This window comes from Neolewinella xylanilytica, assembly GCF_002934605.1.
Classification (GTDB): domain Bacteria; phylum Bacteroidota; class Bacteroidia; order Chitinophagales; family Saprospiraceae; genus Neolewinella; species Neolewinella xylanilytica.
On the sequence record NZ_PTJC01000008.1, the window covers coordinates 1 to 55,543 of the forward strand.

At 57.8% G+C, this 55,543-nt stretch carries 57 protein-coding genes, 1 tRNA gene and 1 pseudogene (1 of these 59 cut by a window edge); 32 read left to right on the forward strand and 27 right to left on the reverse strand.

Features of this window, described 5'->3' with window-relative positions; all coding sequences use genetic code 11:
- Positions 1-266 precede the first annotated feature (266 nt).
- Complete coding sequence (locus tag CLV84_RS19610; RefSeq protein WP_104421548.1) at positions 267-923, forward strand: hypothetical protein; 657 nt, start codon at positions 267-269, stop codon at positions 921-923.
- Positions 924-1,180: 257 nt separating this feature from the next.
- Here CLV84_RS19610 and CLV84_RS19620 read toward each other — a convergent pair.
- The 3 genes and pseudogenes from CLV84_RS19620 to tnpA all read right to left on the reverse strand — a co-directional run bounded on the left by CLV84_RS19620 (position 1,181) and on the right by tnpA (position 2,341).
- Positions 1,181-1,609 (reverse strand): annotated as a pseudogene (locus tag CLV84_RS19620) (integrase core domain-containing protein).
- On the reverse strand, positions 1,609-2,019 hold the full coding sequence (locus tag CLV84_RS19625; RefSeq protein ID WP_146088881.1) for a transposase: 411 nt from the start codon (positions 2,017-2,019) through the stop codon (positions 1,609-1,611). The pseudogene CLV84_RS19620 and the gene CLV84_RS19625 overlap by 1 nt, the downstream one beginning before the upstream one ends.
- A 25-nt stretch (positions 2,020-2,044) precedes the next feature.
- The gene (gene tnpA / locus CLV84_RS19630) at positions 2,045-2,341 is read right to left on the reverse strand and encodes an IS66 family insertion sequence element accessory protein TnpA (protein ID WP_104421552.1); all 297 of its coding nucleotides are present in this window, start codon (positions 2,339-2,341) and stop codon (positions 2,045-2,047) included.
- A 100-nt stretch (positions 2,342-2,441) separates the two neighbouring features.
- Here tnpA and CLV84_RS19635 point away from each other — a divergent pair, with 100 nt between their 5' ends.
- Positions 2,442-2,639, forward strand: a complete 198-nt coding sequence (locus tag CLV84_RS19635; RefSeq protein ID WP_104421553.1) for an integrase core domain-containing protein — start codon at positions 2,442-2,444, stop codon at positions 2,637-2,639.
- Positions 2,640-2,768: 129 nt separating this feature from the next.
- On the forward strand, positions 2,769-3,500 hold the full coding sequence (locus tag CLV84_RS19640; protein ID WP_211295312.1) for a phytanoyl-CoA dioxygenase family protein: 732 nt from the start codon (positions 2,769-2,771) through the stop codon (positions 3,498-3,500).
- 510 nt (positions 3,501-4,010) lie between these two features.
- Here CLV84_RS19640 and CLV84_RS19645 read toward each other — a convergent pair.
- The 3 genes from CLV84_RS19645 to CLV84_RS19655 all read right to left on the reverse strand — a co-directional run bounded on the left by CLV84_RS19645 (position 4,011) and on the right by CLV84_RS19655 (position 6,462).
- Complete coding sequence (locus CLV84_RS19645) at positions 4,011-4,391, reverse strand: VOC family protein (protein ID WP_104421555.1); 381 nt, start codon at positions 4,389-4,391, stop codon at positions 4,011-4,013.
- A gap of 33 nt (positions 4,392-4,424) precedes the next feature.
- Positions 4,425-4,961 (reverse strand): DinB family protein, encoded by a 537-nt coding sequence (locus tag CLV84_RS19650; protein ID WP_211295313.1) that lies wholly within the window; start codon positions 4,959-4,961, stop codon positions 4,425-4,427.
- Positions 4,962-6,114: 1,153 nt separating this feature from the next.
- Positions 6,115-6,462: an iron chaperone gene (locus CLV84_RS19655; protein WP_104421556.1), complete on the reverse strand. Its 348-nt coding sequence runs from the start codon at positions 6,460-6,462 to the stop codon at positions 6,115-6,117.
- A 916-nt stretch (positions 6,463-7,378) separates the two neighbouring features.
- On the opposite strand from CLV84_RS19655, the gene CLV84_RS19660 reads away from it, so the two are divergent.
- A complete protein-coding gene (locus CLV84_RS19660) occupies positions 7,379-8,305 on the forward strand; it encodes an SGNH/GDSL hydrolase family protein (RefSeq protein WP_104421557.1) in 927 nt (308 codons plus the stop codon).
- A gap of 84 nt (positions 8,306-8,389) precedes the next feature.
- Here CLV84_RS19660 and CLV84_RS19665 read toward each other — a convergent pair whose 3' ends face one another.
- From CLV84_RS19665 to CLV84_RS19675, 3 genes are read right to left on the reverse strand one after another with little or no spacing between them, the layout of a single operon-like run.
- Complete coding sequence (locus tag CLV84_RS19665) at positions 8,390-10,576, reverse strand: xanthine dehydrogenase family protein molybdopterin-binding subunit (RefSeq protein ID WP_104421558.1); 2,187 nt, start codon at positions 10,574-10,576, stop codon at positions 8,390-8,392.
- Between the two features lie 33 nt (positions 10,577-10,609).
- Entirely contained in the window at positions 10,610-11,602 is a 993-nt protein-coding gene (locus CLV84_RS19670; RefSeq protein WP_104421559.1) for an FAD binding domain-containing protein, read from the reverse strand.
- 11 nt (positions 11,603-11,613) lie between these two features.
- Positions 11,614-12,411: a 2Fe-2S iron-sulfur cluster-binding protein gene (locus CLV84_RS19675; RefSeq protein ID WP_104421560.1), complete on the reverse strand. Its 798-nt coding sequence runs from the start codon at positions 12,409-12,411 to the stop codon at positions 11,614-11,616.
- 194 nt (positions 12,412-12,605) lie between these two features.
- On the opposite strand from CLV84_RS19675, the gene CLV84_RS19680 reads away from it, so the two are divergent.
- From CLV84_RS19680 to CLV84_RS19695, 4 genes are all read left to right on the forward strand, one after another.
- The gene (locus CLV84_RS19680; protein ID WP_104421561.1) at positions 12,606-13,034 is read left to right on the forward strand and encodes a DUF1801 domain-containing protein; all 429 of its coding nucleotides are present in this window, start codon (positions 12,606-12,608) and stop codon (positions 13,032-13,034) included.
- A 38-nt stretch (positions 13,035-13,072) separates the two neighbouring features.
- A complete protein-coding gene (locus CLV84_RS19685) occupies positions 13,073-13,876 on the forward strand; it encodes an META domain-containing protein (RefSeq protein ID WP_170067793.1) in 804 nt (267 codons plus the stop codon).
- 59 nt (positions 13,877-13,935) lie between these two features.
- Entirely contained in the window at positions 13,936-14,772 is an 837-nt protein-coding gene (locus CLV84_RS19690) for a phytanoyl-CoA dioxygenase family protein (protein ID WP_104421563.1), read from the forward strand.
- Positions 14,773-14,823: 51 nt separating this feature from the next.
- Positions 14,824-14,909, forward strand: a tRNA-Leu gene (locus CLV84_RS19695).
- Positions 14,910-15,104: 195 nt separating this feature from the next.
- On the opposite strand, the gene CLV84_RS19700 is transcribed toward CLV84_RS19695, so the two are convergent.
- Complete coding sequence (locus tag CLV84_RS19700) at positions 15,105-15,332, reverse strand: hypothetical protein (protein ID WP_104421564.1); 228 nt, start codon at positions 15,330-15,332, stop codon at positions 15,105-15,107.
- A 55-nt stretch (positions 15,333-15,387) separates the two neighbouring features.
- Here CLV84_RS19700 and CLV84_RS19705 point away from each other — a divergent pair, with 55 nt between their 5' ends.
- From CLV84_RS19705 to CLV84_RS19715, 3 genes are read left to right on the forward strand one after another with little or no spacing between them, the layout of a single operon-like run.
- Complete coding sequence (locus CLV84_RS19705) at positions 15,388-17,016, forward strand: acyl-CoA carboxylase subunit beta (RefSeq protein ID WP_104421565.1); 1,629 nt, start codon at positions 15,388-15,390, stop codon at positions 17,014-17,016.
- A 45-nt stretch (positions 17,017-17,061) separates the two neighbouring features.
- Positions 17,062-18,084 carry a uroporphyrinogen decarboxylase gene (hemE, locus tag CLV84_RS19710; protein WP_104421566.1) on the forward strand — a complete coding sequence of 341 codons (1,023 nt, stop codon included), beginning with the start codon at positions 17,062-17,064 and terminating at the stop codon, positions 18,082-18,084.
- 56 nt (positions 18,085-18,140) lie between these two features.
- Positions 18,141-18,857, forward strand: a complete 717-nt coding sequence (locus CLV84_RS19715; protein WP_104421567.1) for an SGNH/GDSL hydrolase family protein — start codon at positions 18,141-18,143, stop codon at positions 18,855-18,857.
- Here the strand turns inward: CLV84_RS19715 and CLV84_RS19720 are convergent.
- The 3 genes from CLV84_RS19720 to CLV84_RS19730 form a co-directional block, all read right to left on the reverse strand.
- A complete protein-coding gene (locus CLV84_RS19720; RefSeq protein WP_104421568.1) occupies positions 18,854-20,080 on the reverse strand; it encodes a pyridoxal phosphate-dependent aminotransferase in 1,227 nt (408 codons plus the stop codon). The two genes, CLV84_RS19715 and CLV84_RS19720, sit on opposite strands and share 4 nt — an antisense overlap.
- A 76-nt stretch (positions 20,081-20,156) precedes the next feature.
- Entirely contained in the window at positions 20,157-20,546 is a 390-nt protein-coding gene (locus tag CLV84_RS19725) for a hypothetical protein (protein WP_104421569.1), read from the reverse strand.
- A gap of 178 nt (positions 20,547-20,724) precedes the next feature.
- Positions 20,725-21,930: a trypsin-like peptidase domain-containing protein gene (locus CLV84_RS19730; protein ID WP_170067794.1), complete on the reverse strand. Its 1,206-nt coding sequence runs from the start codon at positions 21,928-21,930 to the stop codon at positions 20,725-20,727.
- Between the two features lie 256 nt (positions 21,931-22,186).
- On the opposite strand from CLV84_RS19730, the gene CLV84_RS19735 reads away from it, so the two are divergent.
- From CLV84_RS19735 to CLV84_RS19745, 3 genes are read left to right on the forward strand one after another with little or no spacing between them, the layout of a single operon-like run.
- Positions 22,187-22,438 (forward strand): hypothetical protein, encoded by a 252-nt coding sequence (locus CLV84_RS19735; RefSeq protein ID WP_104421571.1) that lies wholly within the window; start codon positions 22,187-22,189, stop codon positions 22,436-22,438.
- Positions 22,439-23,236 (forward strand): diaminopimelate epimerase, encoded by a 798-nt coding sequence (dapF, locus tag CLV84_RS19740; protein WP_104421572.1) that lies wholly within the window; start codon positions 22,439-22,441, stop codon positions 23,234-23,236.
- Between the two features lies 1 nt (position 23,237).
- The gene (locus CLV84_RS19745) at positions 23,238-24,071 is read left to right on the forward strand and encodes an aminotransferase class IV (RefSeq protein WP_104421573.1); all 834 of its coding nucleotides are present in this window, start codon (positions 23,238-23,240) and stop codon (positions 24,069-24,071) included.
- A gap of 57 nt (positions 24,072-24,128) precedes the next feature.
- Here CLV84_RS19745 and rpsP read toward each other — a convergent pair whose 3' ends face one another.
- Complete coding sequence (rpsP, locus tag CLV84_RS22365; RefSeq protein WP_104421574.1) at positions 24,129-24,800, reverse strand: 30S ribosomal protein S16; 672 nt, start codon at positions 24,798-24,800, stop codon at positions 24,129-24,131.
- 229 nt (positions 24,801-25,029) lie between these two features.
- Between rpsP and fsa the strand changes: the two genes are divergently transcribed.
- From fsa to CLV84_RS19780, 6 genes are all read left to right on the forward strand, one after another.
- Complete coding sequence (fsa, locus tag CLV84_RS19755; protein ID WP_104421575.1) at positions 25,030-25,695, forward strand: fructose-6-phosphate aldolase; 666 nt, start codon at positions 25,030-25,032, stop codon at positions 25,693-25,695.
- A 76-nt stretch (positions 25,696-25,771) separates the two neighbouring features.
- The gene (locus tag CLV84_RS19760) at positions 25,772-26,131 is read left to right on the forward strand and encodes a hypothetical protein (RefSeq protein WP_104421576.1); all 360 of its coding nucleotides are present in this window, start codon (positions 25,772-25,774) and stop codon (positions 26,129-26,131) included.
- Positions 26,112-26,648, forward strand: a complete 537-nt coding sequence (locus CLV84_RS22370) for an NADPH-dependent FMN reductase (RefSeq protein WP_406603347.1) — start codon at positions 26,112-26,114, stop codon at positions 26,646-26,648. Before CLV84_RS19760 ends, CLV84_RS22370 begins: the two co-directional genes overlap by 20 nt.
- 19 nt (positions 26,649-26,667) lie before the next feature.
- Positions 26,668-28,233 (forward strand): ArnT family glycosyltransferase, encoded by a 1,566-nt coding sequence (locus tag CLV84_RS19770; protein ID WP_146088882.1) that lies wholly within the window; start codon positions 26,668-26,670, stop codon positions 28,231-28,233.
- A complete protein-coding gene (locus CLV84_RS19775; RefSeq protein WP_104421579.1) occupies positions 28,230-29,816 on the forward strand; it encodes a glycosyltransferase family protein in 1,587 nt (528 codons plus the stop codon). Before CLV84_RS19770 ends, CLV84_RS19775 begins: the two co-directional genes overlap by 4 nt.
- Positions 29,816-30,337, forward strand: a complete 522-nt coding sequence (locus tag CLV84_RS19780) for a metallophosphoesterase family protein (protein ID WP_104421580.1) — start codon at positions 29,816-29,818, stop codon at positions 30,335-30,337. Before CLV84_RS19775 ends, CLV84_RS19780 begins: the two co-directional genes overlap by 1 nt.
- On the opposite strand, the gene CLV84_RS19785 is transcribed toward CLV84_RS19780, so the two are convergent.
- Together CLV84_RS19785 and CLV84_RS19790 are read right to left on the reverse strand one after the other, a co-directional pair.
- Positions 30,285-31,478 carry a hemolysin family protein gene (locus tag CLV84_RS19785; protein ID WP_104421581.1) on the reverse strand — a complete coding sequence of 398 codons (1,194 nt, stop codon included), beginning with the start codon at positions 31,476-31,478 and terminating at the stop codon, positions 30,285-30,287. The two genes, CLV84_RS19780 and CLV84_RS19785, sit on opposite strands and share 53 nt — an antisense overlap.
- Before the next feature lie 43 nt (positions 31,479-31,521).
- Complete coding sequence (locus CLV84_RS19790; RefSeq protein ID WP_104421582.1) at positions 31,522-33,240, reverse strand: LysM peptidoglycan-binding domain-containing protein; 1,719 nt, start codon at positions 33,238-33,240, stop codon at positions 31,522-31,524.
- 317 nt (positions 33,241-33,557) lie between these two features.
- Between CLV84_RS19790 and CLV84_RS19795 the strand changes: the two genes are divergently transcribed.
- Positions 33,558-34,058: a hypothetical protein gene (locus tag CLV84_RS19795; protein ID WP_146088883.1), complete on the forward strand. Its 501-nt coding sequence runs from the start codon at positions 33,558-33,560 to the stop codon at positions 34,056-34,058.
- Here CLV84_RS19795 and CLV84_RS19800 read toward each other — a convergent pair.
- Both CLV84_RS19800 and CLV84_RS19805 read right to left on the reverse strand, forming a co-directional pair.
- A complete protein-coding gene (locus CLV84_RS19800) occupies positions 34,048-35,358 on the reverse strand; it encodes a dicarboxylate/amino acid:cation symporter (RefSeq protein WP_104421584.1) in 1,311 nt (436 codons plus the stop codon). The genes CLV84_RS19795 and CLV84_RS19800 overlap by 11 nt on opposite strands.
- A 57-nt stretch (positions 35,359-35,415) precedes the next feature.
- Positions 35,416-35,913, reverse strand: a complete 498-nt coding sequence (locus CLV84_RS19805) for a hypothetical protein (protein WP_104421585.1) — start codon at positions 35,911-35,913, stop codon at positions 35,416-35,418.
- Between the two features lie 47 nt (positions 35,914-35,960).
- On the opposite strand from CLV84_RS19805, the gene CLV84_RS19810 reads away from it, so the two are divergent.
- Both CLV84_RS19810 and accD read left to right on the forward strand, forming a co-directional pair.
- Entirely contained in the window at positions 35,961-36,407 is a 447-nt protein-coding gene (locus CLV84_RS19810) for a DMT family transporter (protein ID WP_104421586.1), read from the forward strand.
- Between the two features lie 43 nt (positions 36,408-36,450).
- A complete protein-coding gene (gene accD, locus CLV84_RS19815) occupies positions 36,451-37,308 on the forward strand; it encodes an acetyl-CoA carboxylase, carboxyltransferase subunit beta (RefSeq protein ID WP_104421587.1) in 858 nt (285 codons plus the stop codon).
- 1 nt (position 37,309) lies between these two features.
- On the opposite strand, the gene CLV84_RS19820 is transcribed toward accD, so the two are convergent.
- From CLV84_RS19820 to CLV84_RS19835, 4 genes are read right to left on the reverse strand one after another with little or no spacing between them, the layout of a single operon-like run.
- A complete protein-coding gene (locus tag CLV84_RS19820; RefSeq protein WP_104421588.1) occupies positions 37,310-39,133 on the reverse strand; it encodes a hypothetical protein in 1,824 nt (607 codons plus the stop codon).
- Between the two features lie 5 nt (positions 39,134-39,138).
- Positions 39,139-39,519, reverse strand: a complete 381-nt coding sequence (locus tag CLV84_RS19825; RefSeq protein WP_104421589.1) for a hypothetical protein — start codon at positions 39,517-39,519, stop codon at positions 39,139-39,141.
- A 19-nt stretch (positions 39,520-39,538) separates the two neighbouring features.
- Positions 39,539-40,816 (reverse strand): peptidoglycan-binding domain-containing protein, encoded by a 1,278-nt coding sequence (locus tag CLV84_RS19830; RefSeq protein ID WP_104421590.1) that lies wholly within the window; start codon positions 40,814-40,816, stop codon positions 39,539-39,541.
- A 6-nt stretch (positions 40,817-40,822) separates the two neighbouring features.
- A complete protein-coding gene (locus tag CLV84_RS19835) occupies positions 40,823-41,587 on the reverse strand; it encodes a PPK2 family polyphosphate kinase (protein WP_104421591.1) in 765 nt (254 codons plus the stop codon).
- A 263-nt stretch (positions 41,588-41,850) separates the two neighbouring features.
- Between CLV84_RS19835 and CLV84_RS19840 the strand changes: the two genes are divergently transcribed.
- The 4 genes from CLV84_RS19840 to CLV84_RS19855 are packed head-to-tail and all read left to right on the forward strand — an operon-like array spanning position 41,851 to position 45,024.
- The gene (locus CLV84_RS19840) at positions 41,851-42,858 is read left to right on the forward strand and encodes an SMP-30/gluconolactonase/LRE family protein (RefSeq protein WP_104421592.1); all 1,008 of its coding nucleotides are present in this window, start codon (positions 41,851-41,853) and stop codon (positions 42,856-42,858) included.
- Entirely contained in the window at positions 42,855-43,280 is a 426-nt protein-coding gene (locus CLV84_RS19845; protein WP_104421593.1) for a UPF0158 family protein, read from the forward strand. The genes CLV84_RS19840 and CLV84_RS19845 overlap by 4 nt, the downstream gene beginning before the upstream one ends.
- A 23-nt stretch (positions 43,281-43,303) precedes the next feature.
- Positions 43,304-44,182 (forward strand): hypothetical protein, encoded by an 879-nt coding sequence (locus CLV84_RS19850; RefSeq protein ID WP_104421594.1) that lies wholly within the window; start codon positions 43,304-43,306, stop codon positions 44,180-44,182.
- Between the two features lie 47 nt (positions 44,183-44,229).
- Complete coding sequence (locus CLV84_RS19855; protein ID WP_104421595.1) at positions 44,230-45,024, forward strand: Fpg/Nei family DNA glycosylase; 795 nt, start codon at positions 44,230-44,232, stop codon at positions 45,022-45,024.
- A 7-nt stretch (positions 45,025-45,031) separates the two neighbouring features.
- Here the strand turns inward: CLV84_RS19855 and argS are convergent, their stop codons facing one another.
- Together argS and CLV84_RS19865 are read right to left on the reverse strand one after the other, a co-directional pair.
- A complete protein-coding gene (argS, locus tag CLV84_RS19860; protein ID WP_104421596.1) occupies positions 45,032-46,879 on the reverse strand; it encodes an arginine--tRNA ligase in 1,848 nt (615 codons plus the stop codon).
- 18 nt (positions 46,880-46,897) lie between these two features.
- A complete protein-coding gene (locus tag CLV84_RS19865; RefSeq protein ID WP_104421597.1) occupies positions 46,898-49,753 on the reverse strand; it encodes an Npt1/Npt2 family nucleotide transporter in 2,856 nt (951 codons plus the stop codon).
- 65 nt (positions 49,754-49,818) lie between these two features.
- Here CLV84_RS19865 and msrA point away from each other — a divergent pair, with 65 nt between their 5' ends.
- Positions 49,819-50,412 (forward strand): peptide-methionine (S)-S-oxide reductase MsrA, encoded by a 594-nt coding sequence (gene msrA / locus CLV84_RS19870; RefSeq protein ID WP_104421598.1) that lies wholly within the window; start codon positions 49,819-49,821, stop codon positions 50,410-50,412.
- Between the two features lie 71 nt (positions 50,413-50,483).
- On the forward strand, positions 50,484-51,065 hold the full coding sequence (locus tag CLV84_RS19875) for an FKBP-type peptidyl-prolyl cis-trans isomerase (protein WP_170067796.1): 582 nt from the start codon (positions 50,484-50,486) through the stop codon (positions 51,063-51,065).
- Here the strand turns inward: CLV84_RS19875 and CLV84_RS19880 are convergent.
- Positions 51,058-51,246, reverse strand: coding sequence for a hypothetical protein (locus CLV84_RS19880; RefSeq protein ID WP_104421600.1), 189 nt, complete (start codon positions 51,244-51,246; stop codon positions 51,058-51,060). The genes CLV84_RS19875 and CLV84_RS19880 overlap by 8 nt on opposite strands.
- Positions 51,247-51,417: 171 nt before the next feature.
- Here CLV84_RS19880 and CLV84_RS19885 point away from each other — a divergent pair, with 171 nt between their 5' ends.
- Positions 51,418-52,086, forward strand: a complete 669-nt coding sequence (locus CLV84_RS19885; protein WP_104421601.1) for a YggS family pyridoxal phosphate-dependent enzyme — start codon at positions 51,418-51,420, stop codon at positions 52,084-52,086.
- Between the two features lie 15 nt (positions 52,087-52,101).
- On the opposite strand, the gene rlmF is transcribed toward CLV84_RS19885, so the two are convergent.
- Positions 52,102-52,941, reverse strand: coding sequence for a 23S rRNA (adenine(1618)-N(6))-methyltransferase RlmF (gene rlmF / locus CLV84_RS19890; protein ID WP_211295314.1), 840 nt, complete (start codon positions 52,939-52,941; stop codon positions 52,102-52,104).
- A 79-nt stretch (positions 52,942-53,020) separates the two neighbouring features.
- Between rlmF and CLV84_RS19895 the strand changes: the two genes are divergently transcribed.
- Complete coding sequence (locus tag CLV84_RS19895) at positions 53,021-54,088, forward strand: zinc-binding metallopeptidase family protein (RefSeq protein ID WP_104421602.1); 1,068 nt, start codon at positions 53,021-53,023, stop codon at positions 54,086-54,088.
- Positions 54,089-54,099: 11 nt separating this feature from the next.
- On the opposite strand, the gene CLV84_RS19900 is transcribed toward CLV84_RS19895, so the two are convergent.
- Entirely contained in the window at positions 54,100-55,032 is a 933-nt protein-coding gene (locus CLV84_RS19900) for an energy transducer TonB (protein WP_104421603.1), read from the reverse strand.
- A gap of 80 nt (positions 55,033-55,112) precedes the next feature.
- Between CLV84_RS19900 and xseA the strand changes: the two genes are divergently transcribed.
- On the forward strand, positions 55,113-55,543 hold the beginning of the coding sequence (xseA, locus tag CLV84_RS19905; protein WP_104421604.1) for an exodeoxyribonuclease VII large subunit. 796 nt of this gene lie beyond the right edge of the window; 431 of the gene's 1,227 nt are visible here — the first part of the coding sequence; its start codon is at positions 55,113-55,115; the stop codon falls past the right edge of the window.

The window sequence follows — 55,543 nt, forward strand, 5'->3', positions numbered from 1 at the left end:
TAGCTGGGCAAGGAACTGGGTTAGAGCGTGAGTCATTCCCCTAAGTTCGGCCGCAATCTAATGTCGTAAAATACTTAGCTTAATGGCCATGAACAACACGCCAGCGTCAAACCGGCAGTCGAGGGGGTAGGTGTCGAGGATGACTTATATTGGGGGACGAGGTTGGTGGTTGTCCGAAGAGCTGGTAGGTGGAGCCGGTCTGCGCCGCCGTAACCGTTGGCTGATATCCATTACGCCCGCATCTTCACCATCTCACCATCATAATTATGAAATTGAGCTTTTTGCCGGTGTTGTTGCTACTGCTAGTCTCTTGTGAGTCGGATATTAAGCCAAGGCCACCACGTACTGAATCTCTACCGGAAAGGTATATAGCCAATAACTCCGCGGTACTAGATAGTGCTAGGAAAGACTCAATTGTGCCCCACGAACCAGACCAGATTGACGGTAGTCAATCGATTACTGCGGTTGTCGGGAATGAAGATTTAGGTGCAGGTGATGAAAACTTGTTGGCGATAAATTATCGAATAGAAACACTCAAATCAGAATTCGACTCAATTAAGTATTTTGATGTGCCTGATTCAATTTTTGTGGATTTTGATGGAGATCTAATTACTGATACCATTTTCTTTTCTGTTGATTTTTTTTTAAGACAATTGATTTTTATTAAGGGAGGATTTAACATCAGGCAGGTGTTGACTTGGAACAATGGGGAAGGCGGTGTGCAATCCGATTTTGGGTGGGTCGACTATTGGGCGCTCACAACGGACACGGTTACTTATGGAACAACCAACTACACCAGCATTGAAAAGGGTGATAGGATCACGTTGGTGCATCCTTCTTTGGTTTTGAGGGTAGATGAAGCAGCAGGCGCGCTTCTTACTATCGCCGATGGCAATTTCCGGTACGTTCATCAGTCTGATTGAAAAGGCTACCAATCACCCTGCCACCAAGGAATGATCCACGTAACCTTGATGACGCTGCCGCGCAGAAACAGTCCCCGCGCAGAACGGACGCCGCTGCCGCGTAGAAATAGTACCCCCGCAGAACGGATGCCGCTACCGCGTAGAGACAGCCCGCACTACTCAGAAAACGCTAACGTGTAGAAACAGTCGCTATCGCTCCATAAATAGAAGGACGTCAGCCAACACTGCGGCCACGTCCATGCCGGTGTACGCTTCCCCTACGCCGCAACCGCTCTAAAGTAGATATTCTCGTTTGCTTTTTCGTAGGCTCCCGGGCTTTGGTAGCCTAGGTTCTGGTGAGGTCGGTCGTAATTGTAGGTCATTGACCACTTCTCTAGTTGGTCGTTGAGTTCTTCCAGACCGGTAAATCAGCACTGGTTTAGGCATTCCACGCGCAGGGTTTTGTTCAGCCGTTCGATGAGCCCGTTTTGGCTCGGCTTTCCGGGCTGGATGTGTTTCAGTTCTACGTGGTGGTCGTCCGCCCATTGCCGCAACTGGTGGCTGATAAATTCTGGCCCATTGTCACAGCGGATATAGGCCGGACAGCCCCGAACTTCCACCAGGTTGTTGAGTACCTCGAGCAACTTGCGCGCCGAGATACTGGAGTGGGCCTCCGTCCAAAGCGCCTTTCGCGAGCCCTCATCCATCACGTTGACGATACGTACGCTTTGCTGGTTGGGCCTACCACACAGTCGCTCAAAAAGTCCATTGCCCAACCTTCGTTGATCCCGTCAGGAGGTAAGAGTTCCTGATACTCCCGCCGGATGCGGGGCCGCTTTGGGGGCAGGCGCAGGTGTAGTCCCGCTTCAGTCCACACTCGGTACACCCGCTTGTGGTTAAAGGCGTAGCCCTGATTTCGAAGGAAGTAGAAGATCATCCAGAAACCCCAGGCGACAAAACGCCGGGCGGTCCGCTCCAGCAGGTCCTGTAATTCCCAGTCCCGCTCTTCCGGACGATAGCCCCGCCAACGGTGGTGGTAGGTCTGACGACGAAAACCCAAGACGCGACAGATACGGCGCACGCTCTGCTGCCGGCGCTGTCTGATCGCTCCAATCATTAGCTAGCCTTAGGGGCCCCTTCCCCTAAGTCCGCGAGGCGTCTTGGGCCTGCCACTTTTTTAGCATCGCGTAACCGTCGGAAAGAATACCATGATCGATACTTAGTTCGGCGTACATCTTTTTCAACCGGGCATTCTCCGTCTCGAGCTCCTTAATCCGTCGCTTGCTTTCGTCGGCCTCGTCGGCTTGTTCCTTCTTCCACTTGTAGAAGGTGGCGGCACTGATCTGGTGCTGGCGACACAGATCGGCTACGGGGGTACCGGCGTCGGCCTGGGCTAAGATCTCGAGGCGCTGGGTGGGGGTGAACTTGATTTTTCGCATGGTAAAACCACTTTTGCAGGGTGAACTAAATTAGGGTTTGCCATACTAAAAAGTGGTTACGGGGATGGGGAAGCGTACAGGACCAGCTGAAGTAAGACGCTTGCTAGTGGCCCTGGACAACGTCTACATCGAGCGCTGCTCGCGTACGATCAAGTATCAACACATCTTCCTTAATCCGGCCGACAACGGCCGCCAGCTGTACCAAGGAATCGAAGAATGGCTGCATAGCTACCACCACCGCGATCACCAGGTGATCGACCGAGTAAAACCTATCCAGCGGTACCAAAACGCCGCCTAACTTTCAACTAACTAACTTGGCTCCGTGGTTTAAAAACCCGAGGTACTATAGTCCAACCGGACACCATGCAGAAACAACATGCCATACCTTTCGCAGGAACAAGTACACCAATTCATTACCACCGGATACGTGCGCATCGATCACGCCTTCGGCCGGGAACTGGCCGAGGAGGGGGTTGATCTGCTTTGGAAAGCTACCCAGCTTGACCGCAGCGATCCGGCGTCGTGGACGGAACCCGTCATCCGCATTGGGGAACTTGCCCAACCTCCCTTTATCAAGGCTGCCAACAGCAGCGTGTTGGTACAGTGCTATGAGGATTTACTGGGGGATAACTGGCTACCTAAAACATCCCTAGGAAGCTTTCCCATACGGTTTCCTAGCACCAAGGCGTCCGTTGATACCGGTTGGCACGTCGATGCTGGGTTTCCCGGCGACGATTCATCCGATTACCTCAGCTGGCGAATCAATGTGTACAGTAGAGGTCGTGCCTTACTGATGCTGTTTCTCTTTTCGGATACCACGGAGCAGGACGCGCCCACCAGGCTTATTCCCAAATCCCATCTCCAGGTGGCGAACTTCCTGGCTGGCCGGGGGGAAACGGGCCGTACTTTCCTGGAAGTGGGGGAATGGGCAAAATCAATCGATGATCGATACATTGAGTTGGCCACCGGCAGTGCGGGCACCGTCTACTTATGCCACCCCTTTCTCGTTCATGCCGCGCAGCAGCACACCGGCGACAAGCCGAAATTCATGGCACAACCCGCCCTGTTTCCGAAAAGGGAATTTGCACTTGCGGGGGATGTGGCATATCTCTGTCCCGTGGAACAAGCAATCGTAGCTGGGATAATGCACGCGGGTTAGGGCTTTCGGGGATATTGCGGCTGTGGCCCCGGGGTGTACCGCCCCGGCGCTGTGGCAGTCGCCATACGCATAAGCAAACCGGCCGTATGACTCGTCACTGCGCCTGTAAGGGGCATAAAGCTGACGCAAGTCTTGGTGTACCGGCCCCCGCACACCTGCTCCGAGCCAGTGGTCGGCCAACCAGGGGGCGGGAATTGCAGCGGAATCCTCCTACCAAGTGACTGCCTACGTGCCACCGGGGAATTTCGACTTCCCGTCCACTGGCATGGGATTGCCCTCGCAAAGTAGCGTACTGGGGTTTCCCGCGGTGGTTCAGGCATCACGGATTACGGGCTGGGAAAAGGTTGCAGGATGGACAACTTGTAACCTTGCGTAGGTACGCCCGACCCTGGCAGCAGAAGCGTGTGCGGTAGGCCGCGACGGGTCCGAATGTAACGGGACGGCGGTCTGGGTACCAATGGCCTGCGACGCCCCCCGCTGCCACCGCATGCAACTGGGGAATCAGCGACTCTACACCGGGGGGGATCCGCCCCACTGTTGAAAGCGGATACCGACTTGCCCGTCGGCAATCGCAAACTCCCACGCACCCCACGGACGTAAGGTAATGCGGTCCAGATTCGGATGCAGCAGGTAGGGGTGGGAGGCGGCAAGAGCGTCGTACACGACTTTGATATCTTCGGTTTCGATCCGGAGTTCGGGATGATGCGCTCCGGCCAAGCGGCTGTCCTGGAAAAGCATCAGTTTGATTCCGTCCTTCGCCACTAGCGCGTAGGGTTGGGCTGCCGCTTCCTCCTGATGCAGGACGGAAAACTGGAGGCATTCGACAAATAAGGCTAGTGCGTCGGCAAGATCCGGGTAGAAGACACTGGGCACCAGCCTGGTATAGCGCATATTGGCCGATTTTGCCGGTTCATTTTACTCAACTCACTCGGCCTGGGAGATCCATTCCGCAGCCAAATTAGCTTCATTTCTCAGAATGTAATTTAACTGAGCTACGTGATGCTGGACGTGTCGCAAATTATAAAAGAGGATATCCAACAGCGAATAGTCCATGACCCCACCCGGGCAGAGGCCATGCAAGTCAATTTCTGCCGGTGTGATCCAAGGTACCGATACGTCCTGAATGGCCTGCGGTCCGATCAGAGCCTGGCACTTCGATCTGGCCAACCGTACGGAGGAGATGACCTCGGCTGTGGAGTAGTGCCGAACGGGCAGAACGTCGTCTACGGCGTCCGCGGGAAGTTCTCGTTGCGGGACGAGAACGTAGGGTAATCGAGGGTCGAATTGGTCTACGGGATAGGTTAGGTAGTAATCCAAAAATATCGCGGTATGGTAGGCCAGATAGTAAAATTTATCCTCCTGCTTCCATAGAGCGTCAGGGCACAGTTTGATCACCGCTTCGAGCATATCCACGGTTGCCGCAAAGTTTTTCCACAAACATGCTTTACAGGTATCTTCCATAGGTCGTCAACCGTACCTTATTTAATAGGTCCTCGCAGCGTACGCGTTCCATACCGGATATCTACTTCGTCTCCCCCCGCGCCGGTTCGGGGGGGAGGGGTAGCCAAACGAGCGTTTCCGTGTACGCCGTCGGCAGCAAGTTCGGCGGGTCGGTGGGAGCCGGCATCTACGATAGCATTGGTCCTATTCGGAAAGTCTGCTCCGAGAAAGGTAGACGATTTTCGCTATTCGCCGCACCGGAATCTGAGTGGCGCTGGCTGGCAGCCCTTGGTATAAAGCAAAAGGCCCCGGCCGGATCCTGGCGGGGCCCCTAGGGCAGGAGAAATATCGCGGATTTAGGCCTACCCGGTGTCAAGTACCGTTCGTGGAAAGACCCAGGTGGAAGGAAGCTATCAGCCCGCGGTCCCGAGACACCCTCGGGGGTCGCGGATGGACTACCGACCGCTGGCTGGGGATGACTAATTTGCCGAGAGCGCGAACCCGCGGAAATCAGGCCTTCACCTGGTTGGAAATACATAAAAGGTTGCGTGTGGTGGCAAACGTCCTGTTGGGTCCAAATTTACGGGCTTACGCGTATATCCCATTGGGGTTTCTCCCACTAATCCCTCTAAATTTTTTCCCGGCACACACCCATATTTCATTTAAAACGCCGACCCACCATAAAGCGAACTTATCAATGCCGGCTTGACTCCACCTCGGTGCCAACGGGACGAATGGCTGTATAACCCACGGATGCGTACAGCTTTCCGAATGGGCAGGGACAGTTCTCGCGGACATCGCTGCCCCCTGCCCCACCCCGTCCGACCCCGGGTAGCCAAACGGATTTCAGTCATCGGACGAAGACCGGTTGCACGTGAGGTGTGCCGGGGCGGAAGGGGGTGAACCGATATGCCGTTCGCACGGTACCCCTGCCCTCACGATATCCGGTCATCGCGCTGGGAATGCGGTTCCTGGCCGTAGCCTCAATCCGGTACGGTTGCCTTTACCAAAGCATGGAAATCAAATTGTGGTCTTCGGTAGCAAGAACGTGGTTGCCCCACCAGCTTAGCAGTGCTCAAGTTTCCGCAATCCCGGGAATGCCAGGCGCGTGGTAGAATGCGGATATCGTACTTGCCTTTGCCTGCCTACCGTGTTTTTGGAACCGTGCCCTTTACTACCGCAGTGTGCTGATTCGATATTGTAGGATCGTCCGGATCAGGTCTTCGGGCAGGGGCCGATCTAAAGGAAAGTGTATAGCGCCTTTTCCCGAGGTTTTATAGGCGGAGAAGGTTGCCGCGAACTCCTTACCGGTCGGGACCGGGTACATGCCGATGTGGTGTTTGTACGCGGCAAAGTGGATCAGATAGCGGCCATTCAACCTAAATGACGGTATGCCATAGCTGATCGTCTCTTCGGCTGCGGCAGCGGTGGATTGAATCAGTTCCCGGATTTGCTGTAGCATAGCCTGGGTGTCGCGGGGAAACTGCTCGATGTACTGGTCGATCCTGCCCGTCTTTACCATAACCCTTGTATTCAAGAACTGTCAGTCCTGGTAGCCCGGCTGAGAACCAGAGCCATCGATCGCTCGCGGCGGCTTCCCCGTGATCCGTTGGTTTAAATATAGGGTGATCCGTCGGATATTCATACCTGCCGCTGGGGCCGGTTTTGCCAGTGAGCCTCCCGATCCGAGCCGGCTGTCCGGACACGAATTTGCGCTTCGCCTGCCTCAGCGAATAGATCGCTCGCAGAGGGACTAACCGGGATGTAGGCCGCCCACACCCCCTCGGAGATTAGCCTGTGACAGGCAGGCAGTGTAGTCGGGAGACCGTTGCAAAACGTGTGTCACGATAAGCATCAATACGTTTCGTAACGCGCACGAAAACCAAGCATTTAATATGTCGTGCTCCCGGGTCGACGTAGCCGGAATATTGGCTGACGTTCTCTTTTTCGGGGGCAATAGCGGCATTTTAAACGCGGTATAAGAGAAGATGATACCCTCTACCCTTGCCCGTTTAAATAGTAGTCAATAATTCAGTGTATACCAAGTCAGTACGAAAAGCATGCTATGTTAATCCATTATAACACAGCCATACCTGCTTCTTCCAGCATTCATCTCGTTTGCTGATTTATTGAATTTCTAGTGCTTTTTACTATTTACTTTAACCAGGTCCAACTCTTTCAACGTTGCGCTGACCTTGAGTTAACGAGATCTTATTGGCTCCTTCCGAGAACTGTGTTTCTTTGACCGGTTACGGAATGTGCTCGCCGCTCGCCCACCACCCCGCCCAAGAGGGTTAAAAGATCCCAAAGGAAGCATGAGGCGCGAAGTCCCAACCAAACCCTAATTTCGCCCCGGATCAGAACTGCCTTCACACCCGCGCTCCGCCGCCCACCCCGCTTCCGCTCCGGAGCCCCTTCCGCAGCCAAAACCAAATGAGATGCTCAAAAAAGCCTTTACCTTCCTTGCCATTGCCTTGCTCGTCGTTTTCCTGGTCGGAGAGCTGGTCGGCCGGTATTTCGGATTGCACGACTACCCCACCCACGTCAGCAGCGATACCTTCGAGTACATCCATTCCCCCAACCAGGACCGGACAATTTACGGCAATCACTTCATCACGAATGAATTCAGTATGCGGAGCGAGCCGATTTCACCGGAGGATTCGCTGATCGTCCTGCTCATAGGGGATTCCGTAGTGAACGGGGGAAACCTCACCGATCACGACAGCCTCGCCTCTACTTTATTGGAAAAATCGCTGTCCGACGAGCTAGGCCAAAAGGTGCGGGTACTGAATATCGCGGCGGGGTCATGGGGCCCCGACAACGGCATGGAATACGTCAAAAAATATGGGCTGTTCGGCGCGGACGCCATCGTGCTGGTGTTCAGCAGCCACGACGCCCACGACAACATCAAGCTAGAACGGAGCATCGTCGACAACCACCCGCAGTACTTCTCCAAGAACTACCCCCTCGCCTGGGGCAAACTCGCCGAGCGGGGGTGGCAGCAGGTCGAAGGCCGGCTATTCAAGAAGAACAAACAGAACAAGATTGATAATTCCGACCTCGGCATTAGCGAGGAAAAGGATTTCAACGCGGGCTTCGCTTACTTCCGCGACGTGGCCGCCAGTGAAAACATCCCCCTCTTTCTCTACCTCCACGCCTCCCTGGAAGAGCTGAAGAAGCAGGAATTGAATGACGACGGACTCGAGATCGTCCAGTTCAGCGACAGCAACAACATCCAGTTGATAACGGAACTGGAAACCGATCTGAAGCCGGCCGACTTTCGGGATGGGATCCACTATTCCGATGCCGGACAGAAGCATCTAGCAAAAGAACTTCAACCGCTTCTACTCGACGTGCTCGAGTAAGCTGGGCGATCGGGGAAGGGGGTTGGATAGCTAAAATCGCCCGTGGCTTATAGTCCGGCCCGATGACTACCATTGGGCGACAACTTACCTGCTAACGGTGACTCCCGGTTCGATTTTGGTAGTGATGAGTTTCTCCGGCGTGATTGGGAGGTCCCGCATCCGTTTTCCGGTGGCGTTAAAGACCGCGTTCGCGAGCGAGCCCGCTACTCCGCAGATGCCGAGTTCGCCGATTCCCTTCACTCCCATGGGGTTGGCGATCTTATCGTCCTCGGGTAGAAAGACAACTTGGACGTCCGCGAGGTCGAGGTTGACCGGGACGTGGTAATCGGCCAGCGACCGGGTGATGAAGTTGCCGTACTGCTTTTCGACCTTCGATTGCTCCATGAAGGCCATACCGTGGCCCATGACCAATCCGCCGAGTACTTGGCTGTACGCCGTCTTCGGGTTCAGGATAGTGCCGGCGGCGCCCACGGTCAGGATTCGCTTGAGCCGCGCCATATTCGTATCGACGTCCACCCAGACTTCACAAAAATTCGCGCCGAAGGAATAGACGGAGTGGTTTTTGAATTCCTCGGTCGGTGCGGCGGATCCCACGGCGGCGTATTCCGAGAGATCGGCATCGTCCATCAGATCCGCGATTCCCTGACCCTCCGTTGCATCCGTGCCCGCCGCCACTTTGATTTCTTCCATCAACTTCATACAAGCCGCGCGTACGCCGTTCGTAAAGGAGGCCGCTCCCCAGGAGCCACCCGATCCGGGGGAGATGGGGAAGCGGGAGTCGCCGAGCTGGACGGTCACGGCAGCGACGGGGATGCCGAGGAAATCCGCGGCCGTCTGGGCCAAAATCGTGTAGGTTCCGGTACCGATATCGGTGGCGTCGGTTTGTACGGTAGCGGTCACGGTATCACCGTCGCGGTAAACCGTCACCCGCGCCGCGCTCAACTGGAGCGGGGCCTGCCGGGAAGCGGCGCTGACGCCGTAGCCGACCAGCCAGTTGCCCTCCCGGCGGGAGCGAGGCTCCAGCGGACGATCCGCCCAACCGAATTTTTTCGCGCCGATGCGCAGGCATTCCGTGAGCAGCCGCGAGGAGAATGGCTTGTCGTTGCTGGGGTCGACCTGGGTATCGTTGAGAATGCGGAACTCAACGGGGTCCATCCCGAGTTTCCAGGCCATTTCGTCCATGGCACACTCCAGGGCGTAGCTGCCGGTAGCTTCTCCGGGCGCCCGCATCGCCCACGGGTACGGAAGATTGATCGGCACCAGATTGTAATTCACCCGGTTGTTAGCAACCTTGTAGAGCATCTTCGAGGCGGCCCCGCAGGGTTCCTGATATTCCTTGTTGGTGGCCGTGTGGGAGGTGGTGTCGTGCACTAGTGCGGTGAGCCTGCCGTCGCGGGTAGCGCCAATCCGCATCCGCTGCAGGTTCTCCTGCCGCAGACTGGTATTGGTAAACATCTGCTGGCGAGTTACGGTGAACTGCACCGGGCGGCCGATCATTTTAGCGGCCATGGCGGCCAGCATGACGTGCTCCTGTGCCTGTAATTTGGATCCGAAACCGCCGCCAATGAAGGGGGCGATGATCCGTACGTTCTCCTTCGGGATCATAAATGTATCGGCGATGCCTTTCGCATTGTCGTTCACCATCTGGGAGCAGAGGTGAAGCTCGAGGTTTTCGTCCTCCCATTCGGCGATCACGGCGTGGAGTTCCATGGGGTGATGGTGCTCCACCGGAGTCCGGTAGGTGACTTCTACCCGCTCGTCGGCTTCCGCCATGCCGGCATCGACGTCTCCGCGTTCGTATTTAGGTTGTACGTCGGGTGCGTAGCCCGCATCCTGGGCAAAATCGACCTTGGGTTCCGCCCGGTTATATTCCACCTCCACCAGCCGGGCGGCATACTGCGCCTGCTCGATGGTTTCGGCTACGACGACGGCTACCCATTCCCCGTACCAATTGATTTCCGGGCTTTGCAGCACCGGCGCGATCGAGGTGGTACTGAGCTCCAGTCGATCGGCGTCCGGCGAAGCCAGTTTCAGCGCGTTCTCGTGGGTGATGACCCGGATGACCCCGGGTTGGGCTTCCGCGGCCGCCGTATCGATGCGGGTGATGTCCCCCTTGGCGATCGTGCTGTTCACGCCCTGGGCGTAAACGAGTCCTTCCACGGGAAATTCGGAGGCGTACTTAGCCCGTCCGGTCACTTTGAGGCGGCCATCGACCCGGTCGATGGCCTGGCCGATAACGGCTTCCGCGGGAGTAGTTGCTTGCTTGGTCATGGTCTGCTGGTAAATTATGGGGCTAGGTAGGGATCAGGCTTTGCGGGCGTAAGCCTGCTCCAGGGCGCGTACGATGGCGCGCTGTCCCATTTCGATCTTGTACTCGTTCTCCGCTAGAGGTCGGGCGTCCTGCATAGCTATTGCCGCGGCGGCCTCAAAGTTGCCGGTTTCCGGCGCTTTACCCCTCAGGTAGTCTTCCGCGGCGGTCAGTTTCCATGGCTTATGGGCTACGCCGCCCATGGCTAGTCCGGCAGAGGCGATTCGTCCGTTCTCAACCTGCAATCCCGCCGCTACCGACAACAGCGCGAAGGCGTAACTGGAACGCTCCCGAATTTTGAGATAGTAGTAATGATCAGCGTACTTCGGCGCGTCGAGTTCGATGCCTACGATTAGTTCACCGGGCTCGAGAATGGTATCCCGTTGCGGTTCGTCTCCGGGAAGGCGGTGCAGATCGGTGAAGGGGATGCGGCGGCTGGTCCCATCCGGTTTCGCCACCTCGACCGTAGCCCCGATCGCGGCCAGCGCCACGCACATATCCGACGGGTGAACGGCTACGCAGGCCTCGCTCCAGCCGAAGATGGCGTGAAGGGCATTCATGCCGTTGAGGGCGCCGCAGCCCGTGCCGGGTTCCCGCTTGTTGCAGGGCATCGAGGTTTCGTAAAAGTAAGGACAACGGGTGCGCTGCAATAGATTTCCGCCGTTGGTGGCCATGTTGCGGATCTGCTCGGTGGCGGCGGAGAGCATGGTCATGGTCAGCAGCGGGTAATCCTTGCGGACGTCCGGGTGGTTGGCCGTATCGGTGTTGTTGAGCATACCGCCGAGCAGTAGGCCGCCGGAAGGGGTGCGTTGGATCTCCTTGCGGTCCAAGCTGGCGACCTCGATCACCGTATCCGGCCGTTCGACGTCTTCCTTCATCAGGTCGATGAGGTTGGTGCCGCCGCCGAGATAGCGGGGTTCCGGATTGGCGGTACTGGCCGAAACGGCGTCCGCGACCGTAGCGGAGGGGATAAAATTAAAGGGGCGCATCTGCTGTTCGTTTATTTGGCCTTGGCGGCCTCCATTTCCTCGGTGGTGGCAAAACTCCATTTGCTGCCCTGATCGGTACCGGTCTGCGCCTCCTGGATGGCCATGACGATGTTGTTGTAGGCACCACAGCGGCAGAGGTTGCCCGACATCCGCTCCCGAATTTCTTCCTCGGAGAGTTGGATGTTCTGGCGAAGTTCCTTGAAATCCTCGGTCACATAGCTGGCTTCCCCGCGTTGGGCTTCCTCGAGCAGGGCTACGGAGGAGCATATCTGTCCGGAGGTACAGTACCCGCACTGGAAGCCGTCGTACTTGATAAAGGCTTGCTGAACGGGGTGCAACTGGTCGCCGTCAGCGAGGCCCTCTACCGTGGTGACTTGCTTGTCGTTGCAGGTGGCCGCCAGGGTGAGGCAGGATAGCTGTCGCTTGCCGTCGATGATGACGGTGCAGGCGCCGCACTGGCCGTGTCCGCAGCCCTTTTTGGAACCGGTCAGACCGAGCCGTTCCCGAAGCGCGTCGAGCAGGGTGGTCCGGGAATCGATATTCAGGGTGTACTCCTGCTTATTAATGGTCAGTGCCACCTCGATTTCATTCAGCAGGGCCTTCAGGGCGGGGGGCATTTCCTCCCCCGCCGGGATGAGGGCGTTCAGCCGAAAGTTCGAGGCCGCCCAGATGCTGAGGCTGGCGGCGGACAATTTCCCAAGGAACTTTCGCCGGGAATCTCCAAAGAGGCCTAGTTCGTTGAAGATCTTCTGCTCGTCCTCATTCAGGTCGTCGTCGGATTTGCCGATCCAATCGTTTAGCTTACTCATTTGCACTCGGGATGTAAGGGTCGAAATCAACCGCCCGCGGGCGATTGTTCTCGCCAAACGTGGCATCCGGACAAAGGTTCTTGACAATCTTTTTCCCCAAGGATGGGTACCAGGCAGTAAATTGTTGGAAAGGTCAGGCCCCGTGCATTCTTTTCACCCGCGCCCCGGCGCAAAATAAATCCGTCTAGCCTCCTATGAGCGATCTCGTTTTCACTACGGATCCACGGGTTGCCCGCGTATTTGCCGATTACCCGGATACCGTTCGGCCCGGTCTGGAGCAACTTCGGGCGATAATTTTGGCCGTGGCCCGATCGGACGAAAGGATCGGCCGGCTGGATGAAACATTGAAGTGGGGCGAGCCAAGTTACCTGACTCCGCACGGCAGTACCCTGCGGATAGCCTGGAAGCGGAAAAGCCCGAACCAATATGCCTTGTATTTCAAGTGCACCAGCCGACTGGTGCCTACCATTAAAAGCCTGTTCGGGGATACCTTTCGCTACGAAACTAGCCGAGCCATTTTATTCCGCCCGGGCGAAAAAATTCCGGAGCAGGAAACGCGCGCCTGCATCCGGATGGCGCTTAATTATCACCGGCTCAAACATCTGCCGACCCTCGGCGAATGAAGGGACACGGTAGCGTATCTTCGCCCTTGCCACCCTTCATGCCAAAACCGAAAATGATGCGTTGTCTGCTAGCCGGTGTCGGCGCCTTCCTTCTGCTCTGTACCGCCATGCACTGTCACCGCCCACCCGCTCCGGCCACCAACTCACCCGCCCGACCGGAAGTGTCGGTAGGGGATAACAGTCGGAACAGCCTGGACTGGCCGGGCACCTACATCGGTACAGTGCCTACGTCCGACGGCAACAACCTGGTAACGGGGCTGCAGCTTCGGAAGGACGGAACGTTTCGCCTGGAAACCACTCCCGAGGGAGGGACAGCGCAACCGGTCGTCGAAACAGGAAACTTCGAATGGGACCGCGACGGCGGCGGCATCAAGCTACTCGGTATCGACTCCACCAACCGGCCCATTTATTACCAGGTAGGAGAAAACCACCTCCGGCAACTCGACCTGGTGAACCAAAGCATCGAAGGCCAGCTCACCGACCGCTACCACCTGGCGAAGGACACCACCGGGTTGAACGGCACTACCTGGCAGTTGAAGACCCTGGATGGCACACCGGTGGACATCGGCAAGAACCAACCTACGCTCACCTTTACCATCCTCGGCAACGGCCTTGCCGGATTGGCAGCGTGCAACCGCTACCGCACCGAATACGCGATCGTAGCAGAAGGAAGCATCGACATCCCGCACCCGATCGCGACGAAGATGGCCTGCCCCGAGCTGGCCACCGAGCAGCAGTTCTTCGAGGCGCTCGAGGGGGCCAGCTCCTACGAATTCATGGAAGACAACCTTGTGCTGCGCGACACCGCCGGGGCCATTGTGGCCACCTTCTCTCCAATGTAGGGCGCCGGAGCGCAGGTGCCGGCCAGCCAGGCCAGTAGCGTCCGCCGTATCTTTGGTGCATGTACACCCCTACCCTGTCTCCCACCGACTTTTACCAACAACAGGGCTACTACCTGGCCTCCGAAGTTTACACCCCGGAGGACATTGCCCGCATCCGCCAGCTCATCGAGCGCCACGAAGCGGACGGCGGCTGGGCGGCCGCCCCCAACAGCAACGACCACCTCACCACCGACATTTACGAGCGGATTCCCGGACTTGCGGAAATCATCTTCAACGACCGCTACCTGGCCGTAATAGCGGAGTTGTTTGGTCCCGATCCCATCATTCTGGCGGAACCGGCCATCCACAAAAGCCGCTACTACTTCTGGCATAAAGACAGCACCTTCATCGACGAGCAAGCCGAAGCGTACCACTGGCAAGATGACTTCGCTGCGTCGATGACCGTCCTCTATCTGCAAGACAACCACCCCGACTACGGCGGCGGAATCACCCTCGTACCGGGCACCCACCACGACCCGGATTTCTACCACCGTATCGCCCACATGAGTCTGCTGGAAAGAGGACTGCTCAAGGCCAAAAAGATCGCGGGCATCAGTCACTTCGACCGGATGGAGCGGCACCCGGATAAGGTAGCCATCCCCTCGAAGGCCGGAGACGTCCTCATCCTGGATATGCGGCTGGACCACAAAGGCACTCCGGCGAAGAAGCCGTCACCCCACACGAAGTACGGGATCATGAATATTGCCTGCCGCGGGGAGGCCACTGCGCAATCCTTACGCCGCACCCTGCGCAACCGACCCTCGGCCTACTACAACGACTACCTGGCCGGCCAGCCCCTGCAGACACCGGCCTTGGAGGCGGTATCCGGGCGGAAGGGAGTAAAAGTCTGGTTGTAGGATACACCGCTTGGCAAATCGAACATAATCCGTAGTTTTGCGGCCTACCACGCCCGGATGGCGGAATTGGTAGACGCGCTGGACTTAAAATCCAGTTCCCAGTACTGGGAGTACGGGTTCGATTCCCGTTCCGGGTACAATTGGCGAGGATCTCTTAGGAGGTCCTCGCCTTTTGTTTTTTTGGGCTTTGGTTTGGAATAGATAGCTGCCCGGTTCCGGTGGTCCTGCGGCGGTAATTACTCATAAGTATTATCGTGCACTCGTGGTATAACCGATAAGGCAGGGTCGTAACCTGCTCGGCGGACGAGAAGGTCGGCGGACGACGAGGTTCCCTAGGCAAGCAGTTCCCGCAGGTGCAGCACCACGTTCACGAGCATCAATGCGGCCAGCGCGAGCCCGAGAAAGCGCATCCAGGTAGCATTATCACGGCGAAAGGTTTCGGCACGCTGACGGGCCTCGCCGGTGCCGGGTCGGACTATCCCGCGGGCATAAAGGTAGAGGTAGGCGCCACAGGCGAAAAGCGCCAGCTCGATGAGTAGTCCGATGATGCTGTAGTTCATGTCAGGCCGGGGGTTGCCGCGAATATCGTACTTTTCACCCGCCTAACCACCGATCATGACCAAAGACCAATTGACCGCCGCCGAGCACGAGGATAGTATGCTATTGCAGCTATCGCGGCTAAACCACCGCCTGGAAGCGATTTACAAGGGCGGCGGCAGCGGCCGAATCGCCAAACAACACCAGAAAGGGAAATTGACCGCCCGGGAGCGGGTAGCGAAACTGATCGACCCGGGTAGCAAATTCTTGGAATTCGGTGCCTTCGCCGGCTATGAGATGTACGCGGAATACGGTGGCTGCCCGGCCGGTGGCGTCATTACCGGCTACGGGCGGGTATCGGGCCGACTCTGCGTGATCGTTGCCAACGACGCCACGGTCAAGGCTGGCGCGTGGTTTCCCATCACCGGAAAGAAGAACCTCCGTGCCCAGGAGATCGCCATGGAAAACCGCGTGCCGATCATCTACCTGGTGGATAGCGCCGGGGTGTTTTTGCCCCTCCAGGACGAGATCTTCCCCGACCGCGACCACTTCGGCCGAATTTTCCGCAACAACGCCCGGATGAGTGCACTCGGCATTACCCAGATTGCCGCGGTCATGGGCAGCTGCGTGGCGGGGGGTGCTTACCTGCCGATCATGTCGGACGAAAGCCTGATCGTCGAAGGAACGGGCAGCATCTTCCTGGCCGGACCCTACCTCGTTCGGGCCGCCATCGGGGAGAAGGTCGATAAAGAAGCCCTCGGCGGGGCGCAAATGCACGCCTCGGTGAGCGGCGTAATCGACTATAAATGCACCGACGACCAGGAATGCCTCGCTACCATCCGGGATCTGATGGATAAAGTTCCTGCCAAGATCGAAACCGTATTTGACCGCAGCGAGCCCGGCAGCCACGATCCCTCGGCCCTGCTCGGCGTTCTACCCGACGAGCGGTCAAAGCCCTACGACGGCCGCGCCCTCCTGGCCGCACTGGTCGATAATGGCGCCTTCACGGAGTATAAAAAAGAATACGGACAAACCATCCTGTGCGCCTACGCCCGCATCGACGGTTGGTCGGTAGGTATTGTGGCCAATAATCGGGAGGTGGTCCGCAGTGGCAAGGGGGAAATGCAATTCGGCGGCGTGATCTACAGCGACTCCGCCGACAAGGCCGCCCGCTTCATTATGGTCTGCAATCAGAAGAATATCCCGCTGGTCTTCCTCCACGACGTATCCGGATTTATGGTCGGCAGCCGTTCGGAACAGGGCGGTATCATCAAAGACGGCGCGAAGATGGTCAGCGCTGTCAGCAACAGTACCGTACCCAAGTTCAGCATCGTGGTCGGTAACAGCTACGGCGCGGGCAACTACGCCATGTGTGGCCGCGCCTACGACCCCCGGTTAATGCTGGCCTGGCCCACGGCCCGACTGGCGGTGATGGGCGGCGAGCAGGCCGCGAAGGTGTTGCTGCAGATCCAGGTCGGCAGCCGGAAGGCCAAGGGAGAGGAAGTGAGCGAGCGGGAGGAGAAGGAACTCCTGGACAAGATCACCGAGCGGTACGACACCCAGACCAGCCCCTACTACGCCGCCGCCCGGCTCTGGGTGGACGAGATCATCGACCCGCGACGGACGCGGGCCTACATTTCCGCGGGCATCGAGGCGGCCACCCACGCACCGGTGGAACGCTTCAACGTCGGGGCGGTACAAACCTAGTCCTGCGCTGACACTTCTCCGGCCCGGGCTTGCTACCTTCGCGCCATGTACAAAAACGATCTCTTTCTGCGCGCCGCCCGCGGTGAAACTACCGAGCGTCCCCCCGTTTGGCTGATGCGCCAGGCCGGCCGCATTTTGCCCCAGTACCGCGCGCTCCGGGCCCAGCTTTCGGGATTCAAGGAATTGGTCTCCACCCCCGACCTGGCCGCCGAAGTAACCGTGCAGCCCGTGGATGAACTCGGTGTCGACGCCGCGATCATCTTTAGCGACATCCTGGTCATCCCCGAGGCGCTGGGACTGGACTATACTATGGTAGAAAAGGTAGGCCCCCGCTTCCCCAAAACCATTAAGACGGCCGCGGACATCGATGCCCTGCGCCCCGCCGAAGCCGCGCCCGCACACCTGGAGTACGTATTTAACGCTCTGGACGCCACCAAAGCGCGGCTCGCCAACCGGGTACCGCTCATCGGATTCGCGGGCGCTCCCTGGACCATTTTCGCCTATATGGTCGAAGGCGGAGGTAGCAAAACGTTCAGCAAAGCCCGGCGGATGCTGTACCAGGAGCCGGAACTGAGCCACCGCCTGCTGGAGAAAATTGCGCTGGCAACGGCGGCCTACCTAAAGGAAAAAACGCGCCACGGAGCCGATCTCATCCAGATCTTCGACAGTTGGGCCGGTGTACTGCCCCCCGATCACTACCGGGAATTTTCCCTCCGGTACATCGACCTGATCTGCCGGGAACTGAACGATGTCCCCGTAACCGTATTCGCTAAGGATGCGCGCCACGCCATCCCGCACATTGCGGAAATACCCTGTCAGGTGATTCAGTTGGACTGGATCGCGGATGTCGGGGCGGCACGAGCGCAGGTGCAGGGCAAAGTCCTGCAGGGGAACCTGGATCCGACCCAACTCTACGCCAAGCCCGAGCAAGTTGCCACCGCTACCGTAAAGATGCTGGACAGATTTGGACGCCACCACATCGCCAACCTGGGTCATGGGGTCTACCCGGATACTCCGCTGGACGGGGTGAAAGCGTTCGTCAATGCAGTTAAAGCTTACCGCTATTGAGGAAGGCGCCAGCAATACGCTAAAACCGGGGCGGTGACGATTCCGTAGCTTGTACCATGCGTATCCTCCTATTTTTCTGCTGCGTTCTCTGTTTCGCTTGTGACAACGAGGACAACGATTTTCAACCGCCATCCCTACCCGACTCCACCGTGGAATCCGATACCACCCTATCCTTCTTAGCACTGGGCGACAGCTATACCATCGGGACCAGCGTCGAGGCCGAGCAACGCTGGCCCGACCAGTTGGCAACGGCACTGTTGGAGCAGGAAAGCATTCGACTTTTACCGCTGGAGATCGTTGCCAGAAACGGGTGGCGGACCGACAACCTCGCTAACGCCCTTCTGGCCGATCCGCCGGGTAACGACTGGAATATGGTCAGTCTGCTCATCGGGGTAAACGATCTGTACCAGGGCTTCGCGGTGGAAGGGTACGAAACGCGCTTCTCGGCATTACTCGAGTCCGCCATCGGTTTTGCCGGGGGGGATACGGCCAGCGTTTTCGTTCTTTCGATACCCGATTACGCGTACACCCCGTTTGGTGGTGGGAACGAAGCGATCAGCAAGGAAATCGACCGATTTAACGCCGCCGCCACCCGGATCGCCGCAGAAAAGGGGGTTATGTTTTACGACATTACCGACATCTCCCGAAAGGGTCTAGCCGAGCCGCTGCTGGTGGCGGAGGACAACCTCCACCCCAGCGGTTTGCAATACGGACGGTGGGTCGAATCAGTCTTACTTGACCGGGTGGCCGAACGGGTGCGGGCGCGGGATTAAGCCTGCAATTTGCCGGAAGCCATGGCTTCCGCGTCCACGCCCGGATACACCTTTAGGGCTTCTTCCAGGCAGTCCATGGCTCGTTCCAAGTCTTCCGAGTTGAGGACGTAGGCGATGCGGCACTCGTCGTAGCCCAGGCCGGGAGTGGCGTAAAAGCCCGGTCCCGGACTGAGCATGACGGTTGCACCTTCGTACTCAAAATCTTCGAGAAGCCAACGGCAAAAATCCTCGCTATCGTGAATCGGGAAGCGGGCGAAGCAGTAAAAGGCACCGCCGGGTTTGTAGGAATAAACACCGGGCATGCGGCTTAGGCGTTGGTAAACGGTATCCCGGCGCTGGTGATAATCCTCCTTGACGCCCTGGAGGTAGCTACCGTCGTCTTCCAGCATGATCTCGCTAAGCCGTTGACCGAGTCCGGGGGGGCTCAACCGCAGCTTGGCGAAACGATCGACACTTTCCCGTACTTCGAGATTGCGACTAACCAACGATCCGACCCGCGCGCCCGTTGCACTGTACCGCTTCGAGACCGAATCGATGACAATGGCATGCTTTTCCAGGTCAGGCAACTGCAGAATGGACTGTAGTGGATGGTCATAGCTGAATTCCCGGTACACCTCGTCGGCACAAAAAAACAGGTCGTGCTTACGAACGATGGCAGATAAGCGGTCGAGCTCGTCGCGGCTATAGCAGGCTCCGGTTGGGTTATTGGGAGTCGTAATGACAATGGCCTTCGTGCGGGGGGTAATTTTACGCGCAAAGGCTTCGGCGGAGGGAATGCTGAAGCCGTCTTCAATCTTGCAGGTGATCGGTACTACCCGGACGTCGGCAATGTGGGCATAGCCATTGTAATTGGCATAGAACGGTTCCGGGATAATGATCTCATCTCCGGGGTCCAAGCAGGCCAGCATAAAGAAAAGAATGGCTTCGGAGCCACCGGTAGTGACCATGATCTCATCCGCGGTGAGGGACACATCGAAGCGCCGGTAGTACCCGCACAGGGCCTCGCGGTAGCTGTCGATACCGTTGCTGGGACTATAATCCAGAATTTGCCAGGGGAGCTGACGAAATTTCGCTACCGCCTGGGGATGGGTTTTGATATCGGGCTGGCCGATATTCAGGTGGTAAATATGCTTACCGGCCCGTTTTGCCCGATCGGCGAGCGGAATCAATTTTCGAAAGGGCGACAGCGGCACCGTCTGGCTACGGTGGGAGACATTTGGCATGGGGAAGGCAGTACTTACGTCAAAGATAACCTTAGTCCTCGCTACCGCAGCACCGACGGGTCGCTGAAGGTGATCCTTACTCGAAAATGAGTTTCATTTCGTGGTCTTTGTAACCATACTGGTTCATAAAGAAAGCGGGTTTTTCGCCGACGCCGTCTTCCCCGCCGCCTACGGGCACCAGTGAGTTATCAATGCACTCCCGCAGATCGAAGCGCTCGGTGCGATCGTCCCAACCGCCCGGGCCCAGCAAAAAGGTAGTATCGAAACCTGGCTTCAGGGTGATCCGGCCGTCCTTAGCGAGGGACTTCAGCACGTTGAACTGATCGCAAATGGGATCGCTAAGGACCATGTGCACGGTTGCGGTGGACTTGTTTTCGATGTAGAAGGTTTTTTCGACATCGCAGGAGCTTAGACTAACGACGGCAAAGAAAAGCAGGGCACAAAGCGTGCGTAAAGATGAAATCACGGATAGGGGTTTTGTGAATGGTACAATAGTAGAATTCATCGCGACCGGTAACCCGTGAGAATTCAAGTAATAGGCTCGAATTCGTAGCTATGGGAACCAATGGTCTGCTGAGGCTATAACGATTGGATAACCCGCATATTTGGTCCGGGGAGTAATTGTTCCTTTCCGGATAGCTTTTTTAATCCACTAGCTGATAATAGTATTCCGTATTGTGGTCCGGGTATACGCCTTTGAAAAAATGGCTGTCGCTTTCGGCCAGTCCGAGAAAAAGGCTTTCCACGTTGGCCACCGGGCGGCCGTTGAAGCCAGTAATGATGAAACCGGGCCGGAGGTTAGACCGATCCGCCGGGCTTCCCTTGAATACGACCGTGACGCGGACCCCACCCTCCGGAAACCGATCGTATTCCTCATAAGTGAGTGCCTTTACCTCGAACCCCAAGCGCTGGAGGAGATCCCCCGACCGCTCACTCACCAGCAGTCCCGATTGGTTTAGCTTATCGCGTAGGAGGATGCTCAGTTCCCGGGTACGGCCGTTGCGGATGTAGGTGACGCGTACGGTTTCTCCGGGCCGGTAGCGACTTAGCTGGTCCTGCATTTCCGGACTGGAATTAACGTCAGCACCGTTGATGGCAATTAGTACGTCGCCGGCCTCGAGTCCCCCACGCGCGGCCGGACCATCCGGGGTCAGACTGGTGATGAGGGCGCCGCGGGCGGTGGGTAAGCGCAGCCGTTTCGCCTGGGCATCGTTAAGCGCCTGTATCCAAGCACCCATAACCGCGCGCTTTACTTCCCCGTAATCCCGCAGGTCGTTGAGCACCCTGCGCGCCAGATTGCCTGGAATGGCGAATGCGTAACCCTCGTGGCGACCGCTGTTGGTAATAATGGCCGTATTGATACCAATCAGTTGGCCGGCGGTATTCACCAGGGCTCCACCACTATTGCCTGGGTTTACGGCCGCATCGGTTTGAATGAAGGTTTCAATGCGGTCGTCGGCGCGCAGGACATCAATGCTCCGCCCCTTGGCCGAAACGATACCGGTGGTAACGGTACTATTAAGACTGTAGGGATTACCGATCGCGAGAACCCACTCCCCCACCCGCAGACTATCACTGTCACCGAAAACTACCGCAGCGAGGCCCTCGACGTCGATCTTGAGGAGGGCGAGATCTGTGCTTTCGTCTATTCCGATCACTCTGGCATCGAATTCCCGGCGGTCCTGGAGGGTTACTCGGATACGATGGGCCCCTTCCACGACGTGATGGTTCGTCGCGATGTAGCCGTTCGAGGAAATGATGACGGCCGACCCACTGGTGACGCTGCCTTCATCAATCCCCGCCAGCAAGGAGCCATGACGGTAGGATTGTACGGCAACGACCGCTGGCATAACCCTTTCGGAAGCGTCTATGAAATGGGTAGGCGCACTACCGGCGAAGGCGCGCGGAGTCAGCTCGGCCCGAAAATCCACGGGAGAAGCTGATCGCTGGGGGGCGTCTGCTACCATCCAACGGCCGGCCGCAACACCGAGGAAGGCGGAAAAAAAGGCCACCAGCCCGACTATGATTATCCAGCGAGATGCCATACGGCATCAGAACGCACGGCGGCGTAGCATTGTTACCCACAGACAAACCTACCTTAGCACCGTGTTCCTTCGACCCGACAACGACCCCGATTCCCCACCGTCCAGTAATATCTTCGGCTGGCGGATATCCCTGATCGGCCTAGTGCTGATCGTCATACTGGCGAGCATCGCCGCGTACCGCCACATTACGTTGGACGTTCCAGTCGGCTTCGATGACCCCCTGAATCAGCCTGAATCTCGGGGGTACTACCAGGAAAAGGCGGACCGAGACCGTGCCGCGGCCGATTCCCTACGAATAAAAGAACAGCAGTAGATGCATATCGACTTCACAAAGTACCAGGGTGCGGGTAACGATTTCATCTTGTGTGATGATCGAACCGGCGAATTGTCCGCTCAACTTACCCGGGAGACCATCGAGCGACTCTGCAATCGCCGGTTTGGTATCGGTGGCGACGGGCTTATGTTGCTCGGCCAGGGAGCCGAGGGTTTTGATTTTCGAATGATCTACTACAATTCGGATGGAAGGGAAAGTACGATGTGCGGCAACGGTGGTCGCTGCATCGTACGGTTCGCCCATCAATTGAAGCTGATCGGCTCCACATGTCGATTTGTAGCGATCGACGGACCCCATGATGCCACCATCCTGGACGACGGGCAGGTGGCACTCGGGATGAACCCGGTCTCGGCGATCCAGGAGGTCGGTGAGCAAGACCTGGTGTTGGATACGGGCTCGCCTCACTACGTGCGTTTTGTTCCCGATCTCCGGGAAATTGACGTGGTCACCACCGGCCGGGCAGTTCGGCGTTCCCCTGCTTTCGCAGATCAGGGCATCAACGTAAATTTCGTGGAAAGCGCGACCGACGGTCTACGCATTGCCACCTACGAACGGGGGGTAGAAGACGAGACCCTTGCCTGTGGCACGGGAGTAACCGCCGCCGCGATCGGACACCTTTACCGAACCGATCCCTTGGCCTCCGGCAACTTTCGTGTCGGGGTGCTCGCCCGGGGTGGCCAACTGGCGGTGACGGGCAACCGGAGCGGCGGGGCATTTACCGACCTACGGCTCATCGGTCCGGCCACCTTCGTATTCTCCGGTACCATAATCTTGTAAGATGCTCGACACGATTTATCTAAACGGGGCTTACCTTTCCCGTAACGCCGCAACGCTCCACGTTTCGGATCTCTCGATTCTGCGTGGTTATGGTGTGTTCGATTATTTCCGCTACCGTAGCGGACGGCCCCGGTTCGTGTCGGACCACGCGGCGCGATTTCGCCGCAGTGCCGAAGGATTACACCTGCCCCTTGATTATACCGACGCGGAGCTACAGCAAATCGTAGAGGAACTGATCCATCGCAACGGAGGGGGAGATGGCGGAATTCGCTTTGTTCTCACGGGCGGGTACGCCGAAGACGGCTATACGCCACGGGATCCCAACTTTCTCGCCCTTCCGTACGCCTTCTCCCAACCCGCCGAATTTTATTACGAAAAGGGATGCACGGTACTCCTGCACCGCTACGAGCGGCAGCTACCGAGAATCAAATCGATCGATTACATCGAAGGGATCCGCATTCAGCCCGCGCTAAAGCGGGTGGGTGCACAGTACCCTCTTTACGTTGATCGCGACGGACACGTACGGGAGAGCGATCGCTCCAACTTCATGATCGTTCGGGAAGGGAAGTTAATCGCGCCAGTAGAGGACATCCTGTTAGGCATCACCCGGCACCACCTGCTGAAATTGGCGGCCGAGATGGGTATTTCAATCGAAGAACGGAAGGTAACCACCTCCGAGCTACTTGCTGCGGACGAGGCCATTATTTGCAGTTCCGTTAAGGGGGCGATGCCCATCACCCAAATCGTCAGTGGCTCGACGTTCAGCAACCGTGCATTTGGCTCCCCGGGCCCCTTCACGCTCCAGTTGATGGAGGCCTGGAAAGCGTATGAATAGCAAAAGCCCCGCCAGCGGCTTGCTGACGGGGCTTGATTGCTTGATAACAGAAGTGTACTAAACTTCTTTTTCGATATTGCCGGTAGCGGCATCTCCGGCTTCGCCTTCGTTAGCTTGCTCCAGTGCCTCTCCGGCGGCTTCCGCTGATTCGGCTTCGGCCTGTGCTTCTCCGGCAACGCCGGCGGCCTCCTTGCGACTTTCCTCGGTTGAACCTTCGGCACGCGCGGCTTCGAGTTCGGCGGTCGGGTTGTCTTCAGTGGCTTCCTCAGTAGCCTCCGTAGCCTCGGCTTCGGGCTCCGGTTCCGGCTCGGGGGGTGTCGGTGGCGTTCCGGAAACGGCGGCGCGGAATTCTGCGTCCTTCCGTTCCTGAGCGGCGCGGCGTTCGGCTACCGTTCCTTCCTTGGATTCGATCCACTCGTCAAACTTCTGGTCGGCCTCTTCCTGAGTCAGGGCTCCTTTTTCGACACCCCGCATGAGGTGCTTGCGGTAGAGTACGCCCTTGAAACGGAGGATGGCACGAACGGTGTCGGTGGGTTGCGCACCCTTAAGCAGCCAGTCGTAGGCGGCGGTGCGGTCCAGTTCGATGGTGGCCGGAACGGTCATCGGATTGTAGGTACCGATCTTCTCGATGAATTTACCGTCACGGGGAGCACGGGCGTCCGCGATAACGATGTGGTAGAATGGGCGCTTGCGGCGGCCCTTGCGCTGAAGGCGAATTTTAACTGGCATAGTGACGTATTGTCCTTTGGTTATAGAAGACCGACCTACTCCCGCCAGGGGGCAGCCGGTTTTGCCGGGCGCAAAGGTACGCCTTTTCTCCCTCAATTACCAATATAGCCGTTAGAAAACCCGTTACGGGAAAAAAATGCGGGCCTACGGTCGCCGATATTACCCGGAATGCTTGGAAACATCCCGGGCGGTGGTATGTTAGCGCCAGTAAAGACACAAATTACCGCTTATGAAATTCTTTATCGACACCGCCAATCTTGACGACATCCGCGAAGCCGAAAGCCTCGGCATCCTGGATGGCGTAACTACCAACCCCAGCCTGATGGCGAAAGAAAGCATCAGCGGAGAAGAAAACGTGCGCAACCACTACGCCGCCATCTGTGAGATCACCGATGGCGACGTCAGTGCGGAAGTGATCAGCACCGATTTGGACGGAATCAAGCGGGAGGCCAGCGAACTGGTCAAGATCGCCGACAACATCGTCGTGAAAATTCCGATGATCCGCGAGGGGGTTAAAGCCCTTGCCTGGTGTAGCGCCAACGGCATCCGTACCAACTGTACGCTTGTATTTAGTGCCGGACAGGCGATCCTCGCCGCCAAGGCGGGTGCTACGTACGTGAGCCCCTTCATCGGCCGCATCGACGACATCGGCTGGGAGGGCATGACCCTTATTTCCGATATCGCCGAGATCTATGCTATTCAGGGTTTCGAAACCCAGATCCTGGCCGCCTCTATCCGTAACGGGAAGCACATCGTAGATGCCGCCAAGGCCGGTGCCGACGTGGTTACCTGCCCACTGAGTAGCTTCGAAAGCCTATTCAAGCACCCCCTGACCGATTCCGGTCTTGAAAAATTCCTGGCCGACCACAAGCAATCGCTAAGCGTAGCCAAATAAATAATCCGGAGGTGATACGGGCCCGGCTTTCCGCCGGGCCTGCTATCCCCCCCCATCGAACGACCCTATCCCGCGTATGAGTAAGCCCCGCGTCATTAAGAATTACGATAAGCTCGACGACGAGCTGCTCGAACAGATAAAGCTGAATTATCCTAACGGCTTCGAGCGTAACCTCATCCGGTTCACCGACGTGAACGGAAAGATAGCCAGCGCCCTACCCTTCGAGACGCCCGAGAAGTATTACCTGATCCGCATGACTAAGTCCGAAGCCCAGCTGATCATCGAAGACGACGACGACTACGATGACGATGGCATCCTGACTGATGAAGCCCGCGAGGAATACGGGGACAAGTACGACGACGAAATAGAAGAAGCCGACATCGACCTCGACGAGCTTGCCGAGGACGATGAGTCCGATGAAGAAGAGGAACGCTAAACCGACCTCCCTTTACTTGCTCACGGTTTCCGGTTCACCGGATCCCCGCAGTCAAAGTTCCCGGCTACTAAACTCGTTCCGCTTTCTTTCTACCGTGAAAGTGATACCCTCCGTGGATATCGCCACCCTTCCATTGTATCAACCCGCTAAGGACCGGGCTCCGTGGCCAACTCCCATTTTAACGTGGCGTAAGCAATGGGCGGATGCAGTCGCCGTGGTCATCAGTACGCCGGCCTACCTGGATAATTTACCCGGGCCGTTGAAAAACGCGCTGGATTGGTTGGCTACTTCCGGTGAAGCAGGCGGTAAGTCGGTTCTACCGATCACCTTCCCGCCCAGTCTCCCTAGGGGTAAGCACGTCATGCAATCCCTATTGTGGTCGCTGCAAGCACTGGGCGCCCGCGTACCCGCCAGCCTCCCCTTGGCACAGCCCGACCTAAATTTTACGGATAATGGTGATATTGTAGCTGGAGAGAACCGTGATTTTCTAGTAGCGGCACTTGAACTACTGTGCTAATCCAACCCAACTCGAATCCGTGATTCGCCGAACGACTACCGTCCTGTTTTTCGTGGCCTATTTTCTCACTGGCTTATGGATCCTGGACGATTATGGTGTGAGCATGGACGAGGCGCTTCAACGCGATCACGGGCGGGTGATGCTAACCTACTGGGCGGATTTGTTGGAACTTGAGGCCCCGCGGTTGGATAGACTTTACCGCGCCATGCCGGCTTACGGCATGTTTTTTCCCGCAACCTCCTTGTTAACCGAGATGGTACTGGGGCTCGATGATAGTCAGTTTACGTACTTCCGGCTACGTCATGTCTTGCAATTCCTCCTATTCTTTCTCGCGGTGATCGCTTTTCATCGCTTGTTGCGCTACCGCTGGTCCACTAAGCAATGGTACCCCCTGCTAGGAGCAGTGATGCTGGTGCTTAGTCCGCGGATCTTTGCCCATGCTTTTTTCGATCCAAAGGACGTGGTGATGCTGTCACTTTACACGGTGACCACCTATACGCTGGTACGCTTTTTAAAGCTTCGCACTTGGGGAAGTGTATTGTTGCACGCCGTAGCCACCGGCATCTTACTCGGCAGCCGCCAGGCAAGTATTCTAATTCCCATGGCGACGGTGGTCCTGGTCCTGTACGAAACCTTAACCACGCCTCAGCTCCGACGTAAAACGGGACAACTGCTCATCTACCTAGTCGTGGCCCTCCCGATCGGGGTGCTTTGGAATCCGCACATTTATATGGACCAGGGAGACGGCCTGTTGCGATCGGTAACCAACGTAGCCGATTACCACTGGGATGGCATGGTTTTGTTTATGGGAGAGACCCTTAATCCAGGCACCATTCCCTGGTATTACCTGCCGACCTGGATCGGCCTTACCACTCCGGTAGTGTACTTGCTCTTCATTGCTGTAGGATTGGTTGTAGCGGTGGCCGGGCTCTGGCAATCATTCCGTACCCTACGCCTGTACGACAGTCCCGCCAAACGGGCCGATCTACTTCTTATGGGGCTAACCTTCGCCCCGCTGCTGGCCGCCCTGGTACTGCAGGCACGGTTGTACCAGGGGTGGCGGCATCTGTTCTTCATCTACCCGGGACTAATCTATCTGGCCGTCGTCGGTCTGGACCGGGCCTTTGCCTGGAAGCCAAAAATATCTGGGGTGGTACTGGGAGCCGGAATGGCAGTTACGCTGATCACGATGGTCCGCATGCATCCGCACCAACAAGTATATTTCAACCAGCTGGTCTGGAACGGACCCAACTTGCTCGACCAATACGAACTTGATTTTTGGGGCGTGAGCTACCGGAGAGCCTTTGTCATGATAGGACGCGATATTCCCGAAGGCGAGTACCGCACCGTCAAATGCCACGGATGGGCCTGCATGACCAATTTACGTGCCCTGCCACCGGAAACAAGAAATAAGTTCCGGGAGGTGGAGCATTGGCACGAGGCGGACTATTTTGCCACCGAGTTTTACTATCCCACCCACCGGGAACAGGTTTTGGCCCGGGAAGATATTTTTGCTAGACCGATCGTGGAAATGGCTCCCGGAGGGCACACTATAATTGGTGTATACCCTGCTAAACTCAAATGATGGGCATTGGCCACCGCCTGGCAGTACTGCTTTTCTTCACCCTTCTGGTTCTCGTCGGTTACAACGTACTCGATGATTACGGAATCAGTTGGGATGAATCGATCCAGCGACGGCACGGTCGGGTATCTCTGGATTATGCGGCCGAAAAGCTGGGAATCGAGCACGAAACCCTCGAACCAAATTATGACCTGGAAGACTATCAGTGGGCTAATTATGGGATGATCTACCAGATCCTTGCCAGCCTGATCGAATTAAATATGGGCGTGGAGGACGACCCATTCGTGTATTACCGGATTCGGCACCTCATCAATTTCGGGTTGTATTTACTGGCCCTGGGCTGCTTTTACCGGATGCTTCGATTGCGATGGCCCGAACGCCCTTGGTACCCCCTTCTGGGCACGGTCATGTTGACCCTCAGCCCACGAATCTTCGCCCACGCCTTCTTCAATCCAAAGGACCATTTACTACTGGTCTTCTACGTGATCGCCAGTTTTACCCTGCTACGGTTTCTGAAGGTTCGCAGCTGGTCCGCCCTGCTAACCCATGCCTTCGCTACCGCGCTGGCCCTAAACACCCGATTACCGGCCTTGATTATCCTGTTCGCAACGGTTGCGATCCTGGTTTGGGAGCAATTTACCGGTGGTCGCAAAGGCTACCGGGAACTGCTTATGGCCGCTTCGTATCCCGTTGTTTCCCTCCTGCTGATGATCCCCTTTTTCCCTTATCTGTGGGAAGACACGCTATCGAGGTTGATTGGTGCCTTCTCAGAGATGTCTGACTTTGACTGGGGAGGGTATAATCTACTGTTTGGGGATAGGATCGCGGCGGTCGACGTCCCGGCATACTACATACCGGCGTGGATCGTGATCACTACGCCCGTAGCTTACGTCCTCTTATCCCTCACGGGGGGACTTCAGACCCTGCGTCACTCATGGGTAGCTATTCGAAGGGGTAGACTTTGGAAGGACTTTGCCACTCAGTGTTATTTTACCCAGTCCGGTCTGTCTATCGGCCCCATCGTAGTTGTCATCTTGCTAGGATCGACGCTCTATAATGGATGGCGGCATATGCACTTCGTCTATCCCGGACTGGTCTATCTGGCTCTGGTGGGATTCGCGTACTGGCGGCGATTGTATCCCCCGGTGGCGGCGGCCATTCTAACAATCACGCTAGCGGTTACGGCCTTCGATATGGTGAGGTATCACCCTCACCAAAACGTATACTTTAACTACCTGATCCACGGCGAACCGCTTGTATCCCGTTTTGATATGGACTATTGGGGTGTTGGATATCGGGAAGCACTCACCCGACTGGCAAACTCCGTTCCGGAGGGAGAAACCAGAACGGTAAACTGCGCCAACTGGCCTTGCCAGGACAATCTGCTTTCCCTACCCCAACCGTTACGGGGGCGCCTACGAAGCGAGGGGGATGAAAACCGGGCAGACTTTCTGGCGACAAACTTTATCAATTCCGACATAGAAGCGGCGTTTCGCCACGAGGGACGTTACGCCAATCCGGTCATAGAAATCAAACCCGCAGGCATCCTTACCATGGGTATTTATCGCCTGAAATCCGCCGAGTAATGCAGATAGGCCTACTTTCCGACACGCATTCCTACCTTGATCCGGCATTGTACCATCACTTTGCAGACTGCGACGAATTGTGGCACGCTGGCGACATCGGCGACTCGACGGTACTAAATGAGCTGGAAGCTTTCAAGCCGATCCGGGCGGTCTACGGCAATATAGATGACACCGCCATCCGCAATCGGTGTCCATTGGATCAATCGTTCACCGTCGCCGGACTGTCCGTATTTATGACGCACATCGGAGGATATCCCGGAAGGTATACGGCAAGAGTACGGAACCTTCTGAAGGAGTTGCGGCCCAATCTATACCTGTGTGGGCACAGTCACATTCTAAAAGTGGTGATGGATAAGCAACTCGGTGTATTGCACATCAATCCAGGTGCTTGTGGCCGGCATGGCTTCCATCGCATGCGTACGGCCATGCGATTCCAGATCGACTCCGGCCGGATTACGAACGTGGAGGTTATCGAGCTTGGTTTGCGGGGTGCGATCCCTGCTGCTCCGGAGCGTCGGTAGCCGTTTTAGTTGGTTCGGCGGTTGCGGAAGATTTTGGCGTACCGCTCGTTTCCGGAACCTCCAGCCCCATGGCCCGTGCCCGCGCCTTCCAGCGCTCCCGCGCCAGCCGTTGCATGTCCTGGGTGCTGTCCATCTCATCCATGATCTCCAGGCCCAGTAAGGTTTCCATGGCGTCTTCCATGGTAACCAGTCCTTCCATGCCGCCGAACTCGTCGACAACCAGGGCAACGGGCTGGCGGCGTTCGAGCATCAGGTTGATGAGCTTATGCAGGGAAGTATCCTGGGGGATGGTAAGCAGATCGCGGACCAGTTCAAGGATGGGCTCGTCGTCCCGCTTTTCGATGATGGCTTTGTAGACCATATCCTTTAGAACGTAGCCAAGGACCTGATCCCGCGTTTCACCAAATACGGGGTACCGACTGAAGGGACTATCATCGAACTTCTCATAAAACTCCCGGATGGTACTTTTTGACCATGCCCCCACCACCACCGTGCGGGGAGTCATCACATCATGTACAGTAAGGGATTCGAAATCGAGCAGATTGCGGAGGATACGGCCCTCCTCCTCCTTCAATTGGCCCTGTTTCGTTTGGGCTTCGGCCATCATGGCGAATTCTACCCGGGTGAGGTTCGTACCGTGGGTTTCCCCGCCCCCCATGAGTCTATTCAGGGCATTGGACATCTGAACGATGCCGAGCAGTTTGAAAATCTTGACCAGTACGTTAAGGGCCTTTACGGTGAACGGAGCCAGTTGCTTCCAATAGGTGGCTCCGAGGTTTTTCGGGATGATCTCGGAAAAGATGAGTATCGCCAAAGTCATCAAAACACTGACGATCACTTCATACGAAAGGTCATAACCAATAAGCGGTAACGTAAAGCCGCCTTCACCAAAGGCGGCACCGGTGCTGGCACCCACCAAGATGGCCCCTACCGTATGGGCAATGGTATTGAGCGATAGAATCGCGGTTAGGGGTTCGTTGAGCTCCTTTTTAAAGCGCTGCAACAATTCTCCCGTAGCGGATTGTTCCTGCACTTTCACCTCTACGTAACTGGGGGTGATGGAGAGTAGCACGGCCTCGAAGATCGAGCAGAGAAAACTGAAAGCGATGGAGAGCAGCGCAAAAATAAGTAGGGAGGCCATAGGCGGAGTCGGTGATACCCCTTAGAAGGTATCTCACCATTGATTAGTTTACGTACAGTCGTTGGAAGGGGACGATCACATCCGCGGGAAGCAACTCGTTGAGCTCGCGGAGTTCGTCCACCGTCATCCGGTACTGACGCGCAATTCCGTAGAGGCTTTCTCCCTCCTTTACCGTGTGTACCGCCCTTTCCTGTTGTAGGGGCACACCGTACGCGGGTGGAGCGGAAACCGATTGGGAACCCTCAGCCTCCTCCGGATCGCCATCGATGGGGCGGTACTGCGACGGGGCAACAACGGGGCGTGCGGCTGGATACGAATTGGAATATTCGGTAGGTGGAGGGTCGATGGCCGGAGTCGCCGTCGGTCGCGGGCGACTTTCGCTTGCCGGACAGCTGCAATGGCTTGTCTTAAGGCGTTGCCCGACCAGCGCGACCTGCGCGTCACCCAAATTGTTGAATTCCCGGAAACGCTCGGTCGTATAACCGTACCGTCGGGCCAGGCTGGCAAGGGTTTCTCCCGCCTGAACCAGGTGGTACTCGGCGGTATTTGCGTAAGAGGGTCTATCGATCGGGGCCGGTAAGTCGGACGCCGGAACTTCCACGGGCGGACTGCTGGCCGCAGGTACGATCACGGGCTGGCTCGCGGCGGGAGGAACGACTACCTGGGAACTTGCAGGGGTATTTTCGTAGTAGTCGTAGGGCGCTGGGGCAGTATACTCCTCCGTATCCGGTACCGGAACGGCGGGTGAGGGAGCTGCATAGTCGTTGCCGATGGCTAGCTCCTGCCCGACCCGGATAGTATTGCCGGTTAAGCGATTCGCGCGTTGCAGTTCCGCGACGGTGACCCCGTAGCGTCGTGATATGGCGTAGAGTGTCTCGCCGGGTGCCACGACGTGGATCGTAGCCGGCGGAAGGGAAGTAGGCGCAGTTACGGACGGTGCCGATTCGATGGTTTTGGTCTCCGGCACAACGGTTTGATCGACGGCGGGTCCGACTGCGGCGATGGGCTCCGGTTCGATGTATAGGGGTACAAAGGTCGTGGCGGGTTTGACCTGCTCGCAGTTGTTCTGCAGGTAGTCGCTCACGGATGTACCGTTTACCTCTACGGCGGCGATCGACTCCCCCTTGCTAAAGCGGCCGTCGCCGGTGAGGTGCCGTTCCAGCACACCGAGGCCGGGAACCATGCGATAGCTGATATAGGGATAGGCGGTACCGGGATTATGCTGACGCAGCAGGTAACTCCGTTCACACCCACTGCCCTGCTGCCCTTCAAAAAGAACTTCGGCCCCTTCGCCCCCCTCGCCCAGGTCTACACCGATTACGCTATTTTCCCGGTCGAACGAGAAGGCGGCAAGGGGCGAGCGATAACTGATGCTCCCATTCATCTCTTTCAGAATAGCCGCCATCAGGACGGGCTCCTGCCGGTAGCCGCCCTCGGGCAGCGGCGTGATGAGGAAAAGATGGTCGATTCCGTTGTTGATGCGGTCCGTTTGTGGTTCCGTCAGGGTAAAGCTTTCGCAGGAGAGCGCGGATTCCGGAGGGCGGCTGCTCACGATCGCGCCCGCGGCATCCGTTTCCAGCAATACCCGTACGCCGAACCCCGCTGGCAGGCTGTAGGAAAAGTAGTCCATTTGAGGCGCGTCCTCCACCGTTCTTTGGTACCGGATGCGTTCGCCGCAATCTTGTCCGAAGAGAAGATAGATCTGCGCGGCGTAGCCTTGCCCCCACTGCAGGATGGCAAGTATTACGAAAAGTGATCTCATCTACTAAGTGGTTTGGCGTCGTAAGTTCTATAGTAATAAGGTTACTAAAACGGGCCCCGCTTCATGAACTTGCCCCGCTTCGTAACGAATTCGATTGTCCCGGTCAAAAGCTAGCCTCCCGGTCAAACGGATCAGGACAAGGTAGGGAGATTTCCCCTTTCGAGGCCACGGGCCAAAGCGCTTCCGATTAAATTCACCCGTTTTGGCGAGGATTTAACTTTTTTCGGGCGACTGCGGGCGGCATCCTGCCCAACCGGATCCCGATCGATTAAACATTTCACCCATTGGTGGGGATTGCACTAGTAAATCCCCGCCACTTGCGAAACTTCATTCCTCTCCTGCTTAGTGTTTGCGTACTGGCCTGCACTCCGAACGACCGCCAGCAAATCGACCTCAGCGACAGCGTGGTTTCCGAACCGATCGACGGCGTCGGGCATTACGTATATGCCCTTACCATCCCCCGTGATGTCGAAGCCGGTGACAAATTCGAAGTACAGATGGAATGGCGCACCGTAGGCAGCGTAGACCCGAACGCCCGCTATACCATGGATGCCATTCTCACCGGCCCGGAAACCAAAATATATTCGATCCCCTCCGGAGCCAACACCGTAGGAGAGCTGCACCTGGCCAACTGGTTGAGCTACACCTTCCCGGTGCCCGCCGAATTTCCCGCCGGCACCTACACTTTCGGCGTGCGCCTGACCGACGAGGTCGGGGACGGCGGGGAGGTGCCCCTCGGATTTATACCCGAACTGGAAATTAGGGACGGGTTCTTCCGCCTAGCCGAAATCGCGGTCGTGAACCCGGCTACCGAGTAGTTTCGGTGTAGTAATCGTCCAGCCGGCGTTCCTGGGGGTCACCCAACTTGCCTACGGATTTGGCCACCAGAATAGCTACCGTAGCATCGCCGGTCACGTTGGCTACCGTGCGGCACATATCGAGCGGCCGGTCTACGGCAAAGATGAGCGCTAAGCCTACTTCCGGGATCCCCGCCTGGGCCAGTACGATCACTAACATCACCATCCCCGCTCCCGGAACGGCCGCGGAGCCGATACTCGCCGCCAGGGCGGTGGTGATGATCGTGAGTTGGGCGCCTAAGCCCAGCTCGATGCCATAGGCTTGGGCAATAAATACGGCGGCCACAGCCTGGTACAGGCTGGTGCCGTCCATATTGATCGTCGCGCCGATCGGCAGGACAAAGGAGGTGACTTCCTCGTCCACCCCCAGGTGTTCTTCCACGCGCTCCATGGTGACGGGTAGCGTCGCGGCGCTGGAGCTGGTGCTGAACGCCAGAAGCTGTGCCGGACTGATACCCGCCATGAATTCCCGGTAGCTCTGACCGGCGAATACCTTAACCAACATGGGATAGACCCCGAACACCATGATCGCCAACCCTAACAGCACGCAGGCACTGTACATCAGCAGGGCGACAAACAGGTCTTTACTCGGTGCCTCGACGACCAGGGAAGCCAGTAGGGCGAACACGCCTACCGGGGCGGCCAGCATGATCAGGTCGATCAGCTTGAGGACCACCTCGTTGACGCCATCGAAGAAATCCTTCACGGGTTGCGCCTTCTTGGGGTCGATTAGGATTAAGCCAATGCCAAAGAAGATGACGAAAAAGATGACCTGCAGCATATTTCCGTTACTGCTGGCGGCGCCTACAATGTTATCCGGCACCAGATCAACCAGCGCCTGGAGAGGCCCGGCATCGGCCTGACGGGTGGCGTCGGTGATGCGGACGGCTGCGTCGCCGGCAAAGTCATTTAGCAAGTTATCGCGGGTGGTTTGATCGAGCCCGGTACCGGGGCCGACGAGGTTGACGATAACGAGACCGACGACAATGGCCAGTACGGTGGTCATCACGTAAAGCCCGATCGTTCGGACGCCCATCGTGCTCAGCTTGGAAACGTCCTTAAGGTCGGTGATCCCCTTTATTAGCGAAGCGACGATCAGCGGGATGGCGATCAGCTTAAGGCTGTTGATAAAGATCGTGCCGAAGGGTTTGATCCAATCACTTACGAAATCCTCCCAGCCTAGATTGGCGGCCAGTACGCCGAAAGCGACGCCGAGGGCCATACCGATAAGGATTTGCCAATGCAGTGCCAGCTTTTTCATAGGTTTCATTTGGTTGGGTCAAAATAGCCCGGCCGGCATCACATAACAAAACGCCCCCTAACCGATCAGGTCAGGGAACTCGTCTTCCGGGGGCTTGGGGATCGGCTTGATCATGGGCAGATCCATCACCTTGGCCTCCTTGGGTCCGACGGTAATGAAGCGCAGGAAGCCGCCGTGGCATTCGGCGATGTGGCGGGCGAAGGTCCTGAAATTGTGGTAGTACAAATAACCGAAGGGCTCGCGGAGCTTAGGTAGGATGGTGTTGAGCTTGCTCAATTCCTTGACGATGTACCGCTCCCGCGCTTCGACGCCATTAACCATGCCGTTGAATAGCTGCTGAATACGTTCCGAAAGGCCCTCGTCAATGTGCTCGTAGAAAGCATTCAGCCGGCCCCGGTTGTTGTAGCTGCGGATGTCGGCCAGCCGTTGAGCTTCCGTTAGTTCCACCTCGTCCAGCTGGTTGTCAGCGGCTCCAACGAGGATGGTAATCAGGGGGATGGCATCGAACATCAGCTGCTGCTCTTCCGCGTTTAGGTTGTTGAACTCTCTCAGCATTAGTTTCTACTTTGCAGCGGCAAACATACGCAGTACCGCCGAGGCCCATGCAGCAATTCCTCCTTTTTTTGATGGCGATCGTAGCCGGAGCCATGCTCGCCGTACAGGCCGGGCTAAACAGCGGAATGGGAAAAGCCGTGGGCAGCGCGGTCTACGGTGCCTTTATTTCCTTCCTCACGGGTGGTATCGCGCTGCTGGCGTATTGCCTCGCCTCCGGCGTTGCGCTGGGCAACGTTCGCCGCGCCTTCGAGATTCCCTGGTATTACTGGATGGGCGGCGTGCTGGGTGGCTTTTACGTATTTGCCATCATCGTGCTGGCGCCCCGGCTGGGCGTTGCCGTAACGATCGGGCTCACCGTGGCTGGACAGATGATTTTCAGCCTCGTGATCGATCATTACGGGTTGCTAGGCATTCCGACCAATCCCATCAATTGGCTGCGAATCCTGGGCATCGCCGCCATTATCGGTGGCGTCGTATTATTAAGAACCCACTGACCGACATTGGCAACGTCGGGCACTCAACGTACCTTTGCGCCCTATGGGATGGTTTAAACGACTCAAGGACGGTATCCAAACCGCGACGCGTAACAAGAAAGAAGCCCCCGAGGGACTGTGGTACAAATGCCCCCGGTGCAGTGAAACCGTAACCCGGAAGGAACTCCGGGAGAACGTGTTCAAATGCCCGAGCTGCAACTACCACGAGCGCATCGGTTCGGAGGAATACTTTCACCTGATCTTCGACGGCAACTTCGAGGAGTACGAAGCCGACATGGAAGCCGTGGACGTGCTCCAGTTTAAAGATCTGAAGTCGTACAAGGACCGACTTAAATCCGCCAAGAAAAAAACCGGCCTGACCGACGCCATCCGCGTGGCCCGTGGCAAGCTCAACCGCCGGCCCCTCCTGGTCGCCTGCATGGATTTCAACTTCATCGGTGGCAGTATGGGCAGCGTAGTCGGTGAAAAGATCGCTTTCGCCATCGACGAAGCCAAGAAAACCCGAACTCCCCTGCTGATCGTGAGCAAGACCGGCGGGGCCCGCATGATGGAGGCCGCCTTCAGCCTGATGCAGATGGCCAAAACGAGCGCCAAGCTCAGCCAACTGGCCCGCGCCGGTGTACCTTACTTCAGCCTTATGACCGACCCGACCACCGGGGGCGTAACCGCCAGCTACGCGATGCTCGGCGACATCAACCTGGCGGAACCCGAAGCCCTTATCGCTTTCGCCGGACCACGGGTGGTCAAGGAAACCATCAAGAAAGAGCTACCGGAAGGTTTTCAGACCTCCGAGTTCCTGCTGGAACACGGCTTCCTCGATTTCATCGTCGACCGAGGCGATCTGAAGGAGAGGCTGGGCGACCTGCTGCACCTCTTCGAATCGGCCCAGAAACCGGCCTGATTTACGCCACCGGACGCCTACCCGCCCGCCCATCGGCGAGAAATTGATGCACTACCCGGGCTAACAACACCGCCAAGCGGAGCCAGCCCACCGGCGGCTGTAGCAAGCCGATAGTACGAATACAGCTACCGATCACCCCCAAAAAGTAAGTAGCATCCTCCCGGCTCGTGCGCAGGTAGTCCGTATGTCGTTCGATATCCTCCCGGCTAGCCGCTTCGTCGATCACCGAAACCACGTCGAAATCGATACCGAAGCGGGTCATCAACACGGAGCGCTCCTCTCCCGCCCCGGTGGCACCCAGCGATACGAAAGGTCGCCCCAGCAGATAATGGGCGAAAACCCGAAAGCCGGCAAAGAAGGTGCCGATGCCTTCCTGTAACCGCTTAGCGAGTGCCTTCACGAAATCGAAAATCGCGCCCAGAATCTCCTGCACTACCCCTCCGATCCACTTCACGATGCGGCCGATGGCCCGAAAGGCGCCGCGGATGAGCCCCCGCAATCCGTAGTATACCCGCCGACTGGGGTGGGCCGATAGTCGACCGTAGTATGGACCGATCTCCCGCTGGCGGGCAACGAAGGCTTCGTCCACTCGGTCTTCCTGTCCGGCTTCCCGAATGCGCGCCCATATCTCGTCTTCCTCCCGCCGGACATCCTCCAACGGTGGCGGGAGGTAGCGTTCCAGGAGTTTGGCTAATAGGCGCAAATTGACCACCCACTCGCCAGCGGCCGACACGGGAAGCAATACATGGTCCAGTCGGCGGTCGCCCAGGTCGCCGTATTCCCTTTCCTGCTCGATCAGCGCTAGTAACCCCAAATGGGTCAGCGGACCGATGTCTCCGTCCAACCGCCCCGTATAAAAGCCGGCCCGCCACAGGCTCAATTGCATCAGGCGGACGCCAAAGTGGTTCACGCCCGTGTCGACGTGATCATCGTTGCGGCGTACCCACCGAGCGGCGCGGCGTCGCAACCGGGCCGCGCGGCGGTCGGTTTCGGTGTCCGTAGGTTCGGGGGCTTCGGCAACGCGGTACTGGAGATAATAATTTCGGCTGCCGTCCGGTCCGATCCGGTTTGCCCGACGGTAGTAATCGAACAGTTCGTCGGCGTTGACTAAGAGGCGCTGCAGGTCGGTTGCGATGGTGCTGTCCGCCACACCCGGACGGAGTTCCCGCGCAGCATCACCCAGGAAAGTGGTCAGGGCAACCAGTTGGGGAAGCGATGCCCGGTCGAAGTAGACCTTTCGCCTTTCGGAGTGGCGATCGGCCCGGTAATCGTAAAAGAAGACCCGCATTCGGAAGGCCAGGCAACGGCCGTAGGCGGTCGACTCCCCGATCCGGTAGCCGGACCGGGTTACAAGATCACCGTCGAAGGACGTCAGCTCCGAAAGGCGGTAGACCACGGTAGACATGTACCGTTCCAACCAGTCGATACGCTTTTCAAACCCCCGAGCCGGCGGCGGGGGAAGCATGTGAAATCCCGCGTAATCGTCTTCCCGCAGCAGTTCATCTACCCCCTCCAGCACTGCCAGCAAGAGCGATGGATCGGGCGGCACCCCGTTTTCCCGGGCAAGATGCCACTCCCGGAACCGGGTCGGGGTCAGGTAGGCCAAGTCCGTCAGGTGCTGCACGAGCTCGTGCCACTGTCCGCGGCGGGTGCGGGTAGGCTCGCCTCGGGCATAAAGAGCCGTTTGTACGTCGGGGGGAAAGGGCATGGCGTAGCGGAGTGGCATTTCCGACTCCACCCCCAGCCGCAGCTGCTCGGCACCGCCCCCCCGGTCACGTTCCGCGGTGAAGCGGCGGGCGCCCGCGATGAAGTCTGCAACCCGCATCACCACTACAGCTTGTTGCCAACGAAAAGCTTGGCGATCCCTTCGGCCATGGCCGCACGGGCGATCCCGGCCGCCTTAACGGTTTCATTGTGAAAATCCAGGTAGACGGTTTCCTCCGCAGAAAGCTTCTCCTTCACGAACGTCACGGTGTCCTTGTCGATGGATACGTGCGTGGCGGCCAGGGCACTGATCTGGGCGTCTTTTTTCAATATATTGCCCTGCAACTGCCGCATGATACCGGCGAACTTGATGGCTTTGCCGCTACCATCCGCGGCGTCCTCGCCCTGTAGGTCGTTTACTTTAATCGTCAGGTTACCGGTCAGGGTGACCACGTCCAGCGTTGACATATCGCCGATAAAATCCCACAATGATTTATTTTCCGCCATGCGTCGGGGGCTTAATGGTTTAGTAGAACCCTTCGTTACGTAAACCGGCCAATCGAGCGTCGATATCGGTACCAGCAATACCCGGTACCCGGTCGAAGGTTTCCGCCTCGATGAGTGTGTAAAGAAAGGTAGGCTTTTCCCGCAAATCCGGACGGAGGGTGTAGCACAAAACCAGGTCACTGAGCACGATATAGGCCCCCATGGTCAGTCGGGGCCCTTCCGGGGTGCGGCGCTCTCCCCGCTGCCGGTCCGTGCGGGCGGCGTACTCCGTACAACTGACGATTCCTCCGGCGTCATTTACATAATTCTTACCGCTTACCACCTGGCAGCCGGCGCTCCAGTTGCTGATGCCCAGTCCGCTCCAGTGAATGTTGAACGTCGGATTGGGCCGGGGGTCGAAGCCGTCGCGTCGGTTAGCCTCCGTCAGGGCATTGTGGCCATGGACATCCCGGATCACCATCACCCCTGCACCCGCGGGCCGGGCGGCCTTATAGATCCGCTCCCGTTTTGCGGTTCCGATGTTGTGCCAGTCCAACCGGTACCGGTGCTGCCCCTCGCAGAGGTAGCCTTCGGTGCCGGGGCGGGGATTAGCGTCGGTGGAACCCCAAAAGTAAAAGCACTTGCCGTTCAGGAGCAACACGAACAGGTCGTCCAGCGCGCGGCTTTCCGCGCTCGTTGCCGTTCCGACCCCACGGCGGATACCGATGAGGTGGGTTTCCCGTGGATCGAAGGACCAATCATCGGGTGGCAAACTATCCCCGCGTACGCCGGTCGCCTGCAGTTTTTGCATCGCAACGGTCGGTTGGTTCCGGTAGTAAGTAGTCGTCGCAGTTAGCCAACGCAGCCAGCGATCGTAGTCGGGCGACTCCTCCCCGTCGGCCCACCGGCACGTACGTCCGGATTGCTGCCAGTCCGCTATGTAGGTCCGGGTATCCATTCCCACTACCCCGTCGGGCCAGCTCGGGGGGGACCGCCGCGCGTGGCGCTCCGGGTCGGCTATGGTGCGCACGTACTCCTGGAAGAGGCGCACGGCCGCCTGGGTAACGTATCCGTAAATGCCGTCGTGGCTCGCGTAGGGCATGAAGCCGGCCGCCTGCAGGAATTGCGTAAGGTCACGGACGCGTCGTCCGGGAAGGTTCTCCCAGGCGTACCAGCAATTGCGGCAGTCGTCACGGAAGCGGATTTCCCCGTCCACGAAGCCGTGCGGATGGTGATAAAGCTCGAGGAAAGCCGCCTTTTCCTCCTGGGTGAAGCGGACGTCTTCGTCCGTTCTGCCGAGCCGTAGTACTTTTTCCATGCTCCGTTATTCCCCGTATTTCCCTTTTGTCACTAGCTCAGGCCACTGCATGTCCAATCCCTCCAGCGCGTTCAGGATGATGCGGCTCATTTCGTAGTTGCGGTACCAGCGCTGGTCGGTGCCGACAATATGCCAGCGGATCTCGCTATGCGCGATAGCATGCTCGTAGGCACTGCGGTAATCGTCCCAGTTCTCCCGTTCGCGCCAATCGGCATCCTTATGCTTATAGAACTTTTCCCGTTCGTTCACCCGCTCCAGGAGCTCCTCTTTTTGCTGTTCTTCGCTAATGTGGAGGTAGAATTTGAGGACCAGGGTGCTGTTGTCGTACTGTAGTAGTTTTTCAAAAGCATTGATGCTTTTCATCCGGTCGGCTACCTGCTCGTCCGTGATCCAGCCGTGCACCCGCTGGATGAGCACGTCCTCGTAATGGCTGCGGTTGAAAATGACCATTTCCCCCTTCGCGGGCACGTGGGGATGGATGCGCCAGAGAAAATCGTGGTCGAACTCTTCCTCCGTAGGTTTTCCAAAGGCGACGGTCCGCAGGGCGTAAGGAGGTACTTTCGCGAAGACGTGGCGCATGGCACCATCCTTCCCCGCGGCATCCATTCCCTGTAAAACGATGAGCACGGCGTGTTCCTTCTCCGCGGTAAGTTGTTGTACGAGCTCGCCGATGCGCGCCACCCGTTCCTCGGTTTTCTTTTCGGCTTCGTCCCGGTCGAGGTCATCGGGTGCCCGGGTGGGATAGGTGCTAAGGTCGAGGGGTTGGGGCATGTTTCGGGTCGTTATATGAAGTAAGGTTCCGTTAAATACGAAAAGCCGATGACTTCGGCGCCGGTGCGCGGGTGCAAAGCCATCGACCGGATTGTGCCCGTGGCAGGAAAAGCGGGGTAAGGGGGGCCGGATGCTTGCTGCTCCACTGCCAAACCAGGAGACAAAGCAATTCACCGGGCGAAAATTCCGGTTCTCAGAAAGGTTTCTTTCCCTAACCCATCTCCAAACCCGCGCACGCCGCCCAAATTCCCTAGTTTTGCGGCATGCGCACGCTGCTCCTCGTATTCCCGCTGATCTGGCTGCTCGGCTGCCGTTCTTCGTCCGTCCCTGAAACCTCGCCCCCGTCCACCGCTACCGGGCTCCGCCTGGAGGTACACGATGCTGCCACGGCCGGCGATCTGTTCGGCGATACGCTCGCCTCGGAAGTCCTTTTTGGCGGCATGCAATGGTCGGAAGGCCCGCTCGTGCTGCCGAACGGGGAGGTCGTCTGTTCGGACGTGCCTCACAACCAGGTGCTGCGTTGGACCGGTACCGGCAGCGAGGTGTGGCTCACCAACAGCGGGGCCGCCCCCGACGATTACAGCAACGAACCGGGCAGTAACGGACTGGCCCTCAATGACGAGGGAGAACTGCTGCTCGCCCAGCACGGAAGTCGCCGTATCGCCCGCATGGTCTCGGACCTCGCCGATCCACAACCCCGCTACGAAGTCATTGCCGCTCAGTACGAAGGCAAACCGTTTAATAGCCCGAACGATCTGGTGGTCGCCAGTGACGGGAGCATCGTCTTCACCGATCCGCCGTACGGCCTGCCCGAGGGCGTGGAAAGCGCCATCGGCTTCTTTGGCGTGTACCGCGTCGATCCCCGCGGACAGGTGAGCCTGCTCACCAAGGAATACGAACGGCCGAACGGGATCGGCCTGAGCCCCGACGAACGGACGCTCTACATCAGCAATTCCCACGGGCCCCGGCCCATCGTGACGGCCACTCCGATCCGCGCGGACTGGACCCTGGGACAACCCGCCATCCTGATCGACGGAACCGAGTTCGTAGACAAGGAACCGGGCTACCCCGACGGCATGGCGGTTTCCCGTCAGGGCCACCTTTTCGCTACGGCGCCGGGTGGCGTTTGGGTGGTCCGTCCCGACGGCACCCTCATTGCTAAAATAAAGAGCGTGGGCCCCGTATCTAACGTAGCCCTGTCTCCGGAAGAAGATTGGTTGTACCTAACCAACGCCGACCGCCTCCTTCGTGTAAAAATTAAACCTATATGATCCAGCTCAACGACACCGATATTAACGAAGCCGCCACCGCCATCCGCCGTGGTATGGAAGTCTATGTACACCGCGAACACGGCCGGATGCTGGTCGCCGACGATCCCGAGCGGAACGTCCGCGCCGATCCGGAAATTTTCGAGGCCGTGATGCAGGACGTCAGCACCGACCCCGACGCCTATATACACATCGAGCGCCTTCCCGCCGCGGACGCCATCAAGATCATGGCCGCCTTCACGGACCGGGTCCGCAACCAGGAACTCTGGCAGGCCCTCACCTACGCGTTGAAGCGCCCGAACCCCTTCCAGAACTTCAAGGCGGAGCTCAGCCGCTTTCCAAAGAATTACGAACGCTGGCGCCAGTTCCGGCAGGAGCGCTACACTAGTTACGTCCGCGACTGCCTGCGGGCCGATTCGGAATAGGCGTGCCGGCAACCGTTCGCTTTTTGAGGAGTCGCCAGATCGACTTTGATCGCTGGGACGAAGCCGTGATGCGCGACCCGCTTCCGCTTCCCTACGGGCTGAGTTGGTGGCTGGACGCAGCGACGGATAGTAGCTGGGATGCGCTGATCGTCGACGACTATCGCGTGGTGCTCCCCCTACCCCGCTTGCGCCGCTATGGCATCCTGCCGGCGTATATCCGCCCGCCATTCACTCAGCAGATCGGCCCCTACGGAACGCTCCGGGCCGGTGATGTACACCGCTTGCTCGGGCAAATTCCCCGAAAATTTCAATTGGCGCTTCCCTTACGCCCCACCATCGACCGGGAGGAAGTACCCGGGGTGTATGCGGTACGCAAACGGGTGAATTACGTGCTCGATCTGGCTCGCCCATTCGCTACCGTCCGCCAAGGGTTCCAAAAACGGATGCGGCAGTACCTCAACCAGCAAACGGAGATGGAGGTGCACCCGGTAAGCCGGGATCAGGTGATTCACCTGTGTCGTACACAATTGGGTGATAAGGGGGGCATCCGGTCGTTTCACTGGCAAAGGCTTGCCGCCATCATCGATGCGGCGGTGGACCGGGAATTGGGGTACTGCCGGGGAATGAGCGAGGGCGGGGAACTGCTCTGCGTCGGCTTTTATCCCCACCTGGCCGGCCGGGCCTTCAACCTGGCAGCCGCGTCCACCCCGCTGGGATTCGAGAAGCGGGCGATGATCCACCTGCTTGCCCACGTCATGCAGACCATGAGCGACCGACCGGGTGCCGCCTTCGATTTCGAGGGTTCGGAACTTCCCGGCGTGCGGGAATTCTTCTCCCGCTTCGGTGGGGAAGACGAAGGGTACTTTCTAGTGGAGCGGAAGTGGTTCGGGCTCGTAAAATGATCCGCAACCGGAAGGTCGAGGTACCGTTTCCCTAAAAACCGCCTGCCATGCCCGAACTACCTGAAGTCCACAATTTCAAGCTATACTTCGACGCCGCGGCTACCGGCCAGACCGTGGCGTCGGTGACGGTGCACGACGACTACATCATCCGGAACATGCCCGGAGCGGTATTCGCCGATAGCCTGACCGGACGGACCATCACCGGGAGCCTTCGCCGCGGTAAGTACCTTTTCGCCAACTTAGATAACGGCCACGCCCTGCTGCTGCACTTCGGCATGACCGGCGACCTCAATCTTTACCAAGAATCCACCGACCGTCACAAGTTCGAGCGGTTCGCCTTACACTTCGCGGACGGCAACGTGCTCGGCTTCAATGACCCGCGGAAGTTCGCGCGTATTCTCTACCTGGAAGACCGGGATGCCTACATTGAAGAAATCAAACTCGGACCGGACGCTCTGAATCTTACCCTTTCGGATTGGTTGGCTACCGTAAGCGACCGAAAATCAACGATCAAGGGCTTGTTACTCAACCAGTCCATTCTGGCGGGAGTGGGCAATCTCTACGCCGATGAAATCTGCTACCGCACCCGCATCCACCCGGCGGCCCGGGCCTGCGATCTGAGTGAAGCACAGCTAACGGCGATCCACGATGAAACCATCGCGGTGATGCAGTACGGCGTCGACCATGCCCCCTATTACAAGGACTATCCCGACGACTGGTTCTGGCACGTCTGGCGGGAGGAAGGCAAAGCCGGGCCGGGGGGAGTCGGCGAAGTAAAGGTCATGAAGGTGGCCGGCCGCACCACGTACTTTGTAGAGGGGTACCAGGACGGCCTAGCTTAGGGATGATTTACATGCGTTCCGGCATCTCGATCCCCAGGATGCCCATTCCCGATTTCAGCACGTTACCCACTGCCTGACAAAGGTACAGGCGGAAGGCCACGGCTGCTTCGGTATCCGCGCCGAGGATGCTCACGTCGTGCCAAAATTTGTGCAGGTTTTTGGCGAGTTCGTAGCAATACATGGCGACCATCGAGGGATCGTAGTTGGCGGCTGCGTCGTTCAGAAGGCCTGGATAGGCGTACAGCAGGCTGATCAGTTCGCGTTCGGCCGGTTCCAATTGGGTGTAGCCGGCAGCTTGGGAAAGATCGCGCTGACCGGCTTTCCGCCACACGGCCCGGGTGCGCACGTACGCGTTTTGGACGTATGGCCCGGTTTGGCCCTGCAGATCGACGCTTTCCTTCGGATCGAAGATCATGCGTTTCTGGGGGCCGACCTTGATGATCTGGAACTTCAGGGCCGCCATGCCGATCTTTTGAATGATCTCCCGCCGTTCGGTATCGCTGAGTTCGCTGGTGGATTCCCGCTCCAGACTGGATTGGTAGGCTTCCTGGATTACTTCGTCCATGAGATCGTCGGCGTCGACCACGGTTCCTTCCCGGCTCTTCATGCGGCCGGTGGGCAGATCGACCATGCCGTAACTTAGGTGAAACAGTCCATCGGCGTAGGGTTCTTCCAGGCGCTTGAGAATCTCGAAGAGCACCTGAAAGTGGTAATTCTGCTCGTCGCCCACGGTATAGACCATCCGTTTGGCACCGAAGTCATCATAACGAAGCCTTGCGGTGCCCAGATCCTGGGTGATGTAGAGGCTGGTCCCATCGGCCCGAAGGATAGCCTTCTGGTCGAGCTTGGCATCGGTCAGGTCCACGAAGACGGAGCCGTCTTCCTTACGGTAAAAGACGCCCTTATCCAGGCCGGCGTCGATCATATCCTTGCCGAGCAAGTAAGTCTCGCTCTCATAGTAGTTCTTGTCGAAGCTGACCCCCAAACGTTCGTAGGTCTCGTCGAATCCCTCGTACACCCAGTCGTTCATGCGGTTCCAGAGGGCAACGGTCTCCGGCTCGCCGTCCTCCCACCGCAGCAACATTTCCTTTGCCGCCCGCCCGAGATCGCTGTTTTCGTTGAAGTAGGTGTTTTTGTAACCCTTCCAAAAATCGGCGGGTGACAGGTCCTTCTTGTTTTTCTCTTCCAGGATCGCGGCGGCCTCGTCCGACTTTTGCCACGCCTTGTACTCTTCCTGAAAGTGCTGCTCGAACTTGATGTAATAATCGCCTACGAAGTGGTCCGCCTTAACGCCGGCCTTTTCGGGTACGGCCCCGTTTCCGTAGCGCTGCCAGGCGAGCATGGATTTGCAGATGGCAATGCCCCGGTTATTGATGATCTGTACCCGAACCACGTCGTGTCCGGTGGCTTCCAGCAGCTTACTCGTCGACCAGCCTAGTAGGATGTTGCGAATGTGCCCCAGGTGCAGGGGTTTGTTGGTATTGGGGCTGGCGAATTCGACGACGACCTTGTCTTTGCCACCCGCCACGTGGCCGAAGCCCTCCCGCACGCCTGACTGTAGCAGAAAATCCATCCAGTAGCGGTCGGCAATCACTAAATTGAGGAACCCTTTGATCACGTTGAAGTCTTTCACTTCTTCCAGCGTTTCCTTCAGGCGAGCGCCGATCTCTTCGGCGATGACTTCGGGTTTCTTCTTGGCCAGGCGGGTCAGGGGAAAGGTGACGACGGTGAATTCCCCCTCGAACTCCTTGCGGGTGGACTGAAGGGTAATTTCCTGTTCGCTGGCGTCCGGGCCGTACAGGTGGCGCAGGGCGTCACGGACGCCGGTTTCAAGTAATTCGGGTAATGCTTTCATAACAGCGGCAAAGATAGATCAAACTTCCACCGTACTCAAACCTACGCGTAGCTCTTCCAGGGCTTCCTGAGCTACCATGCGGACCTGCGCGCTGTCGGCGTCAGATGCCAAAAAGTAGTCCAGTACCGGGATGTAATCCGGGTCGTCGAAGGTCGAGATCAGCCGTAGGGCAGCAATTTTCAATCGCTCGTCCCGGTCACGTAGCAACCTGCGGAAGAACCGAAATTCCTGCCTGCGCAACAGGCCGATATCTACCTCCGTGCCAACGCCCTCTCCCCCGCCCTGGAGCTGGCGCTGGCGCCGGTCGAGCAGCGGAATAATCAGCCGCTTAAGACTGAGTTCGAGCAGGTTGTCGAGAAACTCGATGCCGCTAATCTGGATGGAGACCTGGTCGTCATTCAAGGCCAGGTGGACCGGAATGATGTCAGCCGAAGGATAACGTAGCCCCAGCAGCCGGAACAGCCGGTTGAACGTCGCCCGCATGCGCTGCTTCATCAGGCTGGTAAAGGCTTCCCGATAGACCAGCTCCTCCTCGCTTCGACCGAACTGGAGGAGAATCAGCTGATTGTGCAATTGCTCCTGCATGCTTTCGTACTGGCGGGCTTCGGCGACGATTTGGCGATAGATCGTCTTGGCCGGCATGGAGCGTTTGGGGAAATCCCGCTTCACCGCATTCAGGGCCCGGATGACTTCCATCCGCAGCGGAAGGTCGCCGGGATAATGTCGCTCCATCAGCGAAAACAATAAATCGATCGACTGCGGTCGATCGATTTTCTCGATCACCTGGGGTAGGCGCCGCACCTCGGTGATTGACAGTTCCCCCGATGCGATCAGTCCGGGGATCAGCCCGAGCAGCCCCTCCTGGTACTGCACCAGGGCGTTAATGGCCAACGGGCGCACTTCCGGATGGGTAATGAGGTGCAAGAGGGGAACGATCAGGTCTTCGTGCTGGCTCTCCCCGGCAGCCAGGATCGCGTAGCGCAGTATCTCCTCATCTTCCAGCAGCAGGCACCGCTGGATGAAGGATCTCCCGGCAGCTAACTGGGACCTGCCGGATGCCTTGAGCAGGTAAACGTACCACTGGCGGCGGCTATCCGCATCGAGGTCGCGTAACTGCCGGATACGGCGCCGCAATCGTTGGCTGACCTGCCACTGCTTCCGGCTGAATGAGTTCCCGGCGGTTTCCGTAGCCAGGCTCACCAGGGCAGCTCCGGCTACTTCCGGGTCCGAATGGTCCAGCAAAGGCTCCAGCACTTCCTTCCCCACCGACTGCGTGCGGGAAAACAGGTAATCAAAGGCGGCACTCCGAACGGTCGGGTCGGCGTCTTCCAACAACGCGATGACTTCCTCCACCAGTTCGGTGCCCGGCTGCAGGTATAAGCTCCGGAGGGCGCGGGCCCGAACGTTGGGCGACGGGTGGGCCAGCAGTCGGGTGATGGGCTCTCGAAAGGTGGCGTTACTCAGGTCGTCGGCCCGCTCCAGTACGTAGAGCAGCTGCTTTTCGTGGGTGCTCATCTGCCCTTCCTCGAGTACCTGGAGGAAGCCGGCCATCACTTTGCGGTGGTGACTGCGCAGGCGATTGCGGTGTTCCTTGGGCTTTAGGTGGGACAACTGGGCGCGGAAGGCCTCGATGTATTCTTCCCGAATCAGGATCACGCTGAGCATCCACACGACCACCAGAATCAAGACCACCCAGCTAATCGAAGGAGCCGAGAATCCCAGTAATTGGGTGAGCCCGATGAGCAACAAGCCCCCCAACCCACCGGCTAGGCTGTCGACGAATACGTCGATGTAGGTTTTCACCTTCTTTTTCGTTTCCTCGTCGAGGGGAAGGAACAGCATTTCGATGCTGGCCCGGCTGAGACTCTGCTTCAGGCTTCCGTCGATGGACCGGCTGATGATCGCCGCCGACAGCCCGGGCATGAAGAGCATCGTAATGGCACCAATGCCCAGGCCAACGGGTAGGAAAAGAAGGGCCCCGCTCACCCCGATGCCCTGCACCACCCGCTGGGTAAGGAGTAACTGGATCGCCAGCGCCACGATATTGAAGGTGGAATACCAAAAGCCGAAGAAACCGGCCAGCCGGTCCTGATCGCCGTAGCGCTCCGCCGCCAGCACGCTGAACTGGTAATCGACCAGTTTGGCTACGATGACGCTAAGCGCCACGACGCCGCACAGCAGGAGGAGGTGCTTACTGGCGAAGATCAGCCGGTGGGGGGCCTCGTAGGCCGTACTCGATTTTTTCTTCCGGGAGAGCATACTCTGCTTACGCAGTACGTAGCGCCGCCAAATGATGGCCGTCAGCAACAGGCTGGGCACGAGCAGCGCGGCGGCCACCAGGATGAGGTTGCGGGCACCGATCTCCTGTGCCAAAAGCGAGGTGATGTACCCACCGGCAATACCGCCGGCAATGGCCCCGGCGCCGATCAGTCCGAACAATCGTTTGGCTTGCCGCACGTCAAATACGAAACTGGCCATCATCCAGAACTGGGAGGCGGCCAGTACGCCAAAAATAGCGGTCCAGAGGTAGAGCACGATGGCGATCGTCGGTCGCGCCAGGGGAATGCGCATGAACAGGGAGCAAACCAGCAGGATTCCGAGGCAGACGACCAAGGACACGAAGCTTACCCGCAGTAAACTGTAGCGGCGCAGGGCCGCCGAATAGCCGGTACTCACCACCGCGGCCAGCACGGCGGTCGCCAAAAAGATGTAGGGCAAGCCGATGGCGCCGTACTCCGAAAGGAACATCGCGCTGGCGGTAGGCTTGACGATGAGGAGCGTACAAATAATCAAAAAAACCAGCAGCTGTAGCATAAGCACGGCCCCCCACTCTCCCGGGCGGGCACGAAATACCTTGCTTAAAACTTGCTGCATACGGACACGTTAATTCCCTGACACCCCCTCACGGGGATACTCGTCCAACAATTCAATCCAATACCATGTCTACCACCCCCCGTTTTGGTGAAGTAATTTCAGAATTAAATAATAACGACCGACAGGAGACCATCGTGCTCGGTGGCGGCTGCTTTTGGTGTACCGAGGCCGTTTTTATTGATATCGAAGGCGTCGAACGCGTCGTTAGCGGTTATGCCGGCGGCTCGGCGGAAACCGCAAATTACGAAGCGGTATGCACCAAAGGTACCGACCACGTGGAAGTAATTTTAGTGGAATTCGATCCGCAGGTGATCGGACGGAAAGAAATTCTGGAAATTTTCTTCGCCGCGCACGACCCTACCACGCCCAATCGCCAGGGCAATGACGTCGGCCCGCAGTACCGTAGCGCGATCTTTTACACCAGCGACGAGCAAAAAGCCGCCGCGGAGGAACTGATTGCTGATTTAGTCCCGGATCTGTATGGTAAGCAGGCGGTTACGGACCTGATTCCCTTCACTTCCTTCTACCCGGCGGAGGAGTATCACCAGAATTATTACACCAAGGTTGGCGACCGCAACAGCTACTGCACCTTCGTCATCAGCCCGAAGGTGGGTAAGATCCGCAAGAAGTACAGCCATCGCCTGAAGTCCCGTGCATGAAACGTTTAGGCGGCCCGCTTGTATTGTTACTTTTTACCGCCGCCCTAGCGGCGCAAAACCAAGCATCCTATATGGATACCACCAGCTATAGTCTCGGCATCGTGCTGAGTCAAAACCTAAAAGCCCAGGGCTTCGACAGTATTGACGCCCAAAGTCTCGCCAAGGGATTTCAGGACGGCCTGGACGGCAATTCGACCGTAACGCCCGAACAGGCTAACATGCACATTCAGGATTATCTACAAAAGGCGGCGGCGAGCGCAGGTTCGGAAGCCCGCCAGGAAGGAGAAGCCTTCCTCGCGGAGAACGCCAAACGCGCGGAAGTCAAAACCACCGATTCCGGCCTCCAGTACGAGGTGTTGAAAGAAGGTAGCGGGGCCAGCCCCTCGGCGGCCGAAACGGTGAAGGTGCACTACCACGGTACGCTGACCGACGGGACGGTTTTCGACAGTTCCGTCGACCGCGGTCAGACCATCGAGTTTCCCCTAAACCGCGTGATCTCCGGATGGACGGAAGGGTTACAGCTCATGAAGGTAGGCGCCAAGTATCGGTTTTACATTCCCTACCACCTGGCTTACGGCGAGCGTGGTTCGCCTCCCGCCATTCCCCCCTACTCCACGCTGATTTTCGACGTAGAACTGTTCGAGGTCAAATAAGCGAGGCTACGGCCGTGTCCACGGGCTGGGTACCCATGAGCCGTTGGAATACTTCGACGAGTTCTTGGGTGGCACCCATCCCGTGGGCGGCGGCTCCTAGCATCAGCGTCGTTACCACAAAGGTGATCAGGCGGGCCTGGCGACGGTGCTTGCGTTCGTTCTTGATGGTCAGGTAACTCATAGTTTTTATTGGTATCGTGGATAATGTAGTTCGCTACGTATAAAATAGGTAGCGTGTTGTAGACATAGCGTATTATCCACGCGCTTTAATATTTCCTTTAGCCGTTCTTTACGGAACGGTAGTTTATGTCCAGGAAACGGCAACCGTTACCCGGTTAAACAAATTAATTTCATGGAAAGCCTTTCCGATCACTATAACGCCCTCAGCCGGGAAATCGCCTCCTCGGGAGCCCGGCTGGTTGCCGTGACCAAGACACATCCCGTAGAAAAGATCCGGGAACTGTACGAACTGGGCCACCGCGATTTCGGCGAGAACCGCGTCAGTGAGTTAGTGGAAAAGTACGAGCAGCTTCCAAAGGACATCAACTGGCACTTCATCGGCCACCTCCAACGCAACAAGGCCAAGCACGTCATCCCCCTGGTTTCCTTAATCCATTCGGGCGACAGCCTGCGCCTCCTGCGGGAGCTGGATAAGCGCTCCGATGATTCCCGCACCGATGTACTCCTCCAGTACCACATCGCCGAAGAAGAAAGCAAGTACGGACTGACCCGCGAAACGGGTCGGCAGCTTATGGAATCGGTCCGCGAGGAACCACTCCACCACGTGCGTATCGTGGGCGTCATGGGTATGGCCACCTACACCGAAAACGAAGAGCAGGTCGCCGAGGAATTTCGCACGCTGCACGAAATATACGCCGAGCTGAAAGCCGCCTACTTCGAGGAAGACCCGGCGTTCACCGAGATCAGTATGGGCATGTCGAACGATTACCCGATCGCACTCAAGCAGGGCAGCACCCTGGTACGGATCGGCAGCCGGTTATTGGGCGAGCGTCCGCAGTAGCGGCAATGCTCAGGCTCACCGAAAGCGCCAGGCCAGCATCCGACTTCGCTTGTTTCCCTGCTCCATGGGTAACACCCTTACTTCCGCGGCTCGCAACCGCTCCAGGTCCGCTTTCGCAGCCTGTAGGTATCCCTTTTTGGACACCAGGGTGGTGAACCATCCTACCCGATCCCCGAAGGCGTGACTCTCCCGGATCATGTTCCGTAAGAATTGTTGCTCGCCCCCGGCCGTCCAGAGTTCCGTGTCCGACCCTCCGAACGACAAGCCGTTGTCCTCCCTACCGAGTTTCCGCCACTTTTTTTTGCCGGCGGCTACGGCAGCTTCCCGGCTTTCGTAAAAGGGGGGATTACAGAGGGTGGCGCCGAAGCGTTCTCCCGGCCGGATGACGTTGGTAAAAAACCGCGACGGCTCCGGCTGCAACCGCACGTCCACCCGCCGTTTCAGCACCGGGTTCATTGTGGCGATAGCAGTGGCCACCTTGACGGCACGAGCGCTGATATCGGAAGCCACGAAGTCCCACCGGTATTCCACTACGCCAAGAATGGGATAAATCAGGCTGGCCCCGGTGCCAATGTCAAGCACCCGGCCCGGCTCGCCGGTTAAGTCAGCCAGGGCGTGGATGTAGTCGAGCCGACCGGGGATCGGTGGCACCAGATGCCCCTCCGGCAGGTCCCAGTGGGTAAGACCGTAGTCCCGCCGTAGCAGCGCACGATTCAGCAGGACCAGTGCCTCGCGCTTACTAAAATCCAGCGATCGGCCGGCCGGGGTAGTTACCAAGTATTCGCCAAGTCGGGGCTCGCGGGCGATCAGCGCCGGAAAATCATGTTTGTCCTGGTAACGATTGCGGGGATGCACGGAAAATCTTTGTTGGATATAAGCTCGGCATTCGGAACACCGCACTTCCCGCAACGTTGTTGGTAAACCCACTCCCACTATGAAAATCTACCACTGCGGCCACTGCCACTACCCCGTTTACTTCGAAAACGTAAGCTGTAGCAACTGCGGCAACTGGCTCGGATACGCCAGCGAAACGGATGACATGATTGCCCTCCGCCCCGGCGAAACGGAATGGAACCACCCCGCCGGCAACGGTAGCCTGATTAAGTACTGCGATAATCACCGCCACCAGGCCTGTAACTGGGTCATTCCGTCAGACGATCCCACCGGACTCTGTGATGCCTGCGACCTGAACCGCACCGTCCCCAACCTGAGCGACCCGGAGAAGCTGCGCGAGTGGCAGGAACTGGAAATGGCCAAACACCGCCTGGTGTACGCCCTCAACCGACTCGGATTGCCGGTAAAAGACAAAATTACCCATCCCGACCGGGGACTTGCCTTCGACTTTCTGGCTTCTGAGGATGCCGACGAACCGGTGATGACCGGTCATGACGATGGGCTCATCACGCTGAACGTCGACGAAGCCGACTCCGTCAATCGCGAGGCGACCCGCATCCAGCTACACGAGAAATACCGCACCCTAATCGGTCACTTTCGCCACGAGGTCGGCCATTATTACTGGGATCTACTCGTTCTCGCCAACCCTACCTTATTGGAAGAATTCCGGCGACTGTTCGGTGACGACCGCGCCGACTACGGCGAAGCCCTCAACCAACACTACCAGAACGGTGCCCCCCGGGGCTGGGAATCGAATTACATCAGTGAGTACGCCACCATGCACCCCTGGGAAGACTGGGCGGAAACCTGGGCGCACTACCTGCACCTCATGGATATGCTGGAGACGGCCCATTCCTTCGGAATGACGGTCAACCCACCCACCACCCCAGACCTGATGATGCGGGCGGAAGCCGATTTCGACCCCTACCGGGAGCGGGACATGGAGAAGATCCTGAAGGTTTGCGTCCCCCTCACTTTCGCCATCAATAGCCTGAACCGGGGCATGGGCCGGCCCGATCTGTACCCCTTCGTCATTAACGATTCGGTGCGGGCCAAACTGGCCTTCGTGAATAGGGTGATCGATTCAGCACGGCAGTCGACGTATTAAGCCTTCGGCCCTTACCGCAGGCCAAATTTCACCGGTAAGGTAAACAGCACCCGCACCGGTATACCATCCTGTATACCCGGTTCCCACACCGGCATCATATTGACCAGGCGGACGATCTCCGTGCGGACATCTTCGTTCAGCCCGTATTCGGAGGTAATTTCGCTGACCGAACCGTCGCGCTCGATCACGAAGCTGACTACGGCGGTCCCTTCCACTCCCATTTCCCGGGCGCGGGGTGGATACTGAATGTGGCGGTACACGAATTCCAACATTTTCCGGTCGGCACACGGTTTCCGTGCGGAATACACCAAAAATTCTTCGCAGCCTGGAAACAGGGGCATTAGCTCCATTGGACCGGGATCCGACGTCTCCAGGGTTTCGCCCGCTGCGTCCACCAATTGGTCCTGCCGGTAATAAATCGTATCCGCTCCGGCTAAGGAATCGATACGAATGCTTGGACCATCCAATTTGCCCGCCCGGTAATTAGCGGACTTGTACAGCGTTCCGTCATTCCGGTAGTGCAGCCAGGTTCCCGTTTTTTGCCCTCTTCGGTAGGTGCCGGTTGACGCGACCGCACCGTTGCGGTGGTAGTCAACGTAGATACCTTCTTCCAAACCATGCACGAAGGTTACCTCGGAGCGAAGGCCTCCCTCGTCAAACCACTTTCTGGCGGGGCCGTTGTTTACCCTCATTTTCTTGTCCGCGAAGGTGACGTGACCGATCAGCTGATGGGTTTCGGGGAAGTAGGTGCGCCGGACGTACTGTTTATCCGCGGTTACGGAAGTCATCCACTGGTAGGCGGAAGCAAGTTCCTTTTTCCCCTGGCCCAGGTCGGATTCGTATCGGCCCTTGAATCGCCGGTCTCCTTTCTGGGCGACGAGCGCGGGTGCAAGGCAAATCAGCAGGGCAATGCAAATCAACAGCTTCAAAGACGTACAAGACATAATAACGGGCAGGATTAGGCGGAGTAAAAGTATCTCCGTTACGGCAGATTCACTACCCCAATGTGACCTACCTTACCCCCATGGAAACCCTTTCCTTATCCCAACTCACGACCTTCATTCGCCGGGTTTTCGCGCTTAATCTTCCGGAACCCGTATGGATCACCGCTGAACTGGCACAGGTCAGCGAAGCCCGTGGGCATACCTGGCTGACCCTGGTAGAAAAATCGGATGCGAACGATAGCATCGTTGCGCAGATGGAGGCCGTGATCTGGTCGGGCGGACGCAAAAAGCTGCGCAAAAGCCACGGGGCGGGCCTTATAAAGGGCCTGCTGCAGGAGGGCATGTCCGTCAGACTGCGGGTGACCGCTTCCTTCCATGAGCGCTACGGACTTAAGCTGGTCGTCGAGGACGTAGACCCCGCCCACACGATCGGTGCCCTCGAACAGCGCCGCCAGGCTACCCTTACCGCGCTGAATAGCGACGGGTTGCTCGATCGCAACGCCGCACGCCC

Bases quoted from the DNA above. Each gene is read 5' to 3' on its own strand.
- CLV84_RS19610 (WP_104421548.1), top strand. From the start codon at position 267: ATGAAATTGAGCTTTTTGCCGGTGTTGTTGCTACTGCTAGTCTCTTGT.
- CLV84_RS19625 (WP_146088881.1), bottom strand. From the start codon at position 2,019: ATGATTGGAGCGATCAGACAGCGCCGGCAGCAGAGCGTGCGCCGTATC.
- tnpA (WP_104421552.1), bottom strand. From the start codon at position 2,341: ATGCGAAAAATCAAGTTCACCCCCACCCAGCGCCTCGAGATCTTAGCC.
- CLV84_RS19645 (WP_104421555.1), bottom strand. From the start codon at position 4,391: ATGCGCTATACCAGGCTGGTGCCCAGTGTCTTCTACCCGGATCTTGCC.
- CLV84_RS19650 (WP_211295313.1), bottom strand. From the start codon at position 4,961: ATGGAAGATACCTGTAAAGCATGTTTGTGGAAAAACTTTGCGGCAACC.
- CLV84_RS19655 (WP_104421556.1), bottom strand. From the start codon at position 6,462: ATGGTAAAGACGGGCAGGATCGACCAGTACATCGAGCAGTTTCCCCGC.
- CLV84_RS19660 (WP_104421557.1), top strand. From the start codon at position 7,379: ATGCTCAAAAAAGCCTTTACCTTCCTTGCCATTGCCTTGCTCGTCGTT.
- CLV84_RS19665 (WP_104421558.1), bottom strand. From the start codon at position 10,576: ATGACCAAGCAAGCAACTACTCCCGCGGAAGCCGTTATCGGCCAGGCC.
- CLV84_RS19670 (WP_104421559.1), bottom strand. From the start codon at position 11,602: ATGCGCCCCTTTAATTTTATCCCCTCCGCTACGGTCGCGGACGCCGTT.
- CLV84_RS19675 (WP_104421560.1), bottom strand. From the start codon at position 12,411: ATGAGTAAGCTAAACGATTGGATCGGCAAATCCGACGACGACCTGAAT.
- CLV84_RS19680 (WP_104421561.1), top strand. From the start codon at position 12,606: ATGAGCGATCTCGTTTTCACTACGGATCCACGGGTTGCCCGCGTATTT.
- CLV84_RS19685 (WP_170067793.1), top strand. From the start codon at position 13,073: ATGCCAAAACCGAAAATGATGCGTTGTCTGCTAGCCGGTGTCGGCGCC.
- CLV84_RS19690 (WP_104421563.1), top strand. From the start codon at position 13,936: ATGTACACCCCTACCCTGTCTCCCACCGACTTTTACCAACAACAGGGC.
- CLV84_RS19700 (WP_104421564.1), bottom strand. From the start codon at position 15,332: ATGAACTACAGCATCATCGGACTACTCATCGAGCTGGCGCTTTTCGCC.
- CLV84_RS19705 (WP_104421565.1), top strand. From the start codon at position 15,388: ATGACCAAAGACCAATTGACCGCCGCCGAGCACGAGGATAGTATGCTA.
- hemE (WP_104421566.1), top strand. From the start codon at position 17,062: ATGTACAAAAACGATCTCTTTCTGCGCGCCGCCCGCGGTGAAACTACC.
- CLV84_RS19715 (WP_104421567.1), top strand. From the start codon at position 18,141: ATGCGTATCCTCCTATTTTTCTGCTGCGTTCTCTGTTTCGCTTGTGAC.
- CLV84_RS19720 (WP_104421568.1), bottom strand. From the start codon at position 20,080: ATGCCAAATGTCTCCCACCGTAGCCAGACGGTGCCGCTGTCGCCCTTT.
- CLV84_RS19730 (WP_170067794.1), bottom strand. From the start codon at position 21,930: ATGCCAGCGGTCGTTGCCGTACAATCCTACCGTCATGGCTCCTTGCTG.
- dapF (WP_104421572.1), top strand. From the start codon at position 22,439: ATGCATATCGACTTCACAAAGTACCAGGGTGCGGGTAACGATTTCATC.
- CLV84_RS19745 (WP_104421573.1), top strand. From the start codon at position 23,238: ATGCTCGACACGATTTATCTAAACGGGGCTTACCTTTCCCGTAACGCC.
- rpsP (WP_104421574.1), bottom strand. From the start codon at position 24,800: ATGCCAGTTAAAATTCGCCTTCAGCGCAAGGGCCGCCGCAAGCGCCCA.
- fsa (WP_104421575.1), top strand. From the start codon at position 25,030: ATGAAATTCTTTATCGACACCGCCAATCTTGACGACATCCGCGAAGCC.
- CLV84_RS19760 (WP_104421576.1), top strand. From the start codon at position 25,772: ATGAGTAAGCCCCGCGTCATTAAGAATTACGATAAGCTCGACGACGAG.
- CLV84_RS22370 (WP_406603347.1), top strand. From the start codon at position 26,112: ATGAAGAAGAGGAACGCTAAACCGACCTCCCTTTACTTGCTCACGGTT.
- CLV84_RS19775 (WP_104421579.1), top strand. From the start codon at position 28,230: ATGATGGGCATTGGCCACCGCCTGGCAGTACTGCTTTTCTTCACCCTT.
- CLV84_RS19780 (WP_104421580.1), top strand. From the start codon at position 29,816: ATGCAGATAGGCCTACTTTCCGACACGCATTCCTACCTTGATCCGGCA.
- CLV84_RS19785 (WP_104421581.1), bottom strand. From the start codon at position 31,478: ATGGCCTCCCTACTTATTTTTGCGCTGCTCTCCATCGCTTTCAGTTTT.
- CLV84_RS19790 (WP_104421582.1), bottom strand. From the start codon at position 33,240: ATGAGATCACTTTTCGTAATACTTGCCATCCTGCAGTGGGGGCAAGGC.
- CLV84_RS19800 (WP_104421584.1), bottom strand. From the start codon at position 35,358: ATGAAAAAGCTGGCACTGCATTGGCAAATCCTTATCGGTATGGCCCTC.
- CLV84_RS19805 (WP_104421585.1), bottom strand. From the start codon at position 35,913: ATGCTGAGAGAGTTCAACAACCTAAACGCGGAAGAGCAGCAGCTGATG.
- CLV84_RS19810 (WP_104421586.1), top strand. From the start codon at position 35,961: ATGCAGCAATTCCTCCTTTTTTTGATGGCGATCGTAGCCGGAGCCATG.
- accD (WP_104421587.1), top strand. From the start codon at position 36,451: ATGGGATGGTTTAAACGACTCAAGGACGGTATCCAAACCGCGACGCGT.
- CLV84_RS19820 (WP_104421588.1), bottom strand. From the start codon at position 39,133: ATGCGGGTTGCAGACTTCATCGCGGGCGCCCGCCGCTTCACCGCGGAA.
- CLV84_RS19825 (WP_104421589.1), bottom strand. From the start codon at position 39,519: ATGGCGGAAAATAAATCATTGTGGGATTTTATCGGCGATATGTCAACG.
- CLV84_RS19830 (WP_104421590.1), bottom strand. From the start codon at position 40,816: ATGGAAAAAGTACTACGGCTCGGCAGAACGGACGAAGACGTCCGCTTC.
- CLV84_RS19835 (WP_104421591.1), bottom strand. From the start codon at position 41,587: ATGCCCCAACCCCTCGACCTTAGCACCTATCCCACCCGGGCACCCGAT.
- CLV84_RS19840 (WP_104421592.1), top strand. From the start codon at position 41,851: ATGCGCACGCTGCTCCTCGTATTCCCGCTGATCTGGCTGCTCGGCTGC.
- CLV84_RS19845 (WP_104421593.1), top strand. From the start codon at position 42,855: ATGATCCAGCTCAACGACACCGATATTAACGAAGCCGCCACCGCCATC.
- CLV84_RS19855 (WP_104421595.1), top strand. From the start codon at position 44,230: ATGCCCGAACTACCTGAAGTCCACAATTTCAAGCTATACTTCGACGCC.
- argS (WP_104421596.1), bottom strand. From the start codon at position 46,879: ATGAAAGCATTACCCGAATTACTTGAAACCGGCGTCCGTGACGCCCTG.
- CLV84_RS19865 (WP_104421597.1), bottom strand. From the start codon at position 49,753: ATGCAGCAAGTTTTAAGCAAGGTATTTCGTGCCCGCCCGGGAGAGTGG.
- msrA (WP_104421598.1), top strand. From the start codon at position 49,819: ATGTCTACCACCCCCCGTTTTGGTGAAGTAATTTCAGAATTAAATAAT.
- CLV84_RS19875 (WP_170067796.1), top strand. From the start codon at position 50,484: ATGGATACCACCAGCTATAGTCTCGGCATCGTGCTGAGTCAAAACCTA.
- CLV84_RS19880 (WP_104421600.1), bottom strand. From the start codon at position 51,246: ATGAGTTACCTGACCATCAAGAACGAACGCAAGCACCGTCGCCAGGCC.
- CLV84_RS19885 (WP_104421601.1), top strand. From the start codon at position 51,418: ATGGAAAGCCTTTCCGATCACTATAACGCCCTCAGCCGGGAAATCGCC.
- CLV84_RS19895 (WP_104421602.1), top strand. From the start codon at position 53,021: ATGAAAATCTACCACTGCGGCCACTGCCACTACCCCGTTTACTTCGAA.
- CLV84_RS19900 (WP_104421603.1), bottom strand. From the start codon at position 55,032: ATGTCTTGTACGTCTTTGAAGCTGTTGATTTGCATTGCCCTGCTGATT.